Raw genomic sequence first — 57671 nt, 5'->3', positions numbered from 1 at the left:
AACTCCACCCCGTCGTACGACCTCGCGTGGCGCCGCTACCAGTCCCGGCTGACCCAGGAGTACATCACCTGGCACGCCGAGCTGGTCCGCGGCCTCGTGCCGGAGCACCACTTCGTCACCACCTGCGTCGCCCTCGGCCAGCAGGGCCTGGACATCTCGGCCATCGGCCGGCCGCTCGACGTCGCCGGGGCGAACATCTACTACGCCACCCAGGAGGGGCTGGCGCTGCCGGGCCCGGACGAGCCGGACGGCGGACTGTACCCGTTCTTCGTCGCCTGGTCAGGACCCGCCTGGCTGTACCTCCAGAACGACATGGCACGCGGCATCCGCCAGGAACCCTTCCTCGTCATGGAGACCAACGCCACTTCGATCGGCGGCTCCGCGGACAACTTCCCGCTCTACCGGGGCCAGGCCCGCCAAGCCGTGTGGAGCATGGTCGCGCGCGGCGCCAGGATGATCGAGTACTGGCACTGGCACTCGCTGCACTACGGCGCGGAGACCTACTGGGGCGGCATCCTCGGCCACAGTCTGGAGCCCGGCCGGACGTACGAGGAACTCTCGCTGATCGCACGGGAGTTGCAGCAGGCTGGCCCGGCGATCGACGGTCTGCGGCCGCGCAGCGACGTCGCGCTGCTGCTGTCCGCCGACAGCCGCTGGGCCATGGAGTTCATGGGCCCGCTCAGGGGGAACACCCCCGCCTGGTTCGGCGACCCGCAGTCCTACGACCGCATCGTCGCCGCGTTCTACCGGGGGCTGTTCGACGCCGGACTGTCCGTCGACGTCGTCTCCCCGGAGCAACTGCCCTATGACCCGGAGGAGTTGGCGGCCCGCTGGCCGGTGCTGGTCGTTCCGGCGCTGTACATCGCGGACGACGCGACGCTCGATCTGCTGCGCCGGTACGCCGAAGCCGGCGGCCATCTCGTCCTCACTCCTCGCACCGGCTACGCCGACGAGGAGGCCGTGGCCCGGCACACCGTCATGCCCGGTGTGCTGCGCCCCGCCGCGGGCGCGTACTACCAGGAGTTCACCAATGTGCTGACGCCGGTCACGATCACCGAAGGGGACGGGACGTCGGACGGCCCCGCGCTGCACGGGCGGGCCACCGCATGGGCCGACGGGCTGATCCCGGAAGGCGCCGCCGTCCTCGCCGGGTACGCGCATCCGCATCTGGGCGAGTTCGCCGCCGTCACCACCCATGAGCACGGCGACGGCCGGGTGACGTACGTCGGCACCGTCCCGGACCGTGAGCTCTCGCACAGCCTCGCAGACTGGGTCGCCGCGGTCTCGCTGCCGTCCGACGGCTGGCGCGAGGACCGGCCGGCGTCCGTCACCTGCACATCGGCCACCACCGCCGACGGGGCCGTCCTGCGCTTCGTCCACAACTGGGCCTGGGAGCCGGTCGACTACCGCCTGCCGGGCGACGTCCGTGACCTGTTCACGGGCGCGGACCTCGCCGCCGGAAGCACCATCGTGCTCGGGCCCTGGGACGTCCGGGTGCTCATCGAGCGCGCGGACGACGCCCCCGTGACGCCCCTCTCCCCCACCGACCGCACTTCTTCTTCGAGGAGGACGCCGTGACCCGGCAGCCCACCACCGACGCCCCGTCCACGGCCGACGAGGCCGAGCTCGCCCGGCGCCTCGGCGCGCTCACCCTGGAGCAGAAGGTGAGGCTGCTGACCGGCGCGGACTTCTGGTCCCTGCACCCCGAGCCCGCCGTCGGCCTGCGCCGGCTCGTCCTCTCGGACGGACCCGCCGGGGTCCGCGGCGAGCTGTGGGACGAGCGCAGCCCCTCCGCCAATGTGCCCTCGCCCACGGCGCTGGCCGCCACCTGGGACGAGCCGCTGATCGAGCGGCTGGGCGGGCTGCTCGCCCACGAGGCGCGCGCCAAGGGCGTGGACGTCCTCCTCGCCCCCACCGTGAACCTGCACCGCACTCCGTACGGCGGCCGGCACTTCGAGTGCTTCAGCGAGGACCCGCTGCTCACCGCGCGGATCGGGGTCGCCTATGTCCGGGGCGTCCAGGGCGGCGGCGTGGCGGCCACGGTGAAGCACTTCGTCGGCAACGACTCGGAGACCCAGCGGATGACGCTCGACGCGCGGATCGACGAGCGCGCCCTGCGGGAGCTGTACCTGACGCCGTTCGAGCACATCGTCGGCGAGGGCCGCGTCTGGGCCGTCATGGCCGCCTACAACGGGGTCAACGGGCACTCGATGACCGAGAGCCCGCTGCTGCGCGAGGTCCTGCACGACGACTGGGGCTTCGACGGGCTGGTGATGTCGGACTGGTTCGCCGCCCGCACCACCGAGCCGTCCGCCCGCGCCGCGCTCGACCTGGTGATGCCCGGCCCGACCGGTCCGTGGGGCGACGCGCTGGTCACCGCCGTACGCGAGGGCAAGGTCGACAAGGCGCTCGTCGACGACAAGGTGCTGCGGCTGCTGCGCCTCGCCGCCCGGGTCGGCGCGCTGAGCGAGGTGCCCACCACCGCCGGGCCGCCCGAGCACGACGCCGTGTCGGTGGCCGCCCGGCTGCGCGAGACCGCCGCCGCCGGATTCGTGCTGGCCCGCAACGAGGACGCCGTACTGCCGCTGGACCGCGCGGCCCTGCGCCGGGTCGCCGTGCTGGGCCCCAACGCCGCCGTGGCCCGGACCCTCGGCGGAGGCAGCGCCACCGTCTTCCCGCCCCACACCGTCTCCCCGCTCGACGGCCTTCGCGCCGCCCTGGGTGACGGCGTCGAGGTCACCCACGGAATCGGCGTCACCCCGCAGACCCGCACGCCCGTCGCGGCGCTGTCCTACCTCCGCCACCCCGACGGCTCGGGCGAGGGGACGCAGGTGCGCTTTCTCGCCGCGGACGGAACCCTGCTCGGCTCGGAGCGCCGCGCCGGGGCCGCCTACACCTGGATGGGGTCCTACGGCCCCGACCTGCCCTTCCGTCAGGTGGCCCGGGTGGAGGTGCACACCGTCGTGCGCGCGGCCGCCGCCGGACGGTACGCGATCGGCGGCTCGGGCACCGGCCGCTTCCGGATGTCCGTCGCCGGGGCCGAGGTGTTCGACGTGCATCTGCAACTCCCGCCGGGCACGGACCTGGTGGAGGGGCTGATGACTCCGCCCCAGCAGCTCCACACCGTCGAGCTGGCCGAAGGCGAGGAGACCGAGGTCGTGCTCACCCACGACATCTTCTCCGCCGAGGACGACGACGTCTCCGGCGAGGACGGCCTCGACTCCGCCGACGACGCCATCGGTCACGCTGTCACCATGTTCCAGTTCAACCTCCAGCCGCCGCAGGGCAGCGACGACGAGGAGATCGAGCGGGCCGTGGCACTCGCCCGCGCCGCCGATGTCGCCGTGGTCGTGGTCGGCACCACCGAGGAGGTCGAGAGCGAGGGCTTCGACCGCGACAGCCTGGCCCTGCCCGGCCGGCAGGACGAGCTCGTCCGCCGGGTCGCGGAGGCCAACCCGCGGACCGTCGTGGTGGTCAACTCCGGGGCCCCGGTGCTGCTCCCCTGGGCCGATGAGGTGGCCGCGGTGCTGCTCGCCTGGTTCCCCGGGCAGGAGTTCGGCAACGCGCTCGCCGACGTCCTGCTGGGCGTGGCGGAGCCGGGCGGACGGCTGCCGACGGTCTGGCCCGCGTCCGAGAAGGGCCTGCCCGCCACCGAGCCGGTCGACGGCGTCCTCGCCTACGACGAGGGGCTGTTCGTCGGCTACCGGGGCGCGGGCCGGGCCGACCGGCAGCCGCCCCGCTACGACTTCGGCCACGGACTCGGTTACACCACCTGGGAGTACGTCTCGATCGACGTCCAGGGTGAGCCGGGGTCCGACGCCGACCGCACGGCGGAGGTACGGATACGCAACAGCGGCACGCGGCACGGCAAGGAGGTCGTGCAGGTGTACGCCGGCCGTCCGGACGGCGGAGACGTGGAGCGCCCGGTCCGCTGGCTGGCCGGTTTCGCCGTGGTCGAGGCCGCGGCAGGCGAGGAGGTCGTCGCGACGGTGACGGTGGACGCGCGGGCGTTCCGGCACTGGGACACCGAGGCGGGCCGCTGGGCCGTCGAGCCGGGGACCTTCACGCTGGAAGCGGGTCCGTCCTCGGCGGCCCTCCCGCTCACCGCCGACGTCTCCGTCGGCCGGTCATGAGCGGTACGCAAGCGGAGCCGTGGGTCGCCCCCTGGCGGCAGACCGAGATCACCCTGACCGGCGCACGCGACTACGCCAACCCCTACACGGACGTCGACGTATGGGCCGAGTTCACCCATGAGTCCGGGACCGTACTGCGCCGCCCGGCCTTCTGGGACGGCGGCAGCACCTGGAAGGTCCGGTTCGCCTCCCCGGAGGCGGAGGGCCGCTGGACCTGGCGCAGCGGGAGTTCCGTCGCGGACGAGGGGCTGTCCGGGCAGAGCGGAGCGGTCGTCGTCCGCCCCGCCGCGGACGACGGCGACGCCTTCCGCCAGCACGGCTTCTGGCGGATGTCGCCCGGCGGACGCAGCCTGGTGCATGCCGATGGGACGCCCGCGCTGCTGGTCGGCGACACCGCCTGGGCCCTGCCCTGGCGGGCCACCGAGGAACAGGTCACGCGGTACGCCGCCGACCGGCGGGCCAAGGGCTTCAACGCGGCCCTGCTGATGAGCGTCCAGCCCGACATGGACGCGCGCGGGCCGCGCGACCGCACCGCGGACGAGGGGTTCGACGTCGGCTTCGAGGATCTGCCCACCGGACACGTCAACGCGCTGAACCCGGCGTACTTCGAGTATCTCGACCGGCTGATCGGCATCCTCCGCGACCACGGGATCGTCCCCGTGCTCCAGCCGCTCTTCCACGGCTTCGGCTGGAAGGGCCTGCGGGTGGCGGGTCCGGTCGTCCCGCCGCAGGAGTACGCGCGCTACTGCCGCTACCTCGTCGCCCGCTACGGCGCCGGTCCCGTCGTGTACCTGGTCGGCGCCGACGGCGAGGGCGGCGAGCCGCAGATCGCGGCGGGCGGCGCGGAGGTCGGCCGCTGGGACGGCTACGGCCAGCCCTGCGGCATCCACTACCGTCCGCACGCCGACAACCGCGCCCACCAGAGCGAGAGTTGGCTGCACTTCCAGTGGTGCCAGACCGGCCACATGGGCGGGCACGTCCAGGAACGGGTCGCGGACATGTGGCGCAACACCCCGCCCAAGGCGGTCGCCAACGGCGAGCCGACGTACGAGAACACCGGCCGCCCCGGCCGGGCCGCGGGCTGGTGGCAGGGACACGAGGCCTGGAGCAACCTGTGCGCCGGCGGGACGATGGGCGTGGTCTACGGCGCGGCGAGCCTGTGGCAGTGGCGGCTGCACGCCGCCGAACCCGGCCACGAGGAGTTCTTCCTGGCCAAGGACGCCGGCTGGCGGGAGGCGCTGGACTTCGAGGGCTCGCGCCACGTCGGGCTGATCTCCCGGATCCTCGACGGCCTTCCGCTGACGGACCTGCGGCCGGACTGGCGCTCCGCCCTGGCGCCCCGGGGTCTGTCCGTGCCCGGCGTGCTGTACCTCTGTTACGCGGAGGAGGGCGGCCCGCTGTTCGTCACCGACCCGGCGAACGTCCCGCTCCCCTACCGGGTGGTCGACCCGCGGACCGGCGAGACCGTCCGCGAGGGCGTGCGCGCCGCCGCCGGGGACCCCGTCCCCGACGAGGGCGGCGCCCCGCGCGTGTACATCTGCCATGATCCGAACCGGAGTTGATCCCTGTGCATGTGACACCGCCCGCCTTCGAGCATCACCGCGAGCCCCTGGGCATCGGCTCGTCGGCTCCCCGCCTGAGCTGGCGCGCGGTCACCGACACCACGGACTGGCGGCAGGCCGCGCACCAGGTGGAGATCACCGCGGCCGACGGCACAGTCCTCGCCGACACCGGACGTATCGCGTCCGCCGAGTCCCTCCTCGTCCCGTGGCCGGGGCGACCGCTCGGCTCCCGGCAACGCGTCGGCGTACGCGTCCGCGTCTGGGGAGAGGGCGAGGACGATCCGTCGCCCTGGTCGGAAACCTCGTACGCGGAGACCGGACTCCTGGCGCCGGCCGACTGGACGGCCCGGCCCGTCACCCCGGACGACGCCCCCGCCGAGGGGCCGCAGCCCGTCGCGCTGCTCCGCCGCGACTTCGACGTCACCGACCGCGTCGCCTCGGCACGGCTGTACATCACCGCGTACGGCGTCTACTCGGCCGAGATCAACGGCGAGCGCGTCGGCGACCACGTCCTGGCCCCCGGCTGGACCTCGTACCACCACCGGCTGCGCTACCAGACCTTCGACGTCACCCCCCTGCTGCGGACCGGTGAGAACACCCTCGGGGCGCTGCTCGGCGAAGGCTGGTACACCGGGCGACTGGGCTTCCACGGCGGCAGCCGCAACATCTACGGCGAACACCGCGCGCTCCTGGCCCAGTTGGAGCTCGTGTACGCCGACGGCACGGTGCGGACCGTCGGGACCGACGAGCACTGGCGCACGGCGGAGGGCCCGGTACTGCGTTCGGAGATCTACGACGGTGAGGCCTACGACGCGCGGCGCGAGCGGCCGGGCTGGTCCACGCCGGGACACGACGCGTCCGACTGGGCACCCGTCCGCGAACTCCCGTTGCCCGACGCGGAGTTGGTGGCACCGACCGGTCCCCCCGTACGGCGCACCCAGACCGTCGCCCCGGTCTCGGTCATCACGACGCCGTCCGGGAAGACCGTCCTGGACTTCGGCCAGAACCTGGTCGGCCGGCTACGCATCCGCGTCTCGGGGGCCGCGGGCCACGAGGTCACCCTGCGCCACGCGGAGGTGCTGCAGGACGGCGAACTCAGCACCCGTCCGCTGCGGATCGCCGCCGCCACGGACAGCTATGTCCTGCGCGGCGGAGGCGCGGAGACGAACGGAGGCGTGGAGACATATGAACCGGTCTTCACCTTCCACGGCTTCCGGTACGCCGAGATCGAGAACTGGCCCGGACCGCTCGACCCCGCCGACGTCGAGGCGGTCGTGCTCCACACGGACATGGCCCGCACCGGCTGGTTCGAGAGCTCCGATCCGCTGGTGAACCGGCTGCACGAGAACGTCGTCCAGGGCATGCGCGGCAACTTCCTCGACGTGCCGACGGACTGCCCGCAGCGCGACGAACGCATGGGCTGGACCGGCGACATCCAGGTCTTCGCGCCCACCGCGTCCTTCCTGCACGACTGCTCCGGCATGCTCGTCGGCTGGCTGCGCGACCTGTCCGCGGAGCAGCTGGCACGGCCGGACGGCGTACCGCCCCTCGTCGTCCCCGACGTACTGCCGACCGCGTTCCAGGGCATGAGCGCGCAGGCGGTGTGGGCCGACGTGGCGGTGCTCCTGCCGTGGACCCTGTACCAGCGGTTCGGGGACCTGGAGGTGCTGCGCACCCAGTACCCGAGCATGCGGGCCTGGGGCGAGGCGACGATCCGGCTGACCGCCGAGGGCGACGGACTGTGGCGGCAGGACTTCCAACTCGGCGACTGGCTCGACCCGCAGGCCCCGCCGGACCGTCCGGGCGATGCGCGGACCGACGGCGACCTCGTCGCCAACGCGTACGTCGTCCGCTCGGCCGAGGTCCTCGCAGAGACCGCCGAACTCCTGGACGACACGGAGACCGCGGCCCGCTTCCGCGCGCACGCGGCTGCGGTACGCGAGCGGTTCGCCGACCACTTCGTCACGCCGGACGGCCGGCTCGCCTCCGACGCCCAGACCGCATACGCGCTGGCGCTGTCCTTCGCACTGCTGCCGACGGAACGCCAACGGCGGGGCGCTGCCGAACGGTTGGCGAACATCGTGCGCCGCGCGTCCTTCCGTATCGCCACCGGTTTCACGGGCACGCCGCTGATCTGCGACGCGCTGTGCGCGGCGGGCGAACCGCAACTCGCCTACCGGATGCTCCTGGAGAAGGACTGCCCGTCGTGGCTGTACCCGGTGACCATGGGCGCGACCACCGTCTGGGAGCGCTGGGACTCGATGCTGCCCGACGGCACGGTCAACCCCGGTGAGATGACCTCGTTCAACCACTACGCGCTCGGCGCCGTCGCCGACTGGCTGCACCGTACGGTGGCGGGTCTCGCCGCCGCCGCACCCGGCTGGCGGCGGCTGCGCATCGCCCCGGTCCCGGGCGGCGACCTGACCTGGGCGAAGGCGTCCCACGACACCCCGTACGGCAGGGCCGAGGCGGGTTGGCGCATCGAGGGCAGCGTCGAGGGCAGTAAGGGAGACACGCTCGTCGTCGAGGTTGTGGTCCCCCCGAACACCCGGGCCGAGGTCCAACTCCCCGACGGCACGGACCCGTTCGAGATCGGCTCGGGACGCCATACCTTCCGCCGCCCCTACACCGCCCCGGCCTGGCCGCCGACCGCGATCCGTTTTCCGTGACCGGCGTTCGCCCCACGTGCAGCTGTCCCTCCGGGAGGGCGACTCGCCCTCCCGGCAACGTGACTGCGCCGAAACGGGGCATGGCACCTGTTTGTCCCGGTCCGGCTCGTCCAGTCTGCGACATGGCCCAACTGCGTCACGCGGGAGCCAGTTCGGGCGGCCGGGAGTGATCGCATAATCCTCGGCGTCCCATCCGACGCGCAACCATGAGGTCTCCCTTGTCGTTTCTGCCTTTCCGCAGACGCAGGCTGACAGCGCTGTGCACCGCCACCGCGGTGCTGGCCGTGTCGCCCGCCCTGGCCTCCGCGGCCCCTGCACCGCCCGCCCCCTCATCCCTCGCGTCCGCCGCGGCCCTGCCCGCGGCGCTCGGCACCGCTCGGTCCGTGACCCTGGTGACGGGCGACAAGGTCACCGTCACCCGGGCCGCCGACGGCACGTCGAGCCGGACCGTGCGGGACCCGGACGGCCACTACACCGGCTTCGAGACCAATCAGAGCGGCAAGGACACATACGTCTATCCGCACAGCGCTCTGCCGTACCTCGCCGCGGGGCTGCTGGACAAAGAGCTGTTCAACGTCACGCAGCTCCTGGCGGACGGCTACGACGACGCGCACCGCGACCGGCTGCCGCTGATCGTCACCTACACCGACGCCGCCGCCCGTTCGCGTGCCCTCCCGGTGCCGGAGGGCGCCCGCAAGGTGCGCACGCTGGACAGCATCCAGGGTGCGGCGCTGGGCGCCGACCGGTCGGACGCCTTCTGGGCGTCGATCACCGGCGACGGCGCCGGCGCGGCGGCGCGCGACCGCGGGGAACAACCCCGGTTCACGGGCGGACTCGCCAAGGTCTGGCTGGACGGCAGAGTGAAGGTGGACCTCGCCGACAGCACCGCGCAGATCGGCGCGCCGCAGGTGTGGGCCTCCGGCAACACCGGTGAGGGCGTGGACGTCGCGGTCCTCGACACGGGCGTGGACACGGACCACCCCGACCTGGCCGACCGGGTCGCCGCGACCGAGGCCTTCGTGCCCGGCGAGTCGGTCGTGGACCGCAACGGCCACGGCACGCATGTGGCCTCCACCATCGCCGGTACCGGCGCCGCGTCCGACGGCAAGGAGCGGGGCGTCGCGCCCGGCGCGAACCTGCACATCGGCAAGGTGCTCTCCGACGACGGCTACGGCCAGGACTCGTGGGTGCTGGCCGGCATGGAGTGGGCGGCCCGCGACCAGCACGCGAAGATCATCAGCATGAGCCTGGGCGGCCAGCCCACCGACGGCACGGACCCGCTGAGCATGGCGGTCGACACGCTCAGCGCGGAGACCGGGGCGCTGTTCACCATCGCCGCGGGCAACGCCGGTCCCGACAGATTCTCGGTGGGCGCGCCGGGCGCCGCGGCCGCCGCGCTGACCGTCGGCGCCGTCGACGGCTCCGACTCCCTCGCCGACTTCTCCAGCCGCGGCCCCCGGGCGGGCGACGGAGGCGTCAAGCCGGACCTCACCGCTCCCGGTGTGGACATCCTGGCGGCGCGCTCCCAGTACGCCGCCGCGGGCTCGGGCTCGTACCAGGCCCTGAGCGGCACCTCCATGGCCACTCCGCACGTCGCGGGCGCCGCCGCGCTGCTGGCCGCCGAGCACCCGGACTGGACGGGCCGTCAGCTCAAGAACGCCCTGGTCAGCACCACCAAGGCGACGCCGCGGTACAGCCCGTACGAGGGCGGCACCGGCCGCCTGGACATCGCCGCGACGACGGCCGCGACGACGTTCGCCACCGGCAGCGCCGACTTCGGCTTCCGCACCTGGCCGACGCCCGCCGGAACAACCACCGAGCGGGAGGTGACCTACAGCAACAGCGCCGGCAGCCCGGTCACCCTCGATCTCGCGGCGCGTGCCTCGGGCGCGGACGCCGGCCCGTTCACCCTGTCGGCTTCACGGGTCACCGTCCCGGCGCACGGCACCGCCTCGGTGACGGTGACAGCGCACTTCGACAAGATCGCGGCTGACCAGATGGTGGCCGGGTTCCTGACGGCCACCGGCCCGTCCGGCGCGGTCGTGACCCGTACCTCGCTCGGCGCAGGCCGGGAGGGCGAGCGCCACCGGCTGACGCTGAAGGCCAAGGACCGCAGCGGCAAGCCGATCGGCGGCACCGTCATCCTGACGGCGAAGAAGCTGTGGCTGCCGGTGCGGATCGACGAGTCGGGCACCGTGGACCTGCGGCTGCCGCCCGGTTCGTACACCGCGTGGATGGAGGCCGAGCTCGAGGGCTCCCATGGCCCGCACTCGCTCGGGCTGGGCCTGATGGCCGTGTCGGACGTCGTCCTCGACCAGGATCGCACCGCCGTCTTCGACGCGACGCGGGCCCGTCAGGTCAGGACGGTGGCTCCCAAGCCGAGCACGCCCGGCGGCTCCCGTATCGAGTACTACCGTGGCTTCGCCGCCGACGACTGGTCGTCCTCCGCGCGCTGGCCGGGTATGGCGTACGACAGCGTCTGGGCGCTGCCCACCAAGAAGGTCGCCGAGGGCGAGTTCGTCTTCGGCACCCGCTCACGGCTGGAGGAGCCGACGCTCACGGTGGCCTCGGGCGACCGGGCCTTCGACGACCTCGTCGTGCACCGGGGCGCGACCCCGCTGGCCGAGGGCCGGCACCGGCTCGCCGCGGTCTTCGCCGGTCAGGGCGCCGCCACCGCATACACCGCTCTCCAGGCCCGGGGCAAGGCCGTCGTGGTGCGCCGCAACGGCACCGTGCCCGTGGAGGAACAGGCCGCCGCTGCCGCCGCCGCGGGCGCCAAGCTGCTCCTCGTCGTCCACAACGGATCGGGCCGCCTGGACCCGTGGAACGACTCCCCCTGGGGGACTCCGAACCCGCCGCCGCTGACCGTCGCGAGCCTCACCCAGGACGAGGGCGAGCAGCTGATCGCCGGACTGCGCAAGAGCCGCACCCGGCTCGCCGTCACCTCCAGCCCGACCACCGACTACGTGTACGAACTGGTCCACGACTACAAGGGCGCCGTCCCGGCGGACCCCGTCTACCGGGCGGCCCAGCGTGAACTGGCCCGCGTCGACGTGTCCTTCCGCAACTTCCGTGCCGGGAAGGCGCTGGACTACCGCGAGGACATCGCACGCTCCGGGCCCAGCGCCCTCAACTCCTCGCTCGCCCCGGCGCTCGGGGAACGCACCGACTACGTCACGGCGGGCGAGCAGTGGTCGGGCCGGGCCGAGATCCCCGGCGAGCAGCAGCAGTTCGCGCCTGCGGCGACCTACCGTGCGGGGACGACGAGCAGCGTCCGCTGGTTCGGGCCCGTCCAGCGGCCCCGCCTGGCCAACGGCACCGCCCCGGTCCGCCTCGACGACACGCTGTACGTCTTCATCCCCGGCTGGGGCGACTCCGGGAACGACCATGTCGGGGCGACCTACGGCAACTTCGGCGTCCGCAACATTCTCAAGCTGTACCAGGGCGACACACTCGTGAAGGAGACCAGCAGGTACCAGTACAGCCTGACCGTCCCGGGCCTCGCCGCCGGCCCGCTCCCCTACCGTCTGGTGTCGCAGAACGACCGCGACACGTGGTCCGGGCCCTACTCCACGTCCACCCGCACCGAGTGGGGCTTCACCTCCCGCGCGGGCGCCGCGGGCGCGCAGGCCCAAATGCCGCTGATCCAGCTGGACTACGCGGTCGACACGGACGTCGCGGGCAAGGCGGGGCGCCACGCCGACCTGACGCTCACCGCGTCCCACCTGTCCGCCTCGGCGGGAACCGCCGCGATCCGCACGGTGGGCCTGGAGGTCTCCTACGACGACGGCGCGACCTGGCACACCGCGCGGCTCCGGCACAGCGGCGACAACTGGCGCACCAGCCTCGACGCGCCGCGCACGGCACGGTTCGTCACCCTGCGGGCCACCGCCCGCGACGCCGGCGGCAACAGCGTGAACCAGAGCATCACCAGGGCCTTCGGCCTGAAGTGATCCCCTCGCCCACACGCGAACACGCATGACGACGGGGCGGGGGCAGGGGGCGGGCGGCGGGGCCGCACATCACGGCCCCGCCCCCGTCTCCTGTGCCCGAACTACCGTCCTGAGCGGAGGCCACGCGAACTCAGATGACAGTTGCGAGCCGGCTCCGCGATCATGGGCCGATGACCACGAGACCGGACCTTCTCGCTCTGAGCATCGTGTGCCCTCCACCCGAGGAGGGCGCCGTGGAGGTCCGCCCGATCGTCAATGGCCGGGATCTTCTGGCCGAGGTGGTCCCCGGTGGCGTGGGAGGCACCCGGTACCTGGGAGTGGGCCCCAGGGAACTGCTGGGCCAGGACGGGCCGTTGCATGCCACGGCGACACCCCACGAGGTTCGTCTCGCTTGGTCCGGGTGCGGCGTGGAGGAGTGCTGTGGCGCGCTCTACATGACGGTCACGCGTGACGGGGATCGTGTCGTCTGGGCGGACTGGCGCGACCTGGCCAATCAGGACTTCGACCTACCGCAGCTTCGGTTCGCCGCAGGTCAGTACGAGGCCGAGGTCCTGCGAGCCGAAGAGGACCGCAGTTGGGAGTGGCCGGCCGGAGCGGTTGCGCGGCTGCTCGAAGCGGGGCTGAGGAGACGCGGGGACTGGCTCGTCAGGTGGGACTGCGAGTTGGAGGGCGTCTGGGCCTCCCGCATGGAGACCGATCGAATCCACGTCGTCCTGATGCATCCCCGTGACCGGACCGACGCAGATCTGCCCTGGCTCCAATTCGGGATGACCCTCCCGATCTCCGCGGACGCTCCATCGGTCCAAGCCGAGCGCCTTGAAGCGCGGCTGACCGCAGGCGATCCCCGTGCCGCCGCCGAGGTCTGGGGAGGTTCGCATGACGCCGAGCAACTGGGCTACCCATGGCCGCCGGTCTACCCGCAGCTCATGTGAACGGCAGGGAGAGGCCGCCTTGGGCCTTCCCCTGCCGTTGGGCACCCACTCGCAACCGCCATCCCCAGGGGGAGGCGTGACCACAGACAGAAGCGGCTGGCGCCGGCGGACATCAGCGTGGCGAACTTCGCCGAGGTGATCCGGGACGGCGTCGACGCGGTCCTGGACCCGCTCGGCGACGACGACGTACCCCCGCTCACTGACTCTCCTGCCTCCCGGCGGCGTCTACATCGACGTGCGCCGGCCCAACCCCGGTCGCGCCGAGTTGGTCGTAAAAGGCAAGATCGTGTTGGTTCCGTGAACCCTGAAGCGCCCCCCATGACATGAACGGCGACAGGACTCGCCGCCGGTAGGTGGCCCGGTTCCGGCAACCGCCGGCGACGATCGGAACCCCGGCTGACGGAGGACCTGGCCCGAGGACCGGGCGTTTGCGCCGGTCGAACAGCGCGACCCCCGACTCCCGCTCCAGCGCGGCGACGTGCATGCTCACCCAGGGCTGTGAGCGGTGCGTCGCCTCGGCCGCGGCCCCGAAGCTGCCGGTGTCCACCACGGCGAGAAAGGAGACGAATCATTCCAGCCGGACATCGGTCCTGAGCACTGCGACCACTTCACCCCAACGCGCCACCACGCCGGTGCGGGGCGAACGAAGTCCCATTCTCCGGAGGCACGATTCCAGCCACCGGAACGCCCATCATATGAACTCCCGATCAGGTGGACGGCAGCGTCGTGCCCGGCGCGGACGGAGTCGAGGCCCGCTGGGCGAAGGCCTGGCATCCGCAACACACCGCGGAGCGGTTGGAGGTTCAAGGACGCTTGGCGATCGCGCCTGCGACTTCCACGGCGATCTCGATGGCCCACGCCGACGCGCACCATCGACAGCACGATTTCGTTGCCCGCGGCGCGGCACACGATCTGCGGCCGCACGCCGAAGGGGGTCTAGCGTGACATTCATGACCGATCACCTCTCACACGGCGAGAAGCTCGTAGAGATCGACGATGTCGAGCTGTGCTTCGAAACCTTCGGGAATCCCGTGAACCCGGCCATCCTGCTCATCGACGGTGCGAGCGCGTCGATGCTGTGGTGGGAAACCGAGCTGTGCGAACAGCTCGCGCGCGGCGGCCGGTCGGTGATCCGCTACGACAACCGGGACACCGGCAGATCCACCAGCTACCCGCCAGGGCGGCCGGGCTACGCGTTCACCGACCTGGCCGCGGACGCGCTCGGCATCCTGGACGCCCTGAACGTCGAGCGCGCACACATCGTCTGCCGGTCCATGTCCGGCGGGATCGGGCTCCTCATCGGGGTGGACCACCCCGACCGGGTGGAGTCACTGACCTTCGTCTCCACCTCCACGGGCGAGGACCGGCTCCCGCCGCCTTCGGACGAGTTCATCAGCGCCGCCCCCGCCGATCCGGACCCCGCCGACTCCGGCGCGGTGGTGGACTTCGTCGTGGCATCGGCGAAGGCATGCTCAGGCGGCTCGCCCTACTTCGACGAGAGGGCCACGCGCGCGTTGGTCGAGCGGGACGTGGCCCGCGCCCGCGACATCGCGGCCACGCTCGTCAACCACTACGCGATGTCGTTCGACGGGTCGTCCCGCGACTTCGCCGCCGTCAAGGCGCCGACCCTGGTGGTGCACGGCGACCACGACCCGGTGTTCCCGCTCCCTCACGGACATGCGTTGCGCGAGGCGGTTCCCGGCGCGGGACTGCTGGTCCTGGAGGGCGCAGGTCACGACCTGCCGAGGCCGCTGTGGGACGTGTTCGTCCCGGCGCTGCTCCAGCACACCGCAGGGGGTCCGCGGTGACCGGGGTGCGGTCGGCGCTCTGGCTGCCGGTCTTCGACGCTCTCGCCGACCCGGTGGTCGTCGCGCGGCTGGCCGCCGAGGCGGAGGAGGCCGGCTGGCACGGCGTGTTCGTCTGGGACCATCTGCGCTGGCGGGAACCGGTCCGGGAGGTCGCCGACCCGTGGATCACGCTGGCCGCGATCGCCACCGCCACCGAACGTCTCCGTTTCGGCCCCATGGTCACCCCGCTCGCCCGCCGCCGGCCGGCCAAGGTCGCCAAGGAGACCGCGACGCTGGACCGGCTGAGCAACGGCCGCCTCACGCTCGGCGTCGGTCTCGGCAGCGACCGCTTCGCCGCCGAGCTGTCCGCGACCGGGGAGGAAGTCGACGACCGGGAGCGGGGCCGGATGCTCGACGAGTCACTGGAGATCCTGACCGCCGCGTGGTCCGGCAGTCCCGTGCACCATCACGGCCGGCACTACACCGTGGACGGCGTCACCTTCCTCCCCCGGCCGGTTCAGCGACCCGGCGTACCGGTGTGGGCCGCGGGGTTCGCCGGCAACGTCAAGCCGTTGCGCCGTGCCGCCCGGCACGACGGTTACATCCCGGTCAATCTCGAACACCCCGACCAGCTCGCCGACATGGTCACCACGCTCAGCGGACTGCGCCGGCCGGGGACGACCCCGTACGACATCGCCGTCCCGCTGCCGTCCGGCACCGATCCGACGCCCTACGCCGAGGCGGGCGCCACCTGGTGGCTGGCGGAGTTCGAGCCGGAGACGGTGTCGGTGGACCAGGTGCGGGGCGTGCTGCGCGACGGCCCGGCAGAAATCGAGGTCGAGAGGATCCGGTGACGGGCCCGTCGGCTCAGCGACGAACAGGGACGCACGACGCACACGATCTTGCCGCCGACGGGGCGGCCGGACAGTTCGGTCAGGGCCGCCGGGGCCTCGTCAAGGGCAACGGTCCTGGTGAGCATGGGGTCCAGACGACCGGCCGACACCAGCGTCAGCAGGTCGCCGAGCATCGTGGACAGGTCCGCGCGGGCGCGTTCGTCACCGTGGCTGTACGCGGCCCCCGCCCGCACCGGCGGTGACCAGCACCGTGTCTCCTGCCGTGACGTGCAGGCGTCGCGCCACGGCCTGGTATGCCGTGATCCCGGCGCAGGGCAGCGCGGCGGCCGTGGCCGCGTCCAGGTCGTCGGGCACCGCCGCGAGGGTCGACGCGTCGGCCAGCGTGAACTCGGCGAGGCCGCCGGGGCGGCGCAGGTCGCCGTGGCAGGCGACCTGCGCCGCCCGATACCTACGCCGCTCACACCGTCGCCCACCGCATCGACGATGCCGGCGACGTCCAGGCCGAGGACATGGGGCCAGGCCCAGGCGGGGTGGCCGCCGGCGGCGACCTGACAGTCCACCGGGTTCAGCCCGCATGCCGTCAGCCGGTGAACGTCTGGTCGCCGTCGCGATGCGCGCCCCAGCCGTGCCGCCGCTCGGCGCTCGCGTCGGCCACGAGCAAGAACCGGGTACGTCTCCGCACAGGAGGAAACACCCGGAGTGCAGTCACTTGGAGGCGGCGCCGTCATCGACTTCGAGGACGAGCCCATGAAGCAGTTCGTCACCAACACCTTCGGGCCGCTCGACGATCCCGCCTCGGCCGCCTACTTCGACTCCGTTCGGCCCCACCACTACGTCGAGCACAACACCCGGGCCATCAAGGCCCACGACGTCAAGGTCCGCCTCCTCGTCGGCGACGCCGACTGGCTCTACGACAAGGACAGCAAGAAGATCACGGAGAACTTCAGCAACCTCCTGACCCAGTACGGCATTTCGCACACCTACACCGTCCTCCCCGGCGTCGACCACATGATCATCGAGGCCACCCGCCGTCCGTCTCATGTGCAATCAGCCTTCGAGCTGACAAGCCGTTCGCCCGGCGCACACAACGTGTGGCCCCTGCCCACGGTCTCCACCGCAGACAGGGGCCTCTCGCCACCCTTTCGTCAGCCTTTGGTCAGCAACCCTCCGTCGTTACCTCAGGCCGAAGGCGCGGATCACGGTCTGGCTCACACTGTTCCCCTGCGTGTCCCGCGCCGTCGTGCGTACGCTCGTGAAGCGGGCCCGGGACGGTGCCTTGAGCTGTGCCTTCCAGTCGCCGCCCGACTGCCGCAGGGTCGCCTTGCGCCACGTGGCGCCGTCGTCGTACGACAACTCCAGCGTCACCGTGCGGATCGTCCCCGCGCCCGCCGCGCCCTTCAGGTGCGAAGGGGTGACTGTCAGCCCGGTCCGCCGGTGGGCCTTGCCGGACAGGTCGGCGGGCACCGCGTAGTCGAGCTGCACCAGCGGCAGCGGTGTGAGGACCGTGGGGTCCGTCGTGCTGGAGGTGAAGCCCCACTCGGTGCGCGTGCGGATCGAGTACGGGCGGTCCGGCAGGTTCCGCTTGCCCTCCACCACGATCCGGTAGGGCAGCGGGTCCGGTGACACGCCCTCGGCGGAGACGATCCGTTCGTTGACGTCCTCGCCGAGCAACTGGTCGCCCTGGTAGAGCGAGACCTTCGACGTGTCGCCGTCGGCCCACGTGACGCCCGCGTGACCGCCGGAGTCACCCCAGGCCGGCAGCGCCGATGTGCTGATGATGTCGCCGGTCCGGAAAGGAGCCCGCCAGCTGATGCCGTCGTTCAGCAGACGCGGGCGCTGGATGGGTGAGAACCAGCTCTCGCCGGTGGTGCTGCGTGGCTGATACGAGCGCACCACGCCCCTCTGATGGAGGTCCGGCATGCTGGCGGCGGAGACCCAACGGACACCGGCGCCCGTCGAAACCCACGACGTCAGCGTGCCCTGGGCCGCGACCTGCGTCGCCAGGATGCCCAGGGGGCTATCGAACATGACGGACACGTCCTGGCGGTACTGGACGGCCTCGCCCTGCTTCGTGTTGCGGAACGTCTCGTCGATCCGGGCCAGCTCGCCCGGGCCGGGCCGGTACGACGGATCCCGGGGAACGGCCCCGTCGTGGTGGCGGACCAGGTCGTACAGGTAGCGCGGATACGGGTGCGAGACCACCTTCAGCCTAGCCGTGCCGGGCTTGCCGATCCGGCTCAGCAGCCGGGCGCTGTCGTCGGCGCCGAGCGAGGCCACCGGCAGCGGGGGGACGTCGGGCAGGTCCGCCCAGGCGTCCAGCTTTCCGTAGCCGTCGTTCAGGATCAGCAGTTGCCTGGCGCCGGCCTTCGCCGCCGTCGCGGCCTGCTCCGGAGCGGGCACGGTGTCGCTGCGGCGGACGACCGCCACCTGGCCGCGCACCTTCACCCTGCGGAAGTCCGCGACCGAGCCGTCACCGGCCCAGACCGCCCGGTAGCTGCCCGTGCCCTCCGTCAGCTTGGGAGACCGGCTCTGGACGACGACGTCGTCGTAGGTCTGCGAGCCGGCGGAGAACGTCAGCGGCGGCTGGATCTGCCGCCAGCGGGTGGCGAAGGTGTACGAACCCTTGGTGACCTTCGGCGTCGGGGTCACCCACACGCTGTCGTACCGCCAGTTGGCCGGCATGTAGCTGTCCAGGAACGGGAACAGGCCGCTGTTGGCGCGGTACTGGTCCACCCTCATGAACTGATTGGCGGTCGGCTGCGGGGTGAGGGCGGCCGCCTTGCGCAGGTCGGCGGCGTCGAAGCGGACGGTCCGGTCGGCGTCGAGGTCGATCTGCGGCGCGGACAGCACGGCGAGGCCCAGCGTGTGCGTGCCGTCGATGCCGGGCACATCGGCGTACATCCACGCCGAGTAGGTGCCCGGGTGCAGGCGCGCGGTCGTCCGGCCCGAGGCGTCGATCTCGTACACCTTGGGCTCGGTGTCGCGCTCGACGTCCTTGAGGATGAGGGTGCCGGGCAGGGCCGCGCCGTGCCGGTCCTTCGCCGTGACCGACAAGGTGACCCGTCGGCCCTCCTTGTTCAGACCGACCAATGTGTGGGTGCGGACGGTGCCGTCGGCGCCGGTGGCGGTGAGCCGACCGGCGTAGAAGGCATTGTCCTCCGCGGCGTCGAGGTGCGTGATCACGCCGACGACGGCGGTGCCGTTCGCGGGGACGGTCAGTCGGGTGTCGGTGAGGGTGAACAGGCCCTCGGGCAGCTGCTCCTGGCTCAGGGACAGGTCCACGGTGACCGGTTCGGCGCCGGAGTTGGTGTACGTGACGTCCTTGCGGACGGTCTGGCCCGGTGTGTACGGGGCGTGGGTCTGCGCGAACGCGTTCCCGGAGGTGACCAGCGTGGCCTTCACGGCGGCGGCGACGTCGACCCGCCCGCTGCCGACCTCGTAGGGGCTGAACCGCTTGTTGCTCGACGTGGTGTTGACCAGGGCATCCTTGAGCTGCTGCCCCGTCCAGTCCGGGTGCGCGGCGGCCAGCAGGGCGGCGGCACCCGCGACGTGGGGAGTGGCCATGGAGGTGCCGCTCATCGTCTGATAGGCGCCCTCGCCCTCCGGCGCGTACTGCGAGCGCGCAGCGAGCACGTCGACGCCCGGGGCGGTCAGATCGGGCTTGATGGCGTTGTCGCCCACGCGGGGGCCGCGGCTGGAGAAGAACGCCAGCTGGTCCAAGCCCTTCCCGGGGCCGTTCACCGCGCCGACCGTCAGCGCGGCGTCCGCAGCGCCGGGGGCGCTCACGCTGTAAGGGGCTGAGCCGGTGTTGCCCGCCGCGATGACGAACAGTGCCCCGGTCTCCTCGCTGAGCCGGTTCACGGCCTGGCTGAGGGGGTCGGTGCCGTCGGTGGGTCCGCCGCCCAGGCTCATGCTGACGACCTTGGCGTGCTGGTCGCGGACGGCCCACTCCATGCCGGCCAGGATCCAGGAGTCCTGACCACCGCCGTCGTCGTCCAGGACCTTGCCGATGTGCAGGGCGGCGCCGGGAGCGACGCCCTTCTCGGCGCCGCCGGACGCCGCGCCGGTTCCGGCGACGGTGGAGGCGACATGGGTGCCGTGACCGTGCCGGTCGGTGACGTCCTGCCCCGGCACGAAGCTCTCCGCCGCCGCGATACGGCCGGCGAAGTCCGGGTGCGCGGCGTCGATACCGGTGTCCAGGACGGCGACGTCCACGCCCTGCCCGGTGTCCCCGCCCGCCCAGACCTCGGGAGCCCCGATCTGCGCGGTGGTGTCGGACAGTGTGGCCTTCACCTTCCCGTCGAGCCACACCTTGGCAATGCCGCCCGCAAGCTCTCCGGCCGGGGCCGCCGAGCCCGCGCGCGCCGGGGCCGCGGCGGTGAGGGAGGACCAGAACTCCGCCGCCCGCGTGTGCTTCGCGGCTATCGCCGCGCCCTGGATGCTGCTGAGCGTCAGGGTCCTGCTCGCGCCGACCGGGGTCTTGAGGCTGCGGGAGCGGGCCGCCGCGTCGGTGTACGTGACGATCAGCGGCAGGTGGTCGGTGCGCGCGTCGTCGTAGCCGTCCGCGATCAGCTCCGTGACGTTGAACAACTCCTCGTCCAGAGCGCCGGACGCGAGGTAGGGAAGCGCCGCGTCGGGATACACATAGGTGTCGTCGCCGACGGACATGATGTGAGCGCCACCGGTCCTGCCCTGCGGATCGGCCACGGACGTGACCGCGTCCCGGTTGCCGTTCGCGGTCACCGTGACCTTGTCACCGGTGATCAGTGTGACGGTGTGCATGGTCGCGGGACCCGCGGCGACGGTGGCGGTGGGAGACGGGGACGTCGGAGCGGCGTCGGCCGACGCGGCAGGAGCCGTGGCCGCCAGCACTGTCAGGGCGGCGACGGCCGCTGTCAGTCCGCGTCTGCGGGACGGGGACGGAGGCATGCGCAAGGAGACCTCACGAACTAGATGTGCAGAAGATGCTCGCAGTCAGTCATCCGTTCACATCACTGTCAACACAGTGTTTTGGCGCTTCTGCGCCATGTCACCAAGCCGACATGGCACAAGCCAGGGCAATGATCTCCAAGCGGAACATGTCACAAGGTGTGAGGCGTTGTGGTTTGCAATCGCGGCGTCGACTTTCGCAGTATGAGCAGCCTCATCTGGTGCGAAGAGTAACGGTGGGCGAATGAGACTGCGGTACGGCCTGCCACAGCAGTACTCACCGGCCTGCGCCTGCATGACGCCGTGCCTCCCGGGGTCCTGCAATTCTCTGATGGCTCGCTGACACCCAGATGTGAGAGCTGAGGACCGACGTGATGCTATTCAGCAGTTCGTCCACGAAGTTGAGCTCCGCGGCGTTCTCCGCGCTGTTCCTGCTGTGCGGTTCGCCCGCCGCCGTGGCGGTACCGCAGGACGCGGGCGGCCATGCAGCCGTTCACGAGGTCGACGTCACCAACATGCCCGCCACCAAAGAGGGGCAGCCGACGGTCGCCGTCAACCCGAGGAACCCGAGGAACCTCGTCTTCGTCTCGACGATCTTCCCGCCGTCGCCGGGTCTGGAGCCGGTCGACGGCGGGTGCTTCCTCGCCTACTCGAACGACAGGGGCGACACCTGGACCCGGGTGGCGTGGCCGCTGGGCGACGCGGCGCCCAAGTGCGGTGAGCCGAGCGTGCAGTTCGACGCGAAGGGCACCGTGTACGTGGACAACAACCAGGTCAGCTCGGGTCTGGACGCAAACCTGCGGAACCACAACCAGGTCGCGAAGTCGACGGACGGCGGCCGGACTTGGACCGACCCGGTCTCCACACCCCTGCTGCTCGGCGGTGCCCCGAAGATGCGGGTGGACGTCGCGACCGGCAAGGTCTACGCCGTCGCCGGGGCGGCATGGGAGTACCCAAGCGCGGTCTCCGTCAGCGCGGACGGCGGCAAGACCTTCAGCAGGGACTCGCGGGTGATCCCGGGTCCGATGCCCTGTATCGAGGTGGCGCCGGGCATCCCGCTGGTCTGCGGCTATCCGGGTCGCGCGATCGCCGTGTACGGCGGGATCCTCGTGTCCGCCTCCCAGGAGGCGGGCAGGCCGGTCAACTTCCACGTCAGCCGCGACGACGGCAGGACGTGGACGAACACGACGGTGAACGACGGCCGGGGAACGCCCGTCGCGGCGGGGACCGGGTCTCTGGTGCCGACTCCGCGGTTGGGCGCGGCTGCCGACCCCGTCCCGTGGGTGGCAGCCGATCCCTCCCACCGGGGCCGGTTCGCCGTGATGGTGCCCCGGGACTCCGACACCCTGGAGGTCTACGTCACCCCGGACGCCGGCACGACCTGGACCGGGCCGGCCGCGATCTCCACTCCGAACGCGCAACGGCCGGCGATCGACTTCGGCGCCGACGGTGAGCTGGGCGTCATGTGGCGGACCACGACGGGCGACGCGTTCTCGGTCGTCTCGTTCGACCACAGCCGCTCGTTCAGCGCCCCGGTGCAGGTCAACCATGTGACCGAGCCGGTCGGCGAGATGGGCCCTCCCGGTGACCGCTGGTCGGGCATCACCATCGCCGGCGGGTACGCGTACGTCACCTGGGCCGACGGGCGCAACAACTCCTCCCTCGACTCCGTCATCAGCCGGGTGCCACTTGAGCTGTACAAGCGCCCGGCCTCGAAGGCGACGCGCTGACGGAAGCCCGGCGCATGGCAGTGGTCCGCCGAGGCGCGCCTCGGCGACCCGCCGCTGTTCGGGTGGGGTCTGACGCTGCTGGTGTCACCGGTCGTCCGTGGTGCCGTTCGGCCGGGGCCGGGGATGTACCAGGCCGCTCTGGTAGGCGATGACGACGAGTTGCGCGCGGTCGCGGGCGCCGAGTTTGTTCATCGCCCGCTGGATGTGGGTGCGGACGGTCAGCGGGCTGAGGACGAGGTCGTCGGCGATCTCCGGGTTGGCCTTGCCTTCCGCGGCCAGCGCCATCACTTCGCGTTCCCGTGTGGTGAGCGCGGTCAGTTCCGGCGGCGGGGCTGCCCCGGGGTCGGCTGTGGTGAGGAAGCGGGTGATGAGGGTGCGGGTGGCGGTGGGAGACAGGAGGGCCTCGCCGGCGGCGACCGTGCGGATGCCGTCCAGCAGGGCGTAGGCGGAGACGTCCTTGCCGAGGAATCCGCTCGCCCCCGCTCGCAGCGCCCGGGCGACGTATTCGTCGGTCTCGAAGGTGGTGAGGATGAGTACGCGGGTGGCGGCGAGGCTCGGGTCCCGGCAGATGGCGGTGGTGGCGGCGAGGCCGTCGGTGCCGGGCATGCGGATGTCCATCAGGACGATGTCGGGACGGTGGGTACGGGTGAGGGCGACGGCCTGCGCTCCGTCGGATGCTTCACCGACCACCTCCATGTCGGGATTCTCCTCGATGAGAATCCTGAAGGTGGTGCGCAGAAGTTCTTGGTCGTCGGCCAGCAGGATGCGGATGGTCATGGATGTGTGTCTTCTCAGCAGTCAGTGGAGGATCGGCAGTTCGGTGGTCACGGTGAAGCCTCCGTCGGGGCGCCGGCCGGCGTCGAAGCGGCCGCCGGCCGAGCGGGCACGCTCGCGCATGCCGATCAAGCCGAAACCGTCGCCGGGACCGGCCGGGGCCGGATCGCGGGCGGAGGGTTCGTTGGTGACGGTGACGGTCAGCCTGTCGCGGCCGTAAGCCAGCGTGACCTGTGTGGTGCTGTTCGGCGCGTGTTTGGTGACGTTGGTGAGGGCCTCCTGCACGATCCGGTATGCGGTCAGGTCCACGCCCGGCGACAGCTGTTGCTCCTCACCGTCGACGACGACCTCGACACCGAGGCCGGCCGCGGCGAAGGAGTCGACGAGGGCGGGCAACCCGCGCAGGCCGGGCGTCGGCTCCGTGGGCGAGTCGAGGTCGTCCGGCCGGCGCAGGAGCCCGACGGCGGCCTTGAGCTCGCGCAGCGCCGAGGAGGTGGTGGAGGCGAGCTGGGCGACCATGGGGGCGACCTTGTGCGGGCTGGTCTGTGCGAGGAAGGTGGCGGTGCCGGCCTGCGCGTTGGCGAGCGCCAGGTGGTGGGCGACGACGTCGTGCAGCTCGCGTGCGATCCGCACGCGCTCCTCGGCGACGCGGTGCCGGGCCTCCTCCTCCCGGCTGCGTTCGGCGTACTCGGCCCGCGCCTGGACCGCTTCCAGATAGGCGCGCCTGGTCTGCGCCGCCGTCCCCAGAGCCACCGGGAGCAGCAGACACAGGATCGGATTGATGACCGCGAGGGGCCAGGGGTGGCCGTAGCGGTCGCCGAAGACCACGGGCAGCACGATGACCGCCGTCATGGCAGGACACCAGCCGTAGGCGATTCTGCGCGGCAGTTGCACGGCCAGCTCGTACAGAGCCGCGATGACCGGCGCCAGCAGCATCGGAGTGAGCAGGTAGCCGACTCCGCCGGCCACCCCGGCGCACACCGCCGTCACGATGAGCACGGTCCGGGGACGGGTGCGGCGCCACAGCAGGGCGAAGGAGGCGACGACGGCCAGCGGGAGGGCCGACCACCAGCCCAGTCCCTCGGCATAGCTGTCGCTGCTGTAGAGGGCCACCGGTCCGGACAGCACGAACAGCACGGTGACGAGCAACGCGTCGACGGCGTGCGGATGGTTCTGTGCGTAGTGCTGCCAGCGGGTGATCATCACGTGCTCCGGTCGCGGGGTGTTTCGTCCATGATCGGTCACACCGCGCGGCGACACCCGCAGGGTTTCCCAAGACACCACGGGAAACCCTGCGGGCCGCGCACGGGAACGCCGTCTCAGTTCAGCGCCGATGCAGGTGCCTTGTCGGGGGCCGGCTCTCGCCTGCCGGCCCTCGCGTCGGTGAGAGCCTCGCCCTCGATGTCGACGTGGGGCAGGCGCCGGTCGAGCCAGTGCGGCAGCCACCAGGCCCGCTCTCCGAGCAGGGCCAGTACTGCCGGGACGAAGACCATCCGGACCAGGAAGGCATCGAACAGCACGGCCACGGCCAGGCTGAAGCCGATCATCTTGATCATGGCCACTCCGACCCCGACGAACCCGGAGAAGACGGCGATCATGATCAGTGCGGCGGCCACCACGACACGGGCGCTGTGCCGGAACCCGCTGACCACGGAATCGGCGGGCCGCTCCCCTTGGACGTACGCCTCCCGCATCCGGGACACCAGGAACACCTCATAGTCCATGGCCAGGCCGAAGACGATGCCCACCATGATGATCGGCATGGTGCTCATGATCGGCCCGGTCTGCTGCAGGCCGATCAGCTCGGCCGCCCAGCCCCACTGGAACACGGCGACGACCGCGCCGAGGGCGGCGAGCACGGACATCAGGAAGCCGACGGCGGCCTTGAGCGGCACGAGCACCGACCGGAAGATCACGAGGAGCAGCAGGAAGGCCAGCCCCACCACGACCGCGAGATAGGGGACGAGCGCGCTCTGCATCTTCTGCGCGACGTCGATGTTGACCGCGGTGGTGCCGGAGACCAGGAACGTCGCACCGGTCGCGGACCGCAGACCGTCGCGCTCGGCGCGGATCGCCCGGACCAGGTCCTTGGTCTCCTCACTGGTGGGCGCGGTGGCGGGAGTTGCGGTGAACAGGGCGGTGTCGCCGACCGGGTTGAAGGTCGCGGTGGAGACGGACACGACTCCCGCGGTATCGGCGATCTTCTCCCTGATCGTGGAGAGCGCCGTCTTCGGGTCCTTCGCGTCCTTCGCGTCCACGACGACGGTCAGCGGGCCGTTGAAGCCGGGGCCGAACCCCTTGGCGAGCTCGTCGTAGGCACGCCGTTCCGTGGTCGCGGTGGACTTCGACTCGTCCCCGGGCATGCCCAGCCGCAGGTCCGTCACCGGCAGCGCCAGCGCGCCGAGCGCCGCGACGGAGGCGAGGAGTACCGGCACCGGTCGGCGCAGCACGAACTGAGCCCACCGGGTTCCGGCATTCGCCGTCGTGCCGCCGCGCTCGTCCTTGCCCTTCCTGATCCGGCGGGACAGAACGGCGTCGGGGAACAGGCCCAGCAGCGCGGGTACGAGGGTCAGCGCGACCAGGACGGCGATCACGACTGCCCCGGCGGCCGACAGGCCCATCTTCGTCAGCGTCGGAACGCCGACCACCGAAAGCCCCGCGAGCGCGATCACCACCGTCAGCCCGGCGAACACCACCGCCGAGCCGGCCGTTGCGACGGCCAGGCCCGCGGCCTCCTGCGGGGTTCGGTCCTTGGCCCGTTCCTCGCGATAGCGGGACACGACGAACAGCGCGTAGTCGATGCCGACCGCCAGGCCCAGCATGGAGGCCAGGCTGCTGCTCGTCGTGGACAGCCCGAACGTGCTGGCGAGCGCCATGATCGACACCATGCTGATGCCGACCCCCAGGACGGCCGTCAGCAGCGGCAGTCCGGCAGCCGTCATGGAACCGAAGGTCACGAGCAGCACCAGCGCGGCGACGGCGATGCCGATCGCCTCGCTCGCACCTCCGGCCGCGGGCTGAGCGGCCAGCACCGGGCCGCCGACGTCCACGGTCAGCCCCGCCTTCCGGGCCTCGTCCACCGCCGTCTGCAGGTGCTGCTTGGTGGAGTCGGTGATGTCCTTGGACTTCGCCTTGTAGGTGACGATCGCATAGGCGGTGGAACCGCTCTTGCTGACCGCACCCGCCTGGAAGGGGCTGACCGCGGCCTCGACCTGACTGCCTTCGCCGGCCTCGTCGACCAGTTTCTCGATCACCGCCCGGTTGCCGGAAGCAGTGACCTTCTGCCCCTCAGGAGCGACGAAGACAATCCTGGCCGATGCCGTGTCGGCGCTGTCGGAAGTGCCCGGGAAACGCTTCTGCAGCAGGTCATAGGCGCTCTGCGCTTCTATGCCGCTCATCGAGGCGGTGTCATCGGGAGGCGCGGGCGCCTCGGTCGAGGCAAACCCGACGACGCCCAGCACGACCACCCACAGAGCAGTCACGAGCCGGCGTCGTCGAAAGGCCGTACGGCCCAGTCGGTAGAGAAGAGCAGCCACGGGACGAAGGTCTCCACATCTGATTCGGGAACCTCCCCAGGCTCTCGATCACGACGGCTCCCGTCTCCCTGCTCCCGCCGACACTTCGGCTACTGAATCGGCAGTAGCGCTCTCCTGAACTCGCAGTACCAACCTGGGGGTGACGGGAAGGACCAGCCGAGGTCCAGAAACTGTGAGGCCCTCTTCCCGATATGTCGGGAAGAGGGCCTCACCGGCTACGCGGAGGGCATCCGCTTCGCCGTGCCGCGGCACCCTGTTCCGAAGGGCAGATCATCGCCCGGGCGCCGCACGCTTACGCACTTGCTGGCTACACCCTGTTGACGCCTGCTCTAGATTTTCGATTTCATCCGGAACAAGGTCGCGGAACCTGTCGTATATGTCAAGCCGACATAGGTCGACAATGCGCGAGTGCTGACGTAGACGAACTCATTGAACCTACTGTGCTGACTCAATACAGCCGCCTGACCCCGGGGGTCCAAGGCCGAACAGAACAAGTAGCCGTCGTTGTCAGGGTGGTATGCATTCAGCGAGAGCGAGTTACCCTCTGCCGGACTACCGTAGTCACCGCTCGTCGAATTGAGATACCTTCCGGCTCCATCAACCACATAGAAACAGTCCTCACCGTCTCTGGGAGGCGCCTCAATGACAACGAATTCATCGTCGGCGTCATCGGTGTCGGGGGCCATCACGAGTGGAGCATTTTCTTCCGAGGTGCCGTTCAGCGGGCGGAGTACCTGACCCTGCGGATCAGTGAACTCATAGGAATCCAACGCGTGAGCGTAGTCTTGGAAGAACCAGCGCTGGTTCGGGTCCTCAGGATTCCAGTCGCGGCCGAACAGCTGATCGCCGACAAGTGTGAGCGCTTGCCTGGAATGCCGGTTTATCAGCGTCCACGTGTGGTCGTCATTTTCTATCGGGTACCAAAGCGATTCGTGTCCATAGAAGTGACCCTTCGTATACACCTCTGCATCCGCACGATCAACTTGACCGAGATACATGTCGGACATCAAGTGGTGCAAGCGGTAATATCCCGGATACTCGGGATCCTCCTCGAACTCGAAACCCATCATCGGCAGATCATTCTTGCTCCGAGGCTTGGTGCGAGCTTGATAGCCCTCGCCGCTAGACCTTGTGGGGTCTGGGCGAAGAGTATTCTTATACGGATGCGTGGAATTGCCAAGCAGGCCTCTCACGTTCGTTCGCGGTTTTCCGCGATGCGCGCCACCGGTTCCAGGAGGATCGGCTTCAGCTTGCGTCGGCAGGGTCACATTGAATGCGGCCATAGTATGGTCGGAAAACGTTTCTGAAGATTGCACGAGGCTTCTCCTCGTGACTCTGATCGCGTTGGGCTGATTACTGCCGGCCGTGACGGCATAGTCCAGCATTCGGCCGAGCCGCGTGGGCCCCGCCGGGTCCCAGACAGCATGCTCGCTCGGCAGGACAGCACCCCTCAGATCCCTAGGCGTTCGATTGAAATCTCCCAGAACCACATAGGGCATGGGCGTTCCGTTCGGGCCCGCAGTGCTCATTCGCTGCCTGATTTGCCTCAGCGTGGTGGCGACGTCCGCTCCACCGGGCGACCTCGCATGCACGGTCCAGTACACGGTGTCACGGTAGAAAATTCCCAGAGCAGGGCGATCCGTACTGACTCCGTTTGCGTCCACCGCCCCTGGAACGACGAATACATGATCATTCATGTTCGCGCCGGGCGGCACCGCTGGATTACGAGTATAGATGGCCAGGTTCATTTGACCTACCCCGTTGGTAGGGCGATGGTCTGTCTGCAGCCAGTAAACATATCCTCGCGGCCGGGCCCCATCCGTCCCCAACCGATACTCATTGACAGTGGGGTTAATAACACCAATGCCCGGAGCATCCACTGAATATGAGGTTTGCCGGAATCTTCTTGCCGCCCCGGGCCGAAGATAGCCCGGCGGCGTGCCAGCTTCTTGCAGGGCAATCACTTGCGGCCCATTATCATTGGAGTCGCTTTCGTCAATGAACCCCAAATTCTGCAGGTAATCCCAGGGTCTGTCTTGGGCCCCGCCCTCAGGCAGATTCGACAGATTCGAACCAAACATGTTCCAGGTGGCCACTTTGCGGGTTGGAATTCCCGGCGGCCGGGGCTCAAGTTCAGGGCCGGCATATTCGAGGAACAGGGACTGCCGGTTGCCGACCTCGAGGGCTACCACTCCCTTGTCCTGGTAGTCCAGGTTCTCTCGGTCGGTCCAGTCCGCGATCGCCTGCCCGTCCTGGCTCAGGTGTTGGAACTGGCTCGTGTCGTCCTTGTTCGAGCCGAACACGTAGGCTATGCCGGCACGCGTGCCGTACGGCGCGTAGTCCAGAAACGGCCCGCCCCGTGTGAGCTGTTTCTTCAGGATGTTGTTGTGGAAGACGTTCCGCGGGCCTGATGAACCGGCCCACTTGCCCGCCTTGGGGCCTGCTGCCCACCAGATCGGATACCAGGTTCCGGAATCTACCTGACCTCCCTCACCACCGCAGTTGTTGCTGCAGTTGGCCGCATAGTGCTGGAAGGGAACTTGCACCGTGTTCTGCTCGAACAGGTTGTCGTGTTCCCAGCCGCCGTGCAGGTTCAGGTCCGAGTCGAGGTCATTGCGGAAGGCGACGTTACCGCTGGCCGACCACTGGAAGGTGAAGTGGCGCAGATTGCGGATGGTGTTGTAGGCCCACAACGAGTCCCACACACGGCTGCCGCGCAGATAGCCGTTGCCGCCCTTGCCCTTGTTCCAGGCCCCGTCGAAGCTGTTGTGCTCGATCTGCAGGTTGCGCGCGACCTCGGTGACGATCGGATGCGACCCGGTCATGGTGGCCTTCAGCCCGCGCGCCCAACTGTTGGCGGCCCACTTGAAGACGATGCCGTGCATCGCGTACTCGGGCGCCAGGTTGGCGTAGTTGTTCTTCGCCCAGGCAGCGGTCGGGTAGTACGTGTTGCCGTCCACCCCCTTCTGGCCTTCCATGTCCTGGGTGTAGGCGAAGTCCTCGAACCCGACCCCTTCAACGACCTTCAGAGGGGTGACCTTGCTGAAATACGGGTTGGGGCCCAAAGGAGAAGACCCGTCCGAAAGGGAGTCGACCGGCAGGTCCCACTCCAGCGGGCGGTCCAACCTGATCGTCTTGGCGGTTTTGTCTATGCGAGCCACCCGGAACATCTGCTGGCGCATGTGGAGGGACTCCATCATGCTCGTGTCAGTGATGCCCTGTTGCTCGTAGAACTTCCTGCTGTTGGCCGCGCCCACCCACACATAGCTGTTCGGCAGGAACTTGTCCATGTTGGCCTTTGGGTCCAACCGGATCGTGTTTTCGCCCTGCCGGGCCGAGAATCCCGGGTCATCGTCCTGGGCGGCCAGCTTGACCCCGGAAATCCAGTGCTGGTTGACGGAGCCCGCGAAGATGTCTCGGCGGTTGATGCTGGAGTTCGCGTAGTCGTCCCTGTACCGCTCGGCCACATCCCGAGCCTGGACCCGGAACATACCGTTCCCCGGCCACAGCCAGCCGCCGTTGCCCACGTCGCTTCCGGAACCGGCCACCATGGCATCCGGATCCCAGCGACCGTTGATCAGTGTCTCGTACCGGGTGAAGATGTCGGGTCGGAACACGATTCGGGTGCCACCGTCATCGGAACCCTTCCCCCTGATGGTCAGGAAGCTGGCATCGACGAAGATCTGCGCTGACACATCGATTCGCCCGGCCGGCAGCTCGATGCGCGAGAGCCGGCCGAAGTTGGCGTTCGGCGAGCACTCCTTCTTGATGTAGTCGATCGCCGCCTGCAACTCGAAGGTGTCATCCTTCCCGTCGTCGGCGATCACCTTGTACTTGGAAGCGAGCTCTTCCGCGGAGATACGGCAGGACGCCACCTGGGTCGTACCTATATCGCCGACAGGCAGATCCGCGCCACCCCGATATCCCACGCGTGACCAGTCCGGCAGGCCTGGAGTCACGGAGTCCGTACGGTTTCGATAGCTCAGATCCGGTTCGGGAGTGTCCGGTTCCGACGGTTCTTCCGGTTCCGCCTGTGACACGGGCGGCGGCGCCTCCGAGGCGACCACCGGAGCAGCCGAGGCGACCGCCGGCGCTGTAGGTGCGAGCAGCAGGCCGGACAGCAGAACGGCCGCAAGTCGAATGGGTTTCACGTGACCTCTGTTGATGTGTCATCGCTGGGTTTGTGCAGGTGGAGAGCCTGAACCTCTACCACTGCGGTGGCGCCGGCTTGGGCATGGAGCCGAAGTCGGTGACCCTCTTCCACAAGACGCCGTTCAGCGTGCCTTGACTGCCGTTGATGACGTAGTAGAGAGCGGTGCCGTCCATCACGGCCAGCGGGGACCGACCGTACGAGAGCGCAAAGGTCGGCTCCTCGTAGAACCCACTCCACCCCCCGTCTCGCACGATCAGGTAGCTGCCGATGGTGTTGTCGGACTCCGCGAGGCTGATCACGCCGTAGCCGTTCGGGGAGAGCGCGACGGACGGGGCATGCCTCGACCAGCCATTTCCCTGGCTGAGCTTCCACGGATTCGTCCAGCTGGAAGCCCCGTACCTCTGTCGCGCCATGTAAATGCTGTTGTCGGTGCCCGTGAAGGCGAGAACGACCTGGTTCCAGGGGGCGGGGTCGTTGTTGTCGACGTCCACCTGAGCGGCCAGAGACGGCGCGTCCTTGCTCAGAGCGTTCGGAACCACGCGGGGATTCTCGAACGTCTTGATGGCGGCGTTGTAGAACATCGTCCAGATGTCGTCGTTGGACTGACTGTTCCAGGCGAGCATGAAGGAGTTGTCGGGGAGCGCGGCAGCCGCCACAGGCAGGTCGGCGGAGGTTCGCGTGTCGTTGGAGATCTTTGCCCCGTAGGGCAGGGTTTCCGGCAGTTGGTAGCCGGCGTTGAGCTGGATGCGGTGCTGCCAGACGTCTCCGTCCCTGCCGGTGTGGAAGATCCGGAAGTTGCCGCGGTTCCCGTCGTCGGTCCAGATCACTGTCGGGGCCGCATACGTCTGCGCGTTGGGGGACCCCGGCGATATGGGCAGTTGGTAGGCGGACCCGTTGTTCAACGAGATCCAGATGTAGTCGTTGTCCTTGCCGCGCCATGCGTGAAGGACGTTGCCGCGGTTGTCGCGGGCCTCCCCGGGGGTGGACTGGCTGGAGATGGGCCCGCCCGAATAGGTCACCAGATTCCAATCACGGCCCTCGTCGGGAAAACCCGAGGCATTGACCGAAGGGCCATCGGCCTTGGTCGAAGGGTCACTGGCCGCGGCGGGCGCCGCCACTCCGGCAACAGCGGCGGAAGCGGCGGCAACCGCCACTGCCGCCAGCCGGAACTTCTTCGACTTGTTGTGCATCTGCGAACCGAACCTTACGTCGAGCGTCAGTTGACGCTTCTGGTGAACACTCTTCGACGCAGCAACCATGTTGGTGCCACAGCATCAAGACACCGGCCGCCGGTCCGCTGTAACAACTTGTGGATGAGACGTGGCGCACACGAAAGGCGTGCCGATCGGGGACTGACTGCCCATCAGGCATCCTGCTGGACAAGGGTGTTGAGGCAACCGCCGGACGGCACCGCCGCAGCCTTACGGCTGGTCCGTGGCGCACCAGCGCGGGTCGCCAGGACGTACGCGCGGGAGGAGTGGACACACGATCCGTGCCGATGACGTTCAGGACCGAAGGCCGATGTCAGCGGTCCCGGGAGCGATCATTAGGCTCCCCGTCATGACCATCGATGATCTCGGATTCACCTGCTCGTGCTGTGGCCGGCACCATGCGGAAACACCGATGAACTACTCGACCGCGGCTCCCTACGCCTGGGACGAGAGCTTCGCGAGCGCACCGGACTGTCTGCTCTCCTCGGATCAGTGCGTCATCAAGGCCCAGCACTACTTCGTGAAGGGCCTGATCGAGATACCCGTCATCGGCAGCGACGCCGTGTTCTCCTGGGGAGTCTGGGTATCCCTGAGCCGGGACAACTTCGCTCGCTCCGCGGAACTGTGGGACAGCCCGGAACGCGAGGCCGAGGAACCGTACTTCGGATGGCTGAGCACCGAACTCGCCCTCTACACGCCCAGCACCGTCAACCTGAAGACCCACGTCCACACCAGGCCGGTCGGGGAGCGCCCGCTCATCGAGTTGGAACCCACCGACCACCCCCTCGCCGTCGAACAGCGCACCGGCATCACCCCGGACCGCATCCGCAAAATCGCCGAAGCAGTCCTCCACGCGACCTGACGCTGCGTGACGCCCGAACATGATCACGGCTCGTTGCAGCGGAAACGTGGTTGACAGTGGGAAGTGACCACTTCAGGGTTGGTCAGCCGGACGCTGCAGAGGGGGACAGAGGCCGTGGCCGACCATGCTGAGACGAGCAAACGGGGGAACGTCTACGTCGACATGGTGGGAGATCTCTTCCACCCGGGCCACGTGGCGCTTCTCAAGGCCGCGCGAACCTTCGGAGAGCGGCTGATCGTCGGCGTCCTCTCGGACGAGGTCGTAACCGAGTACAAGCGAAGGCCCATCATGACTCTGGCCGAGCGGGTCACTGTGATCGAGTCGTGCCGCTACGTCGATGCGGTGATACCGAACGCTCCGCAACGCGTGACGACCGAGTTCCTTGACGATCACGACATCGCGGTGGTCGTGCACGGAGACGACATCTCGCCGGATGCCATCGAAGCGATCTACGGTCCGGTGGCCGCCGCGGGGAAGTTGCGGCTCGTGGAGTACACGGCAGGTGTCTCTACCACTGACCTCATTCGAAGATGCCTGGCGCGAGGCATCTCCTCGTGATCTTCGTCTGATGCCGTTCGGCGGAGGCGGGTCCCTGCGGCTCAGGACACACAGCCCCCGCGACCCCACCAGGGCAGCCGCTACGCCCGCGTTGAAGTTCTCCCGCAGCCTCGAACTCCTGCCTCGGCCCTCATAGATCTGGTGAATCGTCCCGAGACAGCCGACCACCGACCGACTGCCACACCCTGGCCCTCAGTGAACTCGTCGAGGACGAGGTCCCTCGGCCGCTCCCCTGCCCGGGCTCGGTCTGCGGCCCGTCCGCCGGGGAGTCGTCGGTCTCATGGCCGTCCTGGAGGCGTCCGTGCGGTACGCGCGCGCCGGTCCTGCCGCAGCATCGTGTCGATGCCGGCGATCAGCATGGCCACCACCGTCTCGAACAGTGCGTCCGGCGGTTCGGCGGTGGACTCCGCGACGACGCGCCGTAGATGCGGTAGTTCGTCGTGCGGTGTGAGCGGTGGGATGCCGGTCCACGCCACCGGGTCCGCCCCGGGCGGCGGGCGGTCGTGCCAGGCGTCCCAGACTTCGGCGAACCCGGCCACCTGGAGCACGGTGAGCGACCAGGCTCGGTGAGCGTCCTGCGCCCGCAGCCCGATGGCGAGGAAGAGGCTGACCAGGGCGTCGTCGGATACGGGCTGGTGCTGAGCGTCCTGTTCACCGGGGCGGTGTTCGCCGGGGCGGCGGCCGGCCGGGACTTCCTGCTGGACGACTATCCGCCGGCGATCCAGGAGCGATACGGCAAGCCCAGGAGCGCGCGAGGCCGGCGCGTGGCGGCGTTCGTCGGCGTGTTCGTGTGGGCCGTGTGCGGCATCCCTCTGTTGACGGCGGCGCTGCTCGGGCTGGACGGAGCACTGGACGAAGGCCTGGCCTTCCTGCCGGCGGCCGTCTGCGCGGCGCTGTTCTTCGCCACCCTCACCGTCTACGACCTGATCGTCCTCGACTGGATCATCTTCGTCGGCCTGCGCCCGCGGCTGCTCGTCCTGCCCGGCACGGAAGGCATGCCGGAGTACGGGGACATGGGCTTCCATCTCATCGCCGCGCTCAAGGGCAGCCCTCTGATCATCGTCGTCGGCCTGGTCGCCGGAGGCCTCGCCGTCCTCTTCGTCCAGGTGTTCTGACCGCGGAGAAGGACTCCTCGTCAGTCGTAGTCGCCGTACAGACTGTCGCTGTGCGCCGGGCGGGTAGCGGGTGCGAAGGCATCCGGCAGCGTGGTGAAGTCGACGCGCCTTACGGGCTCTACGGTCACGTTCTCGCCCGCATCGACGATGCGTCGGGCGAGTTCGAACACGGCTCGCTGGTAGTGGTTGCGGTAGGCGCTGAGCTTCATCAGGCCGTACAGCCCGTAGGCGCGGTAGCGGTCGTCGAGTTCGGGGGGCAGGTACTGGATGTACCTGGCAGGTTCCGGAATTCGGCGGGCTTCGACGGGTGTCCACAGGGCCGGCACGATCGCTCCGGGTGCGCCTCTGCGGTCCTCGGCCCGGAACCCGGCGGTCCGTTGCGCAAAGGCACTCCACTCCTTGCTGCACCAGACGCTGTTGAAGTACCGCGGCGAGTACAGCGGCACGAACACCCGGCAACCGGCCAATGAGTCGGCCAGATCATGGTTCCAGCGGTGCGCGGCGCCCAGCGAGCGGTGCATGAATCCGATCGGTTCCGGAAGCGACGTCAAGTTCCGGATGTGGCCGCACAGGTCACGGAACAGCTGGTGAACCCATCGGTTCGGATCAGCGTCGTCGAAGTCGCTCGTCGGGGTATGGGCGTAGCTCAAGTGAAAGTACGGACCGGTCCCTCCCCGCCGCAGAGCCGCGATCGCCGCAGCGTATTCGGCGGCCATGTCCGCCCGTCCCAGTTCCCGGGCCAGGGAGTCGAGCACGCGCTGCAGTTCGTCGTACTCACCGGCGTTGTCCGCCGCTCTCTCCTGCGCTGCCGCCTGGTTGAGCAGGTCCGCAACCCGCTGCATGCTCGTGACGGCGGGCTGTGCGGCGAGGGCTTCGTGGACCCATTCCAGGCGTGGAGCCTGCATGCGGTCCATGAGCCCGTTCAGTCGTACCGTCAGCGACTGGAGGGACGCCTGCGCCCCGGTCAGCAGGACCCGTCGTGTCCCGGGCCCGCCCGTGACGCTGCCCAGGGGCAGGTCGGTCTGCGCGCGCAGGGCTCCGCGCGGATCCGAGATCAGCGCCGTTCCGGCCTTGACCGCTTTGTGCTGCTGTGCCAGGTATCCGGTCACGTAGTCGTGCGTGGCCCGTTCGTCGGAGCGTCGTACGAGTTCCCGCAGTGAGTCCGCTACGGCAGGGGGAAACGCGAATGAGCGCTGATCCCAGGGCAGTGCCAGGTGAGGGAGCGGCTCGGCCCCTTCCACCGCTCCGGCTTTGCAGGGGGTCAGCAGACCCGCGAGGAACACCTCGGCCAGATGTTCGGGACCCGAGCTCGGCGCTGCCGATCGCTGCACGAGACGCATCAACGGAACGGTCAAGGCGCTGCCCGCACAGGCGAGATGAGCCGCCACCCGACGTGCGCTGTCCGAGCCGTAGGCGAGGAACTCCTCGAGCGCGGCTTCCGGGGCGATCTCGACGCCACCGGACAGGGAGGGCTGGTAGGCGCGCACCTGCTTGGGGTCGTAGAAATGCAGGGCCGACTCGCCCGAGGGCGCCCCGATCAGCTGGGCCCAGGCCCGGACCGACCTGCCGTGAACAATGTCGATCACCGGAACGGGCGGGCTCGGGACGGACAGTATGTCCCGGGGCAGACGAGGGTGGCGTAACCGGATGTGGTGATTGGCGACGGCGGGGCGGGTGGCGGAGGCCATCAGACGCACGGTGGGCAGGGTTGTGTCCGGCCACCTGTCCTCCGGCAGGACGTGGAAGACCGCCGTGGGCCCCTTCGTCGCCCATTTCATCAGACGTTCTTGTGCCTTGCCGGCCTGCCAGGCGTGGCCGACTCCATCGGACAGGACCAGCAGGAGGGTGCGGCCTCCGACCGGAGGCGAGGCTATGGGGGCATTCTGACGAAACGGCTCGGCTGTGAACCGCACCTGTTCGGGGTCGTCGGTGTTCATGCCCAGCAGCCGGATGCGACGGAACGCCCTGAGGCGATGGAGCTCCTGGTGCAGTTCCTTCGCCGCGTCGTGCCACACAGCCATGGAGATGCCGTCGTCGACGACGAAGGTGAGGTCGAGCAGCAGTTCGTGTTCGGGGGTGAGGACGATGTTGCGGAGGCCGTCCGCGAGCGCCGTCACGGTGGCTCCGACGTCGAGGCGGAGACGAGTGTGCGAGCGGACCGTCGAACGCAGCGGCCGCAGGGCTTTGAGGATGCTGCGGGCGTGGGGAAGAGCCCCCGGCGTGGGCAGACGGGTCGGCGAGACGGTCGCGCCCCCGGTGCCCGACCAGTCCGCCGACGCGTAGAGCACCCGGCTGCCGGACTGCTCACGCGCGGCCATCTGCTGGTCGGGGGCGGCATCCGGGTCGACGGCCGACGTGCCACCCGCTTCGACGGGACGGCCCCTCGCGTGGGATCCGCCTCCGGCCACCGGCTGGGATGTTGCGATGTGCGGCAGCGCCCCCAGCCACAGGATGTCGGCAAGTTCCTCCGGCGTCGGGTCGTATCCGGCAGCCACCAGCGCCGAGCGGAGCGTGGCGATCATGGGCTGGAGTCCGTGCCGTCGAGCGGCCTGAGCACCGCGTCGAGCACGTGCCGGTCGAGGGGTACGGCATTCAGACGCAGATGAATGGCGTTGAGCAACTGATCCGTGGCCAGCCTCCCTTGCCGCCCTGCAACGCCGAACTCGCTGATCATCTCGTCCACGGCGGCCCGCAGATCGTCCTGCGCGCCCGTGAAGCTGTCTCCGAACTGGGCCTTGACCACCTCGGTCAGGTGGTTCGGTTCGGGATCCTTCAGATCGAGGCGGACACAGCGCCGCAGAAAGGCGGGCGGAAAGTCTCGTTCCCCGTTGCTGGTGATGACGACGACCGGGAACTCCTGGCAGTACATCCACCCGTCGACCACCTTGGCCGACGACGGGCCCGGCCAGTCCTGCCCGGCCGCGCCGTCCGTGTCCGGCCTCCGGTTGGGAACGGGACGGGTGAGCGCGACCTCGGCCTCCCTGTTACCCAACTCCGTGGCCTGGCGGCTGAGTTCCGGGATCTCGAAGGCGCCGTCCTCGAATACCGTCAGGAGATCGTTGGGCAGGTCGATGTCGCCCTTGTCCAGTTCGTCGATCAGGAGGACGCGAGGGCTGCCCGCCGCGGAAGCCAGGGCCGTGCCGAGGGGCCCCAGAACAACGTAGTTCTCGACCGGGAGGCGCTCGCCCGCGTGTTCGGGCGCGGCAGCGTCCCGCAGGCGGGCGACAGCGTCGTATCGGTAGAGCGCTTCGGTGAGCAGCGAGCGGGAGTTGACCGCCCAGTGCAGGACCTCGCCCAGACCGAGGTCGTCCGCGATCGCGTACGCCAGCGACGACTTGCCGACGCCGGGGAAGCCGGTGACGAGCAACGGCCGTCGCAAGTGAAGGGCCGCATTGACCACGTCAGTGTCGTCAGGCCTGATCACGTAGGCCGGCCGCTTGGGCCGTTGTGCCCCGAAGCGACGCCACGGTGGGCCGGGGGGCAATCGCACCGGCAGGGAGTCATGGGGTTGGCCGAAGAGCCCGTCGGAGGAATCGGTGCCGGTCATGCATCAGGTCCTTCCGGGCGCGGTGGTGCGGATGCGTGGAGGCAGCCGGCCGGGGTCGTCCCACAGGAGAACCAGCTGGCTCGTGCCGGGCCCTGGCGATTCGTCGGCCTCACCGCGTAGTTGTCGGACCTCGTCGGGCAGATCGCGGGGATGGACGGCGGCCCGCAGGTCGGCACGGTCGTCGTCGTGCCGTGTGCCGTTGATCTTGCGGTGCCACGTCATGACGGGAACTCCTGACTCGGCGCAGTACGCGAGCGCCGAGGTGAACTCCGCACAGGCTCCGCGGAGTTCGACGCACGCGACCTTCGGCTGTTCGTCGAGTGCGGCCTTGAGGCCCGCCAGATCACCCGCGTCCCGACGGAGCCAGTGGTGATCGCCGGGTGCCGGGTCCTCATGGCAGGCGTCCCATCTGTCGTGCCAGGCCGCGCGTCGGCCGGCGCATCGAACGACGACCGTGGCGACCTGTCCCAGAAGGATGTTGTCCACCCCGCGATGGGAGACGGGGACGCGCTCCACCTGAAGTTCCAGTTGGCTTTGCGGCAGGAAGAACTCCACGCCGAGATCGACCTGCCCCGCCGTGTCCTCGCGCCGCATGTCGATCAATGGCTCGATCAGTTCCGCCAGTGCGAGCTGCGTGTGGCGCCAGGTGGAGAACGTCGCCCCGGCGTCGTGGTGCAGGGCCTGCGGTTGTCGGTTGACGGGATCGACGAGCCAGGCGGAGAAGCTGTAACGGGCGCACCCCGGCCGGGCCTCCGGGTCATCGACGGCGACGCGGACCAGCAGCCATGCCTTGTCACCACGTCGGCGAACCGCTTCCTGCCGTGCCGTGGCGAGCCGCGCGGCGACGGCTCCCGCATGTCCCGTCCGGCGCGCCACGCGTGCGGCCCACTCGACGAGACCTCCGTCGCTGCCCGCCTGTGCCTCTGCTTCGGCCGCCATGAGCGAGGTGAAGCGGAAGAGCGGCGGTATCGATCCGGTGTCTCTGCGGCACCCCGCGGCTTCCATGGAGCGCAGCAGCGTGTCCGTGTCCCGTGCCGCCGCGGCGTGATGGCGCAGTCTTCTGTCGTACAGCACCGCGACGCGCGGGTCGGGCAGTTCCGGGGCGGACAGGAGATCGACGAGCTTGGAGTGCTCCTCGATCGTCAGGAACTCGTTGGGGCGCAGTTCCCATGCCGCCTTCCGCAGAGCGCGCAGGGCGTGCGGAGCGTGCGGGGCATGCAGGGTACGCGGGGTGTGCGGGGCAGCATGCCCCTGCGCCAGGACCTCCACCAGATCGACCAGGGTCGGTACACCGTGCGGTGTCCGGGCCGCGGCGTCGACGATCTGCTGGGCGGTAGGCGCAGACGCTCCGACGCTCACCTGCACCACGGCGGGGACGCGCTTCCTGAACTGTGCCGCGCAGGCCTCGCGGGCTGCTTCGTCAGCTGCTCCTGCGGCTGCTTCGTCGGCTGCTTTGTCGGACAGCACCGCGTCGAGGAGCGTGGCAAGGCGCTTCTCTTCGGCTGTCGGCGGTACGAAGAACTCGCCGCTGGCGCTGGTCCGGCCCTCCCAGTTCCGCCGTAGCAGGCTCGGCTTCTGCCGGGTCAGCCGCTGCTTGCGCAGGTTGTCGAACTCGGCGTCCACTCGGTCGCTGACCTGATGGAGGTCCGGCAGGACGTCGTCGGTGCCGTCGTCGAGGAACCGCAGCAGGGCCCGCGGGAAGAGACTGGCGGCCTCGCCGCGGGCCTGCGGCCCGCTGAGGGCGACGCGTGCCCACTGGCCCGTGCTGCACGCATGCATGACGAACAGCCCGCGCTCGGTGACATAGCTGTGCCGGACGCCCACCTCGACCTTGCTGATCCAGTCCTCCCGCGGCTGGTTCTGGCAGGCGTTGATGGCGACGGCGACCTTCGGCACCCCCCTGCCGTTGCGTGCTCCCAGCCTGGTGGACTGCAGGGCGAGTTGAAGAGCGTCCACGTCCACGACCCGCTTGGTGTCCGCCGTACTGTCGGACAGCACCAGCACATGACTGCCGCTGCTGTCGATCAGGCCGTGACCGGACCAGAAGACCCACAGCAGGTCGGCTTCCAGCTGTCTCATGCCCTCTTGGAAGTGGCGCGAGACGGCGGCGGAACACGCCTCCTGCGGCAGGAGGCCCGCGGGGAGGACGGGCTCGTCCTGCGGCCCCGGCAGGCTGGAAGCGAGCGGGGAGGCGAAGAGTGTGACGTTCGCCGCGGGCACTCCACAGTCGATGAGCCAGGAGATGAACGCGCAGGCGTCCGCGTACGGCCCCGGGACCTCCCACCTGTCGTCCTCGTACGCCTCGACAGCGACGACCAGCGCTTGGGTGCGCCGTGGATCAATCGCGTGCGTCATCGAAGAGCTCTCTGTCGAGCCACCTGTACATCGGTGCGTGATCCCAATAGGCGGAGTGCGCACGCAGCAGTGGGCGACGGGTGTTGAACGCGACGTCCGTGACCTTGTCCTTTCCGAAGACCTCGCTGCCGACGTAGGCGAGTGGGTCGCGCGGGTCGTAGACGTTGATCCACCGCTGCGGGAAGGAGGGGGGCAACGGGGCGCCGAAGGGCAGGGAGTGCAAGGCGTCCAGCTCGTACAGGAAAGGCGCCTGGGAGCCCACCGTCACCAAGGCCTTGACCCGGTCCCGATGGTTCTCGGTGGCCAGCAGATCGACACAGGCCACGCCGCCGAGGCTGTGGGCGAGGATCACCACGGGCGGTTGCACCGTCCGCAGAACGTCGGAGATGTGCCGGCGAAGGCCTTCGCCCCGGGCCTGGTAGCGGAGGATGTCACCGATGGGCGGCGCGGCCTGGCTGCTCAGGTGCGACCGGCGTCGCCGCACCCGCCAGGAGGCCGTCCACTCCGCGCTGCGCCAGAACGGCAGCCAGACCGGACGGGTGACGTCGGAGACGACGCCTAGCGCCGCGCCCGGCTCGCCCAGCGCCGTCAGCACCACGTCGAGCAGAGCGTCCACGGCGTTTCCGTCGAAACTCGCTCCTGCGGAGTCCCATCGCTGGTCCGCTGCGGCGAGCGCTGCCGCGACCACGGCACGCGCGGTGACCTGGCGCACCGTGGACAGCGGTGACGTGGTGTCCCGCAGACTGCTCTGCAGGACGTCGCAGACTGCCCGGGACGCGTCGGCGACCTCGTCGACGAGCAGCCCGTGAGCGGCGGCTGCCTCACGTACGGCGGGGTCGTCGCCCAGTGCCTCGAGGCGCGGGCACAGATCCTCGGCCGGCGGCTCCTGATCCCAGGGCACGTACCTCTCGGCGCTGCGGTCGTCCTCCAGAGCCAGGAGACGCAGTTCGGCAAACGGATCGGCGTCCAACAGAGCCCAAGAGGCCAGTCGCAGTTCCTCGGCGGGCGGATCCGGTGCGTCGGCATCGCCGGCATCACCAGCATCACCGGCATCGGCTTCACCGGGCCGGGGCGGCAGCGAAGCACCGTTTCGATGAAGCCGGGCTCCGTGCTCTTCCCCCCAGTAACAGCGCACCAGCTCCAGATCGCGATTCAGCTGCGCAAGCTGTACGGATACCCGCTCGAAGAGCGACGCATAGCCGTCGTCGCGGACACCGGTTCCATGAACCAGGACAACACTCGTCATGCTTCCCCCCGTTGCCGTCCCCTCGGGCCAGTTTGGCAGAACTACCCTCAATCCAACCCATAAACGCAGATCTCGTAGTCAGCACTGGCTTGCCGTAGGAACTGGGCGAGGGCGCAACGCAGTTGGGAGGTTCTCTCACCACTCCAGGATGCAAAGGGCAACGGCCTCGGCCTTTGCGGCCGGCCTCTCCTCGCCCGTACTCGGGGAGCGTGCAAGTACTTGCTGCGGCCCTGTAATCAGGTCGATCTCCTCGCGGGTGACACCTACTGTGGGGACATGGCTCATGCGAAAACCTCGTACGTCTGCCTGCCTTGCCGGGCCTCGTACAAGCAGTCTCACGGCGGGGATCAACGGCGGATCTGCCCGCGGTGCGCGGAACCCCTGATCCATGTGGGGTCGGCCTTCGCCACACCCCGACGGCGGGACACCGCGGCGTGGCGGACACTCACGGTGCTGCTGAACGCGGGCGTGCGTTTCCACAAGAGCTGCTGCGGCGGACCCGGCTACCGGCCTCGCACCCTGCGCGAGGTACGGGAGCGGATGGCATACGCGCGTCGCACCGGCAGGCCTTTCGCCAAGGCGCTCGTTCTGCGTGACCCGCCATGACCGGGCACACCGGCCTGGCGCGACTCATGACGCCGCCGACCACACCCATCGACGCCCGCGGGGACTGGACCGCTGTCGAGACCGCACTCGGCGCTCGGCTGCCCGACGACTACAAGTGGCTGGCCAGTACCTACGGTTGGGGAGAGTTCTGCGACTTCCTCTACCTTCGGACCCCGTTCGGCACAAGCGAGTACAACGGCATCGAGTGGCAGAGCAGACGCCTGACGGGATCGCCTGAGCGGGACTGGGAAAGCTACCCGTATCCGCTGCACCCCGCACCAGGCGGGCTGCTCGTGTGGGGCTCCACGGTGGACGCCGACCGGCTGTGCTGGCTCGCCGTCGGTCCGCCCGAGACATGGCACGTCGTGGTGTGGAGCGGAGGGGGCCAGTACGAGACTCATCCTCTTGGCGCGGCCGGGTTCATCGAGCGCTGGGCCGGCGGACACATCAGCTCCCGCTTGCTCCCAGACTTGGAGCCGGACCTGGCGCCGTGGTTCAACGCCTTCCGTCCTCGTATCAACCGGTGCCTCTGGCTGTCCGAGAGCCCCTTCTCCCACCCCGAGCGCCTGCGTCTCCTCCGCGAATCACTGGCTCCCACCACGGACCGGGGCACGTGGCGGTCGGAGCACGACGAAATGGGACAGGACCACTTCGCGACCGTCGATACCGACTGGCTGCTCACCTACGATGCATCTCGCCCTCATCAGATCCGGATCGGCTACCCGCCCGAAGACACGGAACAGGTTCGCCGGCGCCTGCTCGCTGCCGTTCAGCTCATGGGATGCCATGTTCTTCAGGTCACGACCGCAACCGGGACAGCCCTGCCGACCTGGGACGCGGCCACGGACCACGAGCAGGAGCTCGGAGGAGCGGGAGGAGCTTCACCGCGGGCGCAGCGCCGGCCAACTGAGCTGTTGAGCTACCAGTTCCGGGATCAGTCGAAGATCAGTCGAACCAGACCACGAGTCGCACGTGCCCTGGACCATGCAGTTCGCCAAGCGTCCGCATCACGTCCCAGACCGGCGCCCAGTGGGTCCCCGCCCCGGCGACCATGTTTCGGCTGCGCGTGCCGGACCGGTCTGTCTCGTCCCAGTTGGCGGCTGCCAACTCGGCCCAGCTGATCCACGTCGTTCCGAGCACGTCCTGTGGCCCGCCCCACGCGCTCAACGCGTTCCGCAGTCCGTCCGAGGCATCCTCCGGCAGACCGCGGTCCTCGGTCAGCGGCCGGAAACCGAAGGAGTTGCGGACGCCGAAAAGACAGGCGAGGGCGTCATAGGCGTTGCCCGTGTTGAGGAGGAAGAGGTCGATGGCCGCGTGCCACACCGCGCCCTCGTCGTCCTCTCCCCAGATCTTCCCTTGATCTGGCTCGTGATCGAGAACGTCGGTGAGCGTCGGCCGTCGGGAGGGCCGGCCATCAGGGCGACGGCGACATCAGGGCGCGCAGGAGGGCCGTGTCGGGCGTGTCGGCGACGGCCGCGTCAAGGGCGTCGTCCATGCCCTTCTCCCACGCCTCGGGCAAGACGAGTCCGGGCTGCCCCGACCACGCGATGTCCGGGATGGCGAGTCCGGCCTCGGCGAGGCGCAGGTGGACCATGCCCGCGAGCCCGTCGAAGATCTTGGGCCGGATGAAGTTGCGGGCGGACGGCCCGATCAGTCGTGCCGCCTGATGCGGCTTGGGCATGCGGTCGGCGACCTCCATCCACAGCAGGCCGCGGTCGAACGCGTCGAGTATCTCCTCCAAGCCGGGCAACTGGTCGTTCGCCACTGGTCCGGCCGTGGCATCTCGGCGTACGGGCACCGGGCTGTCAGCGCCCTGCGCCGATGCGCGCAGCGCCCTGGCCAGGGCGACCCTCAGCGGCCGGGACCAGTCCTCGGCGTCGGCGAGCGCGCGGGCCATGACGAGGTCGTCCCAGCTCATACGCCGCAGCCGTGCCGCCTCCGGCGCCAGCGTGCGCGCCTCCAGCGCGGCGAACACCCGGTCCGGGTCGTGGAGCAGCGTGAGCGCGGCCGGCTCATCGTCCGGCCCGTCGGCTCGATCCTCCGCGGGCAGCTTCTCGATCAGGGCGATTCGTTCGGCCGTCGGCGGGTGCGAGTCGTACTGGTGCGGCCGCGGCGGACGCTGCCCGGCGGAGAGCGCAGCGAACCACTCCCCCGTCCGGGCGGCGAGCAGCCGCTGGAACCCGCCGTGCACCTCGCCCACAGGCGGCAGTGCTCCCAGCTGCGCACCCATCCCGGCGTACGTCTCCAGGTAGTGGGTGTGCGCGGCGGTGAGTACCGGAAGCGTGCGCAGCGCAGCGGCCGTCGCGTCGCGGCCCGCGTGACGGGCGGCCAGTTGGTCGGCGGCGAGCTCCTGGTGGCGGGCCACGGACTGCGAGGTCCGCAGGAACATCCGGGCGTAGGCGACGTACAGGGTGCCGATCGCGTAGTGCAGCTGAGTGCTGCCCTCGCGGAAAACCTCCACCGTGTGCAGTACCGCTTCCCGGCCACGCATCGTGACCCCGCCCAGCCGCGTGTCGAGGTTGCCGTAGTGCCCGAACTCGTGGGCGAGGACGGCGCGCAGTTGCGGCACGGTCATCCCGGCGAGCAGCGGCAGGCCCAGGAGCATGCGACGCCGTCCGGGCAGCAGTCCCAGCAGGCGGCTCTGTTCGGCGACGGCTGCGTTGACCTCGGCGACGAGGTAGAGCTCGTCCGGCGGACGCTCCCCCGTCACCTCGGCGGCGGCGCGCACCTGTTCCCACAGCTCGGGCTGGTCCTGCGGCGTGACCGCCACTGCGTGCGGCACCGGGCCCAGCCGTCCTGCCCGCAAGAAGGCGAGCATGCCCCGCAGAATCGCCGCCGCCAGGAGAACGGTGACCGTCACGACCATGCCTTCGAACCAGGCCGCCCGCGCGGTGAACAGCCGTGTCACCAGCAGCCAGTCGAGCGCGGCCATGGCTGCCAACAGCACGAAGCCCATCAGATAGAAGCCGGCCAGCAGCACGAGCGCGCGGACAGCGCGCAGTCGGAACGTCATCCGAAGATCCCCCCACCCCCACACTCGGGGCTCAGCCAGCCCGAATGAGCCAACAACGCTCGCGGATCTTACCTGCAGCTCTCCGATCAGGTTCGCCACCCCATTGACCACGCCAGACGCCGCACCGGCGAAACCCTGGGCGACGACGCTCAGCCGTACCACGACGCGGGACACGACCCCATTGGTCACGGCCTGTACACGCGCCGCGATGGGAAGGGCCATAGGAGAGCCAACGCCCATACCTGGTAGGGCAGTTGCTGTCATCATCGAGCCATGGCAGACGACGAGCCGGCCTCCACCGGACCACCTCGCGCCGAGGACCTCGAACTGGTCCTGTTCGTCACCGCCGGGGGCGTCCGGCCGCATGTGTTGGGCGCCGTGGTGTTCCTCGCGCTCGTCGTCGGCGACGGGTGGACCAGCGCGCTGCTGCTACGCGATCACACCGGGACGGTGCTGTATGCAGGGGTGGCCGCAGCGGTCGCGGTCGGTCTGCCGGCACTGTGGCTTGCAGAGCGGCATATCGCAGGGATCGTCAGGTGGTCGCGTTGGCGTGAGCGTCCCCTTCCCGCGATGCGTCTGACCAGTTCCGGCCTGGACTACAGCCCTGCATACACCGGCAGTTTCCCGCTGCACGTCGATTGGTTGCCGATGCTGGAGAGCCGATACCGGCAAGGCACCGACAACACCGGTTTCTTCTGGTGCCTTTACTCTCCGATCATTGACGGCATCGATCCCCTTCCGCCCTTCGTCCATCGCGAGTGGCCCCTCGAAACACATCGGGCGAAGGCCGAACTTCGCGACCTGATCCGTACGGCGGAAATCGACGAGCACTCGCCGGAGCAGCTGGCTGCCGCCCTTCATCTGATCTACTACGGAACGCCGATCGTCCTCAACCCATACTTCGCGTCAGGGGCGCCGATCCCGGTCATTGACGCGTACCTGCGCGAGCGCACCGCCGGCCGGTGCACGCTCCAGCCGCCCGCCAAGCGGATACCGCCGACCACACGTACCTTCAGCTTCTAGCCCGGCACGGTCTGTCCGAGACCCCTGGGCTCGAATAAGCTCATTGGGCGTGATGGGACTCGCCTCATTGTGTCGACGGCTGTTCGAAGAGCACAGTGGATGCCATGGCGGACAGCGGAGCCTGGTATGGGCTTGTCGGAGCGATAGGCGGCGCGTTGATCGGCGGCGGAGCTGCCATATTCGGTCCGTTGCTCCTCCACGGCAGAGGAGCCCGTGATCAGAAACAGCGAGATGGGGATGCCCGTCGAATCGCCGAATTAGAGCGCGTAGTCCAGATGCGCAGCACCATGGACGCCTGTGTCGAAATACTCATGCAGATGGTGCAGAACCTCAAATACAGACGCATCCCCGAGGTGAATGAATTTGACGAGAGATTCTACCCAGCCCGGCGAGAAGCCATCGACGCGTTAAACGCAGCCATACATGACGGGCTATGGGTTACCGGGACGGGTTCGGTTGGCCGCCGCGGTGCGCCCCGATCGCCGGGACCAGACGATCAAGGTACGGACCTATTTCTCAACGCCCTCGCGGAGGCACATAAGGAAATACGCAAGTGCGCACTCCTCAGCGTGCAGCCCACAGCAGCAGAATTGGATCAACTGGAAGTGCTGGTGCGCAGGGTCATGGAAGCCCGGGTACATCTGTCAGCCCAGCTCTTTGCCCGTGTTGAGTCAATCATGGGGGACCGCTTCCAGGCTTCCTGAAGAAGGGACTGCGGAGCATGATTGTCAACAGGTGATCGGCCCTTGATGGATCGGCGGCCTCGATGCGATGTACGCCGCAGATGTTCGTCGCATCGGAGGAAACTGCTCATCTTGCGTGCAGGGTGCGTCGTCATGACGGGGCGCGGCGGGGCTGAGCAAGGCAGGGCGGTGCCGTGCAGGGCCGTGCCGTGCAGGGCGGTCATGCTTCGAGGCGGCGCTTGGCGAGCCAGGTGACTATCTCCGGGTCGTGGTGGTCGAAGAACAGCGAGCTGCCGGTGTCCAGGGTGGCGATCTGCGCCATCTGCTGCTCGGTGAGCTGGAAGTCGAAGACGTCGATGTTCTCCGCCATCCGCGCGGGCCGCACCGACTTGGGGATGGCGATGACTCCACGCTGGGTCAGCCAGCGCAGGACCACCTGCGCCACCGACTTGCCGTGCTCCTTGCCGATCTCGGCCAGCAGGGGGTTGGTGAACAGGTCGTTCTTGCCCTCGGCGAAGCCTCCCCAGGACTGGATCTGCACCCCGTGCTCGCGCATCAGGGCCTGATAGCCGCCGCGTTGGAAGAACGGGTGGGTCTCGATCTGGTTGACCGCCGGGGTGATCTCGTTGTTGACGATCAGGTCGAGCAGCCGGTCGGGGTAGAAGTTGGCGACGCCGATCGCCTTGGCCAGGCCCTCGCGTTGGAGGTTCTCCATGGCCCGCCACTGGCCATAGACGTCGCCCAAGGGCTGGTGCATCAGGTACAGGTCGAGGTGGTCCAGGCCCAGCTTGTCGAGCGACGTCTCGAAGGCACGGCGCGTGGTGGTCTCGGCCGGGGCGTTCTGGACCCACAGCTTGGTGGTGACGAACAGGTCCTCGCGCGGGATGCCGCTGGACTTGATGGCGCGGCCCACGGCCTCTTCGTTGCCGTAGGCGGCAGCGGTGTCCAGCAGGCGGTAGCCGGCGGCCAGCGCGTCGGACACGGCGCGTTCGGTGTCGTCGGCCGGGATCTGGTAGACGCCGAAGCCGAGGAGCGGCATCTTTACGCCGTTGTTCAAGGTCGCGTAGTGCATGTTCATGGGCGGATGTTCCTTTGCTGAGGGTGGAGGCGGGTGCGGGCGGTCAGGGGGTGATGAGGGCCTTGAGGACCCGGCGGTCGGCCATGGCCCGGTAGGCGTCCGGCGTCCGCTCCAGGGGGAAGCTCTGGTCGAAGACGCGGCCGGGGGTGATGGTGCCGTCCAGCAAGTCGGGCAGCAGTTGCTCGATGTACGCGCGGGCCGGACTGGCCCCGCCGGTCAGGGTGATGTTGCGCATGAACGCGGCCGGCCCGATCGGCCCCTGCTCGTACTGGGGGACGCCCAGTCGGCTGATGGTGCCGCCGTCCAGGACCGCGCCGAGGGCGGTGTCCAGGGCCTGGCGGGTGCCGACGGCCTCGATCACCTTGTCCACTCCGCCGGTCAGCTCGCGGATGCGGGCGATGCCCTCCTCGTCACGCTCGGCGACGATGTCGGTGGCGCCGAACTCGCGGCCGAGCGCGGTGCGGTCCTCGTGGCGGCCGGCGAGCACGATCCGCTCGGCGCCCAGCCGCCTGGCGGCGATCACGGCGCACAGGCCGACCGCGCCGTCGCCGACGACCAGCACCGCGTCGCCGCGGCCGACGTCGGCGGTGACCGCGCCGTGGTGGCCGGTGGTCATCACGTCCGACAGTGTCAGCAAGGACGGCAGCAGCGCGGAGTCGGCGGCCACCGGCAGCTTGACCAGGGTGCCGTCGGCGTGCGGGACGCGGACCGCTTCGCCCTGTCCGCCGTCGACGCCGTCGAAGCCGTACCGGCCGCCGTCGCGGCACGAGATGTGCAGGCCCTTGGCGCAGTAGTCGCAGGTGTTGTCGCTGTAGGTGAACGGGGCGACGACCAGGTCGCCGACCGTCAGGCGCCTCACGTCGGCGCCGATCTCCTCGATGACGCCGAGGAACTCATGGCCCATGGGGCGACCGGTGCCGGTGGCGGGCATCGACTGATAGGGCCACAGGTCGCTGCCGCACACGCACGCGGCCAGCGTGCGCACCACGGCGTCGGTCGGCTCGACGATCTCGGGATCGGGCCGGTCGTCGACGCGGACGTCTCCGGCTCCGTACATCACTGCTGCACGCATGAGCGGTACTCCTCCAAACGGGGTCGTGCGAGGTACTGCTGCGGGGTCGCGCCCGGGCGGCGTCGTCGATCAGCATGCGAGTACGGGGTCGGGCAGGGCGGCGTGGACGATCAGCATTCGCGTACGGGGTCGGGCCGGGCGGCGCGGACGATCAGCATTCGCGTACGGAGTCGCGCCACGCGGCGCGGACGATCAGCGTTCGAGCATCTGCGCCTGGGCCTCGGTGTGGGTGTCTCCGGCGGCGGGCGGCAGGCTGCTGAGCCTGTCGAGCTGTTCCCGGGTAAGGGTGACGGCGTCGGCGGCGCTGTTCTCCTCGACACGGCCGACGCGCTTGGTGCCGGGGATCGGGGCGATGTCGTCGCCCTGGGCGAGCAGCCACGCCAGGGCCACCTGCGCGGGCGTGGCGCCGACCTCGGCGGCCAAGGCCTGCACCTCGTCGACGATCGCCAGGTTGCGCCGGAAGTTCTCGCCGGTGAAGCGCGGGTTGTCACGCCGGAAGTCTGTGGCGTCGAACTGGTCGGTGGAGCGGACGGTGCCCGTCAGGAAGCCGCGTCCCAGTGGGGAGAACGGCACCAGTCCGATGTTCAGCTCCCGCAGCACCGGCAGGACACGGTCCTCGATGCCGCGCGTCCACAGCGAGTACTCCGACTGCACCGCGGTCACCGGCTGGACGGCGTGCGCGCGGCGGATCGTGTCAGGGCCGGCCTCAGAGAGGCCGAAGGCGCCACCTTGCCCGCGGCGATCAGCTCGCCGACGGCATCAGCGGTCTCCTCGATCGGCGTGTTCGGATCCACCCGGTGCTGGTAGTAGAGGTCGATGTGATCGGTGCCCAGCCGCTGCAGGGATCCCTCGACGGCGGTGCGGATGTTGGCCGGGCCCGAGTCCAGGTTCCACGCGCCGGCACCGCCATGGGAGACCAATCCGAACTTCGTGGCCAGCACCACTTGGTCGCGTCGGCCTTTCAGCGCCTTCCCGAGCAGTTCCTCGTTGGTGTACGGGCCGTAGATCTCGGCGGTGTCGATGAGCGTGACACCCAGCTCCAGCGCCCGGTGCACGGTCCTGATCGACTCCGCCTCATCGGTGCCGGAGCCGGTGTAGCCGTGGGACATGCCCATCGCACCGACACCGATCCGGGAAACCTCCAGGTCACGCAGTTTGATGTAGCGCATTTCGCCCTCTCTCTCGTCCATTCACCGTCGCCCGGATTGCGTCGGTGTGGCAGGGCGGGCTCTTCAGGGGTAATGACAGGGCTCCCCTCTGACCTGCACGGCAGGTCGTAGGCGGGTGAGACTGGAGACATGGCATCCGAGAGCGCGCACTGCGAGGGCGCCGAGCTGGGCCGCTACCTGCGCGCCCGCCGCACCCAGACCAGCCCCGAACACGTCGGCCTCACCGTCGGCGCCGGTATCCGCCGCACCCCCGGGCTGCGCCGCGAGGAGCTGGCCACCCTCGCCGGCATCAGCATCGACTACTACGTACGTCTGGAACGCGGCAAAGAGACCCGCCCCAGCCCCGCCGTCCTCGACTCCCTCGCCCGCGCCCTGCACATGGACGACCAGGAACACCAGCACCTGCGCGAGCTCGCCGCCCGCGCCGCCCGCTACGTCCCCGAGCCGCCGCCCGCTCCCAGCCGTGCCGTGCAGCCCCACCTCAGGCTCCTGCTGGAATCGCTCCGCCCGAACCCCGCGTACGTCATCAGCCGCAGCATGGACATGCTGGCCTGGAATCCTGGCGGCCTCGCCCTGTACGCGGGCCTGGACGACTGGACCGTCAAACAGCGCAACCTCGCCCGTTACCTGTTCCTGCACCCTGCGGCCCGCGACCTCTTCCAAGACTGGGGCCGGCAGATCACCGCGTGCGTCGCCCGCCTGCGCGCTATCGCCGGCACCGCCCCCGACGCCCCCGATCTGACCAACCTCGTCGGCGAACTCCTCCTGAAAAGCCCCGAGTTCGCCGGTCTCTGGGAGCGCTACGAAGTGACCGGACGCAAACCCGCGCACAAGACGTTCCACCACCCTCAGGTCGGCACGCTCACCCTCACTTCCCAGTCCCTGCACATCGAAGGCACCCCCGGCCAGCGCATCGGCGTCTACACCGCCGAACCCGGCACCCCCGACCACGACGCCCTGCTCCTCCTCGACATGACCGCACCACGCCCGACGACGCAAGGACTCGCGCCCACTCCCAAATCCACCGGTCAGCAGCCGTAGGCCGGTCGTCCTTTGCCGCCCCGCACAAACCGCACTCCTGATCACCGGTCGTTAAACTCCCGGGGGGTTCGCGCCGACGGCCGACTGCCGACGGGCGACGGCTGTCGAGGGCTCGGGGGCGCCGATCGACCGGGCGACGTACCCAAGCTACGCGCTGCGGGGCTGGCCCCTCGGCTGACGAACGTGTTCACAGCTTGTGGGACCTGCAAGTGGAGTGGAGAGGGCTGTGATGCCTGAAGGCCAGGCTATGGAGGACGACCGTTGGTCCAGGTGGCCCGAGCCCTGGGCAGGCACGGAGTGCGACATGCGTACGGTCGTGAGTGCGATCCCGCGAGAGGTCAAGGACGGGTTCAAGTACGACGAGATCCCTTGGCAGCGGTTTCCGCATTTCTACGGCCCTGGCGAGGAGATCCCCGGACTCCTCGCGGCGCTCGCCTCCGAAGCCGCTGAAGCCGCCGAAGCCGCCGAAGCCGCCAGCAAGGCCTTGCGGCAGCTGTGGACAGCTCTCCACCATCAGGGCAGCACAACCGCGGTGGGAGCACTGGCAGTGCCGTTCCTGCTCCGGATCGCGGCCACCGGAGCCCCTGGGCTCCGCGCGGAAACCCTTCGCCTGGTCGCCGAGATCGGACGATGTCAGCACCATGGGGACGGATCACGTGAAGGCCTTCTCCAGGTCGACGAGGATCCGTTGCTGATGGAGGGCACCACAGAATGCCCGGTGGACTGGACGATTCAGGCCGCTCGCGACGCCATCACGGACGACCTGGACCTCCTGCTCCCCCTTCTCCCCGACCCCGATCCCGATCTCCGCTCCGCAACCGCGTTAGTCCTGGCGGCGGCAAGGAAGGAGGTGTCACGCGTCTCCTCCGCCCTGCACGACAGGCTCCCAGTGGAAAACGATCCGGTGGTCCGGGTGAGCCTGATCCTGGCGATCGCCCAACTCGCCCGCGAACACCAGCATGAACACGCTCCCGCGTGGGCCCGCGACCTGTGGTCAGACCCCGGCCAACCGCCCGACATCCGCATCGGCGCCGGCCTCGCATGGCTGTGCCTGGTCGCGGACCCCGCCCCCGACGAGCTCCGCACCCTCCTGACCGACCCCGGCACCCTCCGACACGGCGAGGTGCTTCAGCGGGTGCCATGGTTCCCATCGGTCGACCCGACCAGCGGGCTGCGCAGTTGCATCGACGAAATGCTCACGCCGAACGTCCCCTGGAACAGCGCTTGACGGTCCTCGGTCCGGACGGCGGAGGACCGTCAAGCGCGAGTCTGCAGCTGTCAGCCGACCTTCGCGGGTACTTGTCCGGCTCGGGCGCGGAACTGAACCGGGTCCGCAACTCCCGCTCCGCCCGAGCGGAACGAACTTGCGGCCCGCGTTCAACGCCGCCTTGCCCAGGCAAACGACCAACGGCCATCAGAAGGGGGCTTCCTCACTCCAAGCGGCGGTCGTCACGGGCTGCGGCGGACGGCGCTCGTCCTGGCGCAGGACGGCCACGGCCTCTTCGACGCGGCCGAGGTCAATGAGGTACCTAGCCAGGTCGTGGCTGTTTGCGGGCGCGTGGGGTCGCAGGACCGCGACAGCCTCCTCGGTGCATCCGGCACCGGCCAGCAGCTCGGCAATGTGCGGCGCCGCGTACGACGTGCCGCCCTCGGGGTGGGCCCGGGCACGCTCGATCGCTTCGTCAACTCGGCCGCAGACGGCCATCAGAGGAAGCCGTATCCAGAAGAGGTCCCACTCCTCCTCGCCACGGCGTTCCTTGAGGGCGTCGAGGCAGGCCAGCCCGTCCTCGGGACGGCCCTGGTCGGCGTAAAGGGTGCACAGCACGTGGAGGAACCAGTCCTCGGCCCCGCCAGGGGCATCGGCCAAGGCCCGCATCACCTCAATCGCCTCATCACTGCGGCTGTGCCGCGCCAAGAGGCGTGCGAGCTGCACTGTCATGTTGCCCTGTCGAACGGATGAGTCGCAGGCCTGCCGGTACACGGCGATCGCGCCAGCCACGTCACCGCGTTCCTCCAACAGTTCCGCGAAGCGCTGCGCGGCGTGCCCCAGCTCCTCGGTCACCGTGTAGGCGCGCAGCTCACCGGTCCGGTCGTGCCGGGCCAGCAGATCGGCCAGCTGGTCGCGGCCGTTGACCGAGGTGACGTCCCGGGTGCGGAGCAGAGCAATGGCTTCCTCGACGCAGCCCTGGCGTTCGCGGATCGTGGCGAGCAAGCCGATCGCCGTGTCCGGATCGAGCCCGCGACAGCACCACGGAGAGTCACAACGGTGCTGATCCGGGATCCGGGCGGCGAGCAGCCCTGCGGCCTCCTCGTCGCGGCCGGCTCCCTCCGCGACATCAACCAGGGCCGCGGCGAGGAACCAGTCGTCGATGTGTGGCCGCAGCAGAGTGAACGCCTCGTCGCCTCGGCCGTGCCGGGCGAGCAAGCGCGCATAAAACTCCAGCGCGAGAGGATGCCCGGCCTCCATACGAGCCCGGGTCAGCACGATCGCCTCGTCGGCCCGCCCCCAGCTCTCCAACAATTCCGCCGTGGTCCGGGTGGCCGTCCACCAGCCCGTGGCGAGATACGGGGCGAGTGTCTTCAACGCCTCAGCCTGTCGGCCCTGTTCACCGAGCAGCTGCGCCCACTCCCGCGCACAGAACCACTCCCCCTGGCCGGCCCAATACTCCACCTCCTCGGCATGGCCGAGTTCGAAAAGCCGGGAAACCAGATGCGGCGGGATGCAACCCGACTGCGTCCGAGCCCGATAGTCAAGATCAGCAGCGTCCACGGAAACGTACGGTAGCCCCTCCCTCTGACATCACCTCCACCACCGAATATCGCGCCAGCACCGTAGGCGAGAAGCTCTCCCCCCCCCCGCTGGGATGCCCAGCTGGGGCGGGCGTTGTATCGCGCGCTTTCAGCCAGCGCGTACTCGGGCAGTTCGGCACGGGCATGCCGCTCCAGCCCTCTCACGGCTGCCCCGGCAGAAGGCCGAGGTCCCGCACCCGCCGCATCGCCGTCCGCGCGCGGTCGGCGACCTCGTCGAGATCCCGTTGGTCATGGGCCGTGGACAGGTACATCTTGAAGCCGGGGTAGGCGAAGACCCCTGCTCGGATGAGTTCGAGGCCGAAGGCGCGCGACGCAACCCGGTCCTGTTCCTCGTACGACTTCTGATCGACGACGGGCCCGGTGCCGAAGACCGGTTCGATGAATGCGCCCGGGCCGATCACCTGCAGCGCGACGTCGAACTCGGCCGCCACGCCCAGCAGGCGCTCGCGCAGCGCGCGGCCCGACTCGGCCATGCGGCTGATCCCGTCCTCGTCCTCCAGGACGCGCAGCGTGGCAAGCCCCGCCGCGCACGACAGGGGATTGCCGAGCGTGGATCCGCTGACGTAGACATCGGGTTCGTGCGACCTGGCGGCCTCGATCGGTCGGGCGGAGGCAAGTTCGATCAGCTCCCGCCGGCCGGCGACCGCGCCGATCGGAAGCCCGCCGCCGAGCGCCTTGCCGAGCGCGCAGAGGTCCGGGACCACGCCGTACAGCGCCTGAGCGCCGCCGAGAGCAAGCCGGAAACCCGTCACCACCTCGTCGAAGACGAGTACGGCACCGATCCTGTCGCACACGGCGCGCAATCCGGCGAGGAAGCCAGGGGCGGGTTCGATCGCGCGCTGCACCGGCTCCACGATGATCGCGGCGAGACGGTCCCGATGAGCCTCGGCCAGCCGGGTGGCCTGGGCGAGGTCGTTGAACGGGGCGTGCAGCACGTCCGCCGCGACCGCCGCCGGAATGCCTCCGGAGGCGGGCCCTTCGACTGCCCGGCCGTAGTCGTGCGAGCCCAGGTATCCGCCGTCGAACTTGAGGATCATGTCGCGACCGGTCGCGCGCCGGGCGAGCCGCAGCGCGCTGAAGGTCGCATCGCTCCCCGACGCGCAGAACTTGACCGCGTCGGCGCACAGAACCAGTTCAACAATCCGCTGCGCCAGCCGGGCCGCCGGCGCGTTGAGGTAGTAGTACGTCGTGCCGTCGCGCAACTGCCGCTCGACGGCCTCGACGACACGCGGATGTGCATGCCCGAGGACGAGCGGCCCGCAGCTCATCACGAGGTCGATGAGCTCCCGCCCACGCGTGGTCCTGATCCGCGATCCGGCACCCTCCGCAATCACGAAGGACAGCTCCTCCGGCAGGCGGAACGCGCCCAGACTCGCGTCCGGCAGTGCCGAATCCGCAGCGAGTGGATCGAAGAGCGAGTCGAGGGGCGCTCCGCCCGGCCCGGGCCCCCTCATGACAACTCGGACGACTGACCGGGCACGGACATCCGGCGCAGCCTGCGCATCTCAGAACCTGTCTCGTCGTTCATGATTCCCCCTAGCGCGTTGGCGGTCGCGCGGTCTTGGTCTTGGTGCGTCCCCACGTGCCGATCACGAGTGAAAAGTGACCCCCGCTGCGTCGGTTGATGCTGGTCATTCCCCGGTGTCGGTCGCCGGAACCCGCCCGAGGCCATGACCGCGCATACGGCAGCCGTTGCCTTTGACGAGACCAGGGACGTCTCCGCCAAGGGGGACGTCGTCTTCGTGCACCGGAGCCGGACGGGACGTGGGTTCGTCGAAGTCGCCTTCGCCCCGGTCCATGGCGGTGGCCGGCAGATCACCGAGGACGTGGTGGAACCTGCTCGGGACCGTTGACGGGGCAAGGACAACGAGACGACTGCCTGGTCCTGAAACCGGCGCTCAGCGCAATGGTGCTCGGCGGACCAGCGCAGGAACTCCCCACAGCGCCATCGACCGGCACCAAGTACACGCTTCCCCGGTCATGTGGGCTGAATGCCGGACCAGCCGCGCCGAACGAGCTCGCGCCGCAAGCCGCGGTGCCCGCCGGATCCAGACTGCCGTCGGCCCCGCCACGGACTCAGCCGTCCGCGTCAGCAAACCCCTGCGCAAGGTCGCGATGCTTGTCTGCGGCCAGCTTCCCCTGGGCCGGGCTGATGGTCGATCCAGGCATGCGGCTCAAGCGTTCGATCTGCTCCGCGAAGCGCAGGTGCTCGCGCCGCGCGTGCTCACGGCAGGCCAGGCAGGTGACCCGATCCGAACGCGGAGAAGTCATCACAAACGGCACCCGCAGCCCACATCCGGTAGCGACAACACTCGGGAGGTCCCCCACCAGACCGAACGTGGATGCCACCATGTTCCGGACAACAGCACCCCCGTGGACCACATTCGCCTCAACATGGATGTGCGGATCGTTCCCGCCCATGGATCCTCCCTGCCCCGGCAACTCGACTGCCCGAGAGCACTCCTGCCCGACCACATCCTCCAAGATGAGTCCGCCAGTTGTGCAATGACCTTGCGGGTGGCCAGTGCGATCACGCCGTCGCAACTCTCGTGGACAGCCCCGCCCCCGATCCAAATACACGCCGGCGACTGCTACTTGGCTGGCACACCCCACCGCGCCGTCGACCGTGCCGAGACCCGCCCCGTGCGCGCCACATGACCGCGCGGGACATCCGGTCCTGAAGACTGGACCAAAACGTGGGGGTTCGCTAGGACGCGACACAACCTTTTCCGCATGAACGCCCAAGGTGTCGCACACACCGAGGGCGACAGCTAGCTGCGGGACGCGGCCGCGCAGATCGGCGCGGACCACTCATTCCACGGACACCTTCACTGCGAGGGCTACGTCGGCGACGACGGCGAGATCTGGCTCCACAGCGGCGACGGGCTACCGAAGTGGCGCGACACGACACCCCGGTACTGATGACGCTCTTTTCGCACCGCCCTGCACCTTGATCGAATCGGTGCGGACAGTCAAAGCTCCTTGCCGACGGCTCGCGGTGCACCGGATCGCGCGCTGAATCCACCAACGGTCGCTGGCCGCCCCTAACGAGGCGCCAGCCGCCCATCGCCGAGCTGGCCCTGGAGCAAGTCGCCGACCGTCGTAGCCACGCGGTCCTCGCCCAGACCGAATCCCCCTGGCTCTTCCCGGCGGCCAGCCCCGCCGCCCAATCAGCGCCTAGGACTTGTCCGGCCGATCATGTGACTGCTTCTTGCCCGAGTCGTTCCTGTGGCATGGGGCGGGGTGATCTGACGGATGCCGAGTGGGAA

The 57671-nt window shown here is 69.5% G+C and carries 38 protein-coding genes and 3 pseudogenes (1 of these 41 running past the window's edge); 18 read left to right on the top strand and 23 right to left on the bottom strand.

Translation table 11 applies throughout. The features are described 5' to 3' along the window. The 6 genes from ACWCPF_RS34705 to ACWCPF_RS34680 all read left to right on the top strand — a co-directional run. A protein-coding gene (locus ACWCPF_RS34705) for a beta-galactosidase (RefSeq protein WP_451049078.1) crosses the window boundary here: on the top strand, window positions 1–1578 show its 3' portion. Its footprint begins 606 nt before the window's first position; only the last 1578 of its 2184 coding nucleotides appear in the window; the start codon falls outside the window, past its left edge; its stop codon occupies window positions 1576–1578. Further along, window positions 1575–4133: a beta-glucosidase gene (locus tag ACWCPF_RS34700; RefSeq protein ID WP_451049077.1), complete on the top strand. Its 2559-nt coding sequence runs from the start codon at window positions 1575–1577 to the stop codon at window positions 4131–4133. Before ACWCPF_RS34705 ends, ACWCPF_RS34700 begins: the two co-directional genes overlap by 4 nt. Further along, complete coding sequence (locus ACWCPF_RS34695) at window positions 4130–5695, top strand: apiosidase-like domain-containing protein (protein WP_451049076.1); 1566 nt, start codon at window positions 4130–4132, stop codon at window positions 5693–5695. Before ACWCPF_RS34700 ends, ACWCPF_RS34695 begins: the two co-directional genes overlap by 4 nt. An 11-nt stretch (window positions 5696–5706) precedes the next feature. Continuing rightward, complete coding sequence (locus ACWCPF_RS34690) at window positions 5707–8364, top strand: family 78 glycoside hydrolase catalytic domain (RefSeq protein WP_451049075.1); 2658 nt, start codon at window positions 5707–5709, stop codon at window positions 8362–8364. A gap of 218 nt (window positions 8365–8582) precedes the next feature. Then, window positions 8583–12317, top strand: a complete 3735-nt coding sequence (locus ACWCPF_RS34685; protein WP_451049074.1) for a S8 family serine peptidase — start codon at window positions 8583–8585, stop codon at window positions 12315–12317. Between the two features lie 170 nt (window positions 12318–12487). Then, on the top strand, window positions 12488–13249 hold the full coding sequence (locus ACWCPF_RS34680) for a hypothetical protein (protein WP_451049073.1): 762 nt from the start codon (window positions 12488–12490) through the stop codon (window positions 13247–13249). Between the two features lie 196 nt (window positions 13250–13445). Here the strand turns inward: ACWCPF_RS34680 and ACWCPF_RS34675 are convergent, their stop codons facing one another. Then, window positions 13446–13799 carry a helix-turn-helix domain-containing protein gene (locus ACWCPF_RS34675; RefSeq protein WP_451049072.1) on the bottom strand — a complete coding sequence of 118 codons (354 nt, stop codon included), beginning with the start codon at window positions 13797–13799 and terminating at the stop codon, window positions 13446–13448. A gap of 400 nt (window positions 13800–14199) precedes the next feature. On the opposite strand from ACWCPF_RS34675, the gene ACWCPF_RS34670 reads away from it, so the two are divergent. Both ACWCPF_RS34670 and ACWCPF_RS34665 read left to right on the top strand, forming a co-directional pair. Then, the gene (locus ACWCPF_RS34670; protein WP_451049071.1) at window positions 14200–15057 is read left to right on the top strand and encodes an alpha/beta fold hydrolase; all 858 of its coding nucleotides are present in this window, start codon (window positions 14200–14202) and stop codon (window positions 15055–15057) included. Beyond that, a complete protein-coding gene (locus ACWCPF_RS34665) occupies window positions 15054–15890 on the top strand; it encodes an LLM class flavin-dependent oxidoreductase (RefSeq protein ID WP_451049070.1) in 837 nt (278 codons plus the stop codon). Before ACWCPF_RS34670 ends, ACWCPF_RS34665 begins: the two co-directional genes overlap by 4 nt. Before the next feature lie 201 nt (window positions 15891–16091). On the opposite strand, the gene ACWCPF_RS34660 is transcribed toward ACWCPF_RS34665, so the two are convergent. The 4 genes and pseudogenes from ACWCPF_RS34660 to ACWCPF_RS34645 all read right to left on the bottom strand — a co-directional run bounded on the left by ACWCPF_RS34660 (window position 16092) and on the right by ACWCPF_RS34645 (window position 20819). Then, window positions 16092–16244, bottom strand: a complete 153-nt coding sequence (locus tag ACWCPF_RS34660) for a hypothetical protein (protein WP_451049132.1) — start codon at window positions 16242–16244, stop codon at window positions 16092–16094. Between the two features lie 134 nt (window positions 16245–16378). Next, window positions 16379–16450: pseudogene (locus ACWCPF_RS34655) on the bottom strand (hypothetical protein); the annotation flags it as partial. A gap of 145 nt (window positions 16451–16595) precedes the next feature. Next, window positions 16596–16931, bottom strand: coding sequence for a hypothetical protein (locus ACWCPF_RS34650; protein WP_451049069.1), 336 nt, complete (start codon window positions 16929–16931; stop codon window positions 16596–16598). A gap of 132 nt (window positions 16932–17063) precedes the next feature. Next, window positions 17064–20819 carry a S8 family serine peptidase gene (locus ACWCPF_RS34645; RefSeq protein ID WP_451049068.1) on the bottom strand — a complete coding sequence of 1252 codons (3756 nt, stop codon included), beginning with the start codon at window positions 20817–20819 and terminating at the stop codon, window positions 17064–17066. 374 nt (window positions 20820–21193) lie between these two features. Between ACWCPF_RS34645 and ACWCPF_RS34640 the strand changes: the two genes are divergently transcribed. Next, on the top strand, window positions 21194–22549 hold the full coding sequence (locus ACWCPF_RS34640; RefSeq protein WP_451049067.1) for a sialidase family protein: 1356 nt from the start codon (window positions 21194–21196) through the stop codon (window positions 22547–22549). Between the two features lie 84 nt (window positions 22550–22633). Here ACWCPF_RS34640 and ACWCPF_RS34635 read toward each other — a convergent pair whose 3' ends face one another. The 5 genes from ACWCPF_RS34635 to ACWCPF_RS34615 form a co-directional block, all read right to left on the bottom strand. Then, window positions 22634–23326, bottom strand: coding sequence for a response regulator transcription factor (locus ACWCPF_RS34635; RefSeq protein ID WP_451049066.1), 693 nt, complete (start codon window positions 23324–23326; stop codon window positions 22634–22636). Window positions 23327–23347: 21 nt separating this feature from the next. Next, window positions 23348–24526 carry a sensor histidine kinase gene (locus ACWCPF_RS34630; protein ID WP_451049065.1) on the bottom strand — a complete coding sequence of 393 codons (1179 nt, stop codon included), beginning with the start codon at window positions 24524–24526 and terminating at the stop codon, window positions 23348–23350. A 116-nt stretch (window positions 24527–24642) separates the two neighbouring features. Continuing rightward, a complete protein-coding gene (locus ACWCPF_RS34625; RefSeq protein WP_451049064.1) occupies window positions 24643–26859 on the bottom strand; it encodes an MMPL family transporter in 2217 nt (738 codons plus the stop codon). Window positions 26860–27188: 329 nt separating this feature from the next. After that, window positions 27189–31010 carry an endonuclease/exonuclease/phosphatase family protein gene (locus tag ACWCPF_RS34620; protein WP_451049063.1) on the bottom strand — a complete coding sequence of 1274 codons (3822 nt, stop codon included), beginning with the start codon at window positions 31008–31010 and terminating at the stop codon, window positions 27189–27191. 55 nt (window positions 31011–31065) lie between these two features. Further along, window positions 31066–32202: a hypothetical protein gene (locus ACWCPF_RS34615; RefSeq protein WP_451049062.1), complete on the bottom strand. Its 1137-nt coding sequence runs from the start codon at window positions 32200–32202 to the stop codon at window positions 31066–31068. 433 nt (window positions 32203–32635) lie between these two features. Between ACWCPF_RS34615 and ACWCPF_RS34610 the strand changes: the two genes are divergently transcribed. After that, on the top strand, window positions 32636–33085 hold the full coding sequence (locus ACWCPF_RS34610; protein WP_451049061.1) for a DUF2199 domain-containing protein: 450 nt from the start codon (window positions 32636–32638) through the stop codon (window positions 33083–33085). Between the two features lie 114 nt (window positions 33086–33199). Continuing rightward, window positions 33200–33643 (top strand): adenylyltransferase/cytidyltransferase family protein, encoded by a 444-nt coding sequence (locus ACWCPF_RS34605; RefSeq protein ID WP_451049060.1) that lies wholly within the window; start codon window positions 33200–33202, stop codon window positions 33641–33643. Between the two features lie 278 nt (window positions 33644–33921). Here ACWCPF_RS34605 and ACWCPF_RS34600 read toward each other — a convergent pair whose 3' ends face one another. Further along, window positions 33922–34182, bottom strand: coding sequence for a hypothetical protein (locus tag ACWCPF_RS34600; RefSeq protein WP_451049059.1), 261 nt, complete (start codon window positions 34180–34182; stop codon window positions 33922–33924). A gap of 27 nt (window positions 34183–34209) precedes the next feature. On the opposite strand from ACWCPF_RS34600, the gene ACWCPF_RS34595 reads away from it, so the two are divergent. Beyond that, on the top strand, window positions 34210–34758 hold the full coding sequence (locus ACWCPF_RS34595; RefSeq protein WP_451049058.1) for a hypothetical protein: 549 nt from the start codon (window positions 34210–34212) through the stop codon (window positions 34756–34758). A 20-nt stretch (window positions 34759–34778) separates the two neighbouring features. Here ACWCPF_RS34595 and ACWCPF_RS34590 read toward each other — a convergent pair whose 3' ends face one another. The 4 genes from ACWCPF_RS34590 to ACWCPF_RS34575 all read right to left on the bottom strand — a co-directional run bounded on the left by ACWCPF_RS34590 (window position 34779) and on the right by ACWCPF_RS34575 (window position 41630). Then, on the bottom strand, window positions 34779–37280 hold the full coding sequence (locus ACWCPF_RS34590; RefSeq protein WP_451049057.1) for a TIR-like protein FxsC: 2502 nt from the start codon (window positions 37278–37280) through the stop codon (window positions 34779–34781). Beyond that, window positions 37277–38137, bottom strand: coding sequence for an AAA family ATPase (locus ACWCPF_RS34585; RefSeq protein ID WP_451049056.1), 861 nt, complete (start codon window positions 38135–38137; stop codon window positions 37277–37279). Before ACWCPF_RS34585 ends, ACWCPF_RS34590 begins: the two co-directional genes overlap by 4 nt. Before the next feature lie 171 nt (window positions 38138–38308). After that, entirely contained in the window at window positions 38309–40660 is a 2352-nt protein-coding gene (locus tag ACWCPF_RS34580) for a VMAP-C domain-containing protein (RefSeq protein WP_451049055.1), read from the bottom strand. Further along, on the bottom strand, window positions 40644–41630 hold the full coding sequence (locus ACWCPF_RS34575) for a hypothetical protein (RefSeq protein ID WP_451049054.1): 987 nt from the start codon (window positions 41628–41630) through the stop codon (window positions 40644–40646). The genes ACWCPF_RS34580 and ACWCPF_RS34575 overlap by 17 nt, the downstream gene beginning before the upstream one ends. A 552-nt stretch (window positions 41631–42182) precedes the next feature. On the opposite strand from ACWCPF_RS34575, the gene ACWCPF_RS34570 reads away from it, so the two are divergent. Both ACWCPF_RS34570 and ACWCPF_RS34565 read left to right on the top strand, forming a co-directional pair. Beyond that, window positions 42183–42512: a deoxyxylulose-5-phosphate synthase gene (locus ACWCPF_RS34570; RefSeq protein ID WP_451049053.1), complete on the top strand. Its 330-nt coding sequence runs from the start codon at window positions 42183–42185 to the stop codon at window positions 42510–42512. Continuing rightward, window positions 42509–42892, top strand: a pseudogene (locus tag ACWCPF_RS34565) (SMI1/KNR4 family protein); the annotation flags it as partial. The gene ACWCPF_RS34570 and the pseudogene ACWCPF_RS34565, both read left to right, overlap by 4 nt. A gap of 565 nt (window positions 42893–43457) precedes the next feature. Here the strand turns inward: ACWCPF_RS34565 and ACWCPF_RS34560 are convergent. Together ACWCPF_RS34560 and ACWCPF_RS34555 are read right to left on the bottom strand one after the other, a co-directional pair. Next, a complete protein-coding gene (locus ACWCPF_RS34560) occupies window positions 43458–43835 on the bottom strand; it encodes a hypothetical protein (protein ID WP_451049052.1) in 378 nt (125 codons plus the stop codon). Between the two features lie 91 nt (window positions 43836–43926). Further along, on the bottom strand, window positions 43927–45525 hold the full coding sequence (locus ACWCPF_RS34555; RefSeq protein WP_451049051.1) for a M48 family metalloprotease: 1599 nt from the start codon (window positions 45523–45525) through the stop codon (window positions 43927–43929). A gap of 273 nt (window positions 45526–45798) precedes the next feature. Between ACWCPF_RS34555 and ACWCPF_RS34550 the strand changes: the two genes are divergently transcribed. Together ACWCPF_RS34550 and ACWCPF_RS34545 are read left to right on the top strand one after the other, a co-directional pair. Next, the gene (locus ACWCPF_RS34550) at window positions 45799–46548 is read left to right on the top strand and encodes a hypothetical protein (protein ID WP_451049050.1); all 750 of its coding nucleotides are present in this window, start codon (window positions 45799–45801) and stop codon (window positions 46546–46548) included. Between the two features lie 104 nt (window positions 46549–46652). After that, on the top strand, window positions 46653–47252 hold the full coding sequence (locus ACWCPF_RS34545; protein ID WP_451049049.1) for a hypothetical protein: 600 nt from the start codon (window positions 46653–46655) through the stop codon (window positions 47250–47252). A 199-nt stretch (window positions 47253–47451) separates the two neighbouring features. On the opposite strand, the gene ACWCPF_RS34540 is transcribed toward ACWCPF_RS34545, so the two are convergent. The 3 genes and pseudogenes from ACWCPF_RS34540 to ACWCPF_RS34530 all read right to left on the bottom strand — a co-directional run bounded on the left by ACWCPF_RS34540 (window position 47452) and on the right by ACWCPF_RS34530 (window position 50550). Then, entirely contained in the window at window positions 47452–48303 is an 852-nt protein-coding gene (locus ACWCPF_RS34540; protein WP_451049130.1) for an aldo/keto reductase, read from the bottom strand. Window positions 48304–48352: 49 nt separating this feature from the next. Next, the gene (locus ACWCPF_RS34535) at window positions 48353–49381 is read right to left on the bottom strand and encodes a zinc-binding dehydrogenase (RefSeq protein WP_451049048.1); all 1029 of its coding nucleotides are present in this window, start codon (window positions 49379–49381) and stop codon (window positions 48353–48355) included. A gap of 192 nt (window positions 49382–49573) precedes the next feature. Continuing rightward, window positions 49574–50550 (bottom strand): annotated as a pseudogene (locus ACWCPF_RS34530) (aldo/keto reductase). Between the two features lie 129 nt (window positions 50551–50679). On the opposite strand from ACWCPF_RS34530, the gene ACWCPF_RS34525 reads away from it, so the two are divergent. Next, window positions 50680–51591, top strand: a complete 912-nt coding sequence (locus tag ACWCPF_RS34525) for a helix-turn-helix transcriptional regulator (protein WP_451049047.1) — start codon at window positions 50680–50682, stop codon at window positions 51589–51591. A 304-nt stretch (window positions 51592–51895) separates the two neighbouring features. Next, window positions 51896–52819, top strand: coding sequence for a hypothetical protein (locus ACWCPF_RS34520; protein WP_451049046.1), 924 nt, complete (start codon window positions 51896–51898; stop codon window positions 52817–52819). Window positions 52820–53005: 186 nt separating this feature from the next. On the opposite strand, the gene ACWCPF_RS34515 is transcribed toward ACWCPF_RS34520, so the two are convergent. The 3 genes from ACWCPF_RS34515 to ACWCPF_RS34505 all read right to left on the bottom strand — a co-directional run bounded on the left by ACWCPF_RS34515 (window position 53006) and on the right by ACWCPF_RS34505 (window position 56823). Further along, window positions 53006–54361 (bottom strand): tetratricopeptide repeat protein, encoded by a 1356-nt coding sequence (locus tag ACWCPF_RS34515; protein ID WP_451049045.1) that lies wholly within the window; start codon window positions 54359–54361, stop codon window positions 53006–53008. A gap of 181 nt (window positions 54362–54542) precedes the next feature. Beyond that, on the bottom strand, window positions 54543–55736 hold the full coding sequence (locus tag ACWCPF_RS34510) for an aspartate aminotransferase family protein (RefSeq protein ID WP_451049044.1): 1194 nt from the start codon (window positions 55734–55736) through the stop codon (window positions 54543–54545). 742 nt (window positions 55737–56478) lie between these two features. After that, window positions 56479–56823 carry a hypothetical protein gene (locus tag ACWCPF_RS34505; protein WP_451049043.1) on the bottom strand — a complete coding sequence of 115 codons (345 nt, stop codon included), beginning with the start codon at window positions 56821–56823 and terminating at the stop codon, window positions 56479–56481. Window positions 56824–57671: the final 848 nt, after the last annotated feature.

The sequence above is a fragment of the Streptomyces sp. NPDC001858 genome, from assembly GCF_053594615.1.
The sequence above is the reverse complement of the archived record's forward strand: the minus strand, read 5'-3'. Positions and strand labels throughout refer to the sequence as shown.

Bases quoted from the DNA above. Each gene is read 5' to 3' on its own strand.
- ACWCPF_RS34695 (WP_451049076.1), top strand. From the start codon at position 4,130: ATGAGCGGTACGCAAGCGGAGCCGTGGGTCGCCCCCTGGCGGCAGACC.
- ACWCPF_RS34680 (WP_451049073.1), top strand. From the start codon at position 12,488: ATGACCACGAGACCGGACCTTCTCGCTCTGAGCATCGTGTGCCCTCCA.
- ACWCPF_RS34670 (WP_451049071.1), top strand. From the start codon at position 14,200: ATGACCGATCACCTCTCACACGGCGAGAAGCTCGTAGAGATCGACGAT.
- ACWCPF_RS34650 (WP_451049069.1), bottom strand. From the start codon at position 16,931: ATGAGACGGACGGCGGGTGGCCTCGATGATCATGTGGTCGACGCCGGG.
- ACWCPF_RS34645 (WP_451049068.1), bottom strand. From the start codon at position 20,819: ATGCCTCCGTCCCCGTCCCGCAGACGCGGACTGACAGCGGCCGTCGCC.
- ACWCPF_RS34640 (WP_451049067.1), top strand. From the start codon at position 21,194: ATGCTATTCAGCAGTTCGTCCACGAAGTTGAGCTCCGCGGCGTTCTCC.
- ACWCPF_RS34635 (WP_451049066.1), bottom strand. From the start codon at position 23,326: ATGACCATCCGCATCCTGCTGGCCGACGACCAAGAACTTCTGCGCACC.
- ACWCPF_RS34630 (WP_451049065.1), bottom strand. From the start codon at position 24,526: ATGATCACCCGCTGGCAGCACTACGCACAGAACCATCCGCACGCCGTC.
- ACWCPF_RS34615 (WP_451049062.1), bottom strand. From the start codon at position 32,202: ATGCACAACAAGTCGAAGAAGTTCCGGCTGGCGGCAGTGGCGGTTGCC.
- ACWCPF_RS34610 (WP_451049061.1), top strand. From the start codon at position 32,636: ATGAACTACTCGACCGCGGCTCCCTACGCCTGGGACGAGAGCTTCGCG.
- ACWCPF_RS34590 (WP_451049057.1), bottom strand. From the start codon at position 37,280: ATGATCGCCACGCTCCGCTCGGCGCTGGTGGCTGCCGGATACGACCCG.
- ACWCPF_RS34580 (WP_451049055.1), bottom strand. From the start codon at position 40,660: ATGACGCACGCGATTGATCCACGGCGCACCCAAGCGCTGGTCGTCGCT.
- ACWCPF_RS34570 (WP_451049053.1), top strand. From the start codon at position 42,183: ATGGCTCATGCGAAAACCTCGTACGTCTGCCTGCCTTGCCGGGCCTCG.
- ACWCPF_RS34555 (WP_451049051.1), bottom strand. From the start codon at position 45,525: ATGACGTTCCGACTGCGCGCTGTCCGCGCGCTCGTGCTGCTGGCCGGC.
- ACWCPF_RS34550 (WP_451049050.1), top strand. From the start codon at position 45,799: ATGGCAGACGACGAGCCGGCCTCCACCGGACCACCTCGCGCCGAGGAC.
- ACWCPF_RS34545 (WP_451049049.1), top strand. From the start codon at position 46,653: ATGGCGGACAGCGGAGCCTGGTATGGGCTTGTCGGAGCGATAGGCGGC.
- ACWCPF_RS34540 (WP_451049130.1), bottom strand. From the start codon at position 48,303: ATGCACTACGCGACCTTGAACAACGGCGTAAAGATGCCGCTCCTCGGC.
- ACWCPF_RS34535 (WP_451049048.1), bottom strand. From the start codon at position 49,381: ATGCGTGCAGCAGTGATGTACGGAGCCGGAGACGTCCGCGTCGACGAC.
- ACWCPF_RS34525 (WP_451049047.1), top strand. From the start codon at position 50,680: ATGGCATCCGAGAGCGCGCACTGCGAGGGCGCCGAGCTGGGCCGCTAC.
- ACWCPF_RS34520 (WP_451049046.1), top strand. From the start codon at position 51,896: ATGCGTACGGTCGTGAGTGCGATCCCGCGAGAGGTCAAGGACGGGTTC.
- ACWCPF_RS34505 (WP_451049043.1), bottom strand. From the start codon at position 56,823: ATGGGCGGGAACGATCCGCACATCCATGTTGAGGCGAATGTGGTCCAC.